42 protein-coding genes and 3 pseudogenes (2 of these 45 cut by a window edge) are annotated in these 57,671 nt (G+C 67.1%); 16 read left to right on the top strand and 29 right to left on the bottom strand.

The genetic code is table 11. From position 1 onward, the window contains the following. The 4 genes in view from PCA10_RS08345 to PCA10_RS08330 are tightly spaced (at most 10 nt apart) and all read left to right on the top strand, a layout consistent with a single transcriptional unit that may run on beyond the window. On the top strand, positions 1-1,501 hold the 3' portion of the coding sequence (locus PCA10_RS08345) for a copper resistance system multicopper oxidase (RefSeq protein ID WP_016491618.1). 284 nt of this gene lie to the left of the window's left edge; only the last 1,501 of its 1,785 coding nucleotides appear in the window; its start codon lies beyond the left edge, outside the window; its stop codon occupies positions 1,499-1,501. 10 nt (positions 1,502-1,511) lie between these two features. Beyond that, the gene (locus PCA10_RS31105; RefSeq protein ID WP_016491617.1) at positions 1,512-1,799 is read left to right on the top strand and encodes a hypothetical protein; all 288 of its coding nucleotides are present in this window, start codon (positions 1,512-1,514) and stop codon (positions 1,797-1,799) included. After that, positions 1,789-2,718, top strand: coding sequence for a copper resistance protein B (locus PCA10_RS08335; protein WP_016491616.1), 930 nt, complete (start codon positions 1,789-1,791; stop codon positions 2,716-2,718). The genes PCA10_RS31105 and PCA10_RS08335 overlap by 11 nt, the downstream gene beginning before the upstream one ends. Positions 2,719-2,728: 10 nt before the next feature. After that, complete coding sequence (locus PCA10_RS08330; RefSeq protein ID WP_016491615.1) at positions 2,729-3,334, top strand: c-type cytochrome; 606 nt, start codon at positions 2,729-2,731, stop codon at positions 3,332-3,334. Between the two features lie 247 nt (positions 3,335-3,581). Here the strand turns inward: PCA10_RS08330 and PCA10_RS08325 are convergent, their stop codons facing one another. The 16 genes and pseudogenes from PCA10_RS08325 to PCA10_RS08250 form a co-directional block, all read right to left on the bottom strand. Further along, positions 3,582-5,078, bottom strand: coding sequence for a TolC family protein (locus PCA10_RS08325; RefSeq protein ID WP_016491614.1), 1,497 nt, complete (start codon positions 5,076-5,078; stop codon positions 3,582-3,584). A 1,148-nt stretch (positions 5,079-6,226) separates the two neighbouring features. After that, a pseudogene (locus PCA10_RS31345) lies at positions 6,227-9,769 on the bottom strand (beta strand repeat-containing protein); the annotation flags it as partial. Between the two features lie 615 nt (positions 9,770-10,384). Then, positions 10,385-15,439 (bottom strand): annotated as a pseudogene (locus tag PCA10_RS31340) (DUF4347 domain-containing protein); the annotation flags it as partial. Between the two features lie 180 nt (positions 15,440-15,619). Then, entirely contained in the window at positions 15,620-16,228 is a 609-nt protein-coding gene (locus PCA10_RS08315; protein ID WP_016491612.1) for a phage tail protein, read from the bottom strand. Between the two features lie 48 nt (positions 16,229-16,276). After that, positions 16,277-16,606, bottom strand: coding sequence for a DUF6916 family protein (locus PCA10_RS08310; RefSeq protein WP_016491611.1), 330 nt, complete (start codon positions 16,604-16,606; stop codon positions 16,277-16,279). Continuing rightward, positions 16,603-17,100 (bottom strand): GNAT family N-acetyltransferase, encoded by a 498-nt coding sequence (locus PCA10_RS08305; RefSeq protein WP_016491610.1) that lies wholly within the window; start codon positions 17,098-17,100, stop codon positions 16,603-16,605. Before PCA10_RS08305 ends, PCA10_RS08310 begins: the two co-directional genes overlap by 4 nt. A gap of 140 nt (positions 17,101-17,240) precedes the next feature. Next, positions 17,241-18,257, bottom strand: a complete 1,017-nt coding sequence (locus PCA10_RS08300) for a sulfotransferase family protein (protein ID WP_016491609.1) — start codon at positions 18,255-18,257, stop codon at positions 17,241-17,243. Next, positions 18,245-19,036, bottom strand: coding sequence for an aspartyl/asparaginyl beta-hydroxylase domain-containing protein (locus PCA10_RS08295; protein ID WP_016491608.1), 792 nt, complete (start codon positions 19,034-19,036; stop codon positions 18,245-18,247). The genes PCA10_RS08300 and PCA10_RS08295 overlap by 13 nt, the downstream gene beginning before the upstream one ends. 51 nt (positions 19,037-19,087) lie before the next feature. Beyond that, positions 19,088-20,854 (bottom strand): DUF4347 domain-containing protein, encoded by a 1,767-nt coding sequence (locus PCA10_RS08290; protein ID WP_158491039.1) that lies wholly within the window; start codon positions 20,852-20,854, stop codon positions 19,088-19,090. A gap of 290 nt (positions 20,855-21,144) precedes the next feature. Further along, positions 21,145-23,241: an efflux RND transporter periplasmic adaptor subunit gene (locus PCA10_RS08280; protein ID WP_197539871.1), complete on the bottom strand. Its 2,097-nt coding sequence runs from the start codon at positions 23,239-23,241 to the stop codon at positions 21,145-21,147. Continuing rightward, positions 23,238-24,557 carry an efflux RND transporter periplasmic adaptor subunit gene (locus tag PCA10_RS08275; protein WP_016491605.1) on the bottom strand — a complete coding sequence of 440 codons (1,320 nt, stop codon included), beginning with the start codon at positions 24,555-24,557 and terminating at the stop codon, positions 23,238-23,240. Before PCA10_RS08275 ends, PCA10_RS08280 begins: the two co-directional genes overlap by 4 nt. Next, the gene (locus PCA10_RS08270; protein ID WP_016491604.1) at positions 24,554-25,330 is read right to left on the bottom strand and encodes an efflux RND transporter periplasmic adaptor subunit; all 777 of its coding nucleotides are present in this window, start codon (positions 25,328-25,330) and stop codon (positions 24,554-24,556) included. The genes PCA10_RS08275 and PCA10_RS08270 overlap by 4 nt, the downstream gene beginning before the upstream one ends. A 467-nt stretch (positions 25,331-25,797) precedes the next feature. Continuing rightward, the gene (locus tag PCA10_RS08265; protein ID WP_016491603.1) at positions 25,798-26,619 is read right to left on the bottom strand and encodes an aldo/keto reductase; all 822 of its coding nucleotides are present in this window, start codon (positions 26,617-26,619) and stop codon (positions 25,798-25,800) included. A 78-nt stretch (positions 26,620-26,697) separates the two neighbouring features. Continuing rightward, the gene (locus tag PCA10_RS08260) at positions 26,698-27,105 is read right to left on the bottom strand and encodes a VOC family protein (RefSeq protein ID WP_016491602.1); all 408 of its coding nucleotides are present in this window, start codon (positions 27,103-27,105) and stop codon (positions 26,698-26,700) included. Between the two features lie 117 nt (positions 27,106-27,222). Further along, complete coding sequence (locus tag PCA10_RS08255) at positions 27,223-28,623, bottom strand: amino acid permease (RefSeq protein ID WP_016491601.1); 1,401 nt, start codon at positions 28,621-28,623, stop codon at positions 27,223-27,225. A 247-nt stretch (positions 28,624-28,870) separates the two neighbouring features. Further along, positions 28,871-29,551 carry a class I SAM-dependent methyltransferase gene (locus PCA10_RS08250; RefSeq protein ID WP_016491600.1) on the bottom strand — a complete coding sequence of 227 codons (681 nt, stop codon included), beginning with the start codon at positions 29,549-29,551 and terminating at the stop codon, positions 28,871-28,873. 96 nt (positions 29,552-29,647) lie between these two features. On the opposite strand from PCA10_RS08250, the gene PCA10_RS08245 reads away from it, so the two are divergent. After that, entirely contained in the window at positions 29,648-32,755 is a 3,108-nt protein-coding gene (locus PCA10_RS08245) for a transglycosylase domain-containing protein (protein ID WP_081663922.1), read from the top strand. Between the two features lie 234 nt (positions 32,756-32,989). On the opposite strand, the gene PCA10_RS08240 is transcribed toward PCA10_RS08245, so the two are convergent. Continuing rightward, entirely contained in the window at positions 32,990-33,295 is a 306-nt protein-coding gene (locus tag PCA10_RS08240) for a DMT family transporter (RefSeq protein WP_016491598.1), read from the bottom strand. Between the two features lie 10 nt (positions 33,296-33,305). Beyond that, complete coding sequence (locus PCA10_RS08235) at positions 33,306-33,944, bottom strand: FMN-dependent NADH-azoreductase (protein WP_016491597.1); 639 nt, start codon at positions 33,942-33,944, stop codon at positions 33,306-33,308. 137 nt (positions 33,945-34,081) lie between these two features. Between PCA10_RS08235 and PCA10_RS08230 the strand changes: the two genes are divergently transcribed. The 3 genes from PCA10_RS08230 (at position 34,082) to mdtI (ending at position 36,036) form a co-directional block, all read left to right on the top strand. Continuing rightward, positions 34,082-34,963 carry a LysR substrate-binding domain-containing protein gene (locus PCA10_RS08230; protein ID WP_016491596.1) on the top strand — a complete coding sequence of 294 codons (882 nt, stop codon included), beginning with the start codon at positions 34,082-34,084 and terminating at the stop codon, positions 34,961-34,963. A gap of 390 nt (positions 34,964-35,353) precedes the next feature. Beyond that, the gene (locus tag PCA10_RS08225) at positions 35,354-35,710 is read left to right on the top strand and encodes a multidrug/spermidine efflux SMR transporter subunit MdtJ (protein WP_016491595.1); all 357 of its coding nucleotides are present in this window, start codon (positions 35,354-35,356) and stop codon (positions 35,708-35,710) included. Then, positions 35,707-36,036 carry a multidrug/spermidine efflux SMR transporter subunit MdtI gene (gene mdtI / locus PCA10_RS08220; RefSeq protein WP_016491594.1) on the top strand — a complete coding sequence of 110 codons (330 nt, stop codon included), beginning with the start codon at positions 35,707-35,709 and terminating at the stop codon, positions 36,034-36,036. The genes PCA10_RS08225 and mdtI overlap by 4 nt, the downstream gene beginning before the upstream one ends. A gap of 259 nt (positions 36,037-36,295) precedes the next feature. Here mdtI and PCA10_RS08215 read toward each other — a convergent pair whose 3' ends face one another. Continuing rightward, on the bottom strand, positions 36,296-37,855 hold the full coding sequence (locus PCA10_RS08215) for a sigma-54-dependent phenylalanine hydroxylase transcriptional regulator PhhR (RefSeq protein WP_016491593.1): 1,560 nt from the start codon (positions 37,853-37,855) through the stop codon (positions 36,296-36,298). Positions 37,856-38,114: 259 nt separating this feature from the next. On the opposite strand from PCA10_RS08215, the gene phhA reads away from it, so the two are divergent. From phhA to PCA10_RS08200, 3 genes are all read left to right on the top strand, one after another. Next, positions 38,115-38,906, top strand: a complete 792-nt coding sequence (gene phhA, locus PCA10_RS08210) for a phenylalanine 4-monooxygenase (RefSeq protein WP_016491592.1) — start codon at positions 38,115-38,117, stop codon at positions 38,904-38,906. 66 nt (positions 38,907-38,972) lie between these two features. Beyond that, positions 38,973-39,329 (top strand): 4a-hydroxytetrahydrobiopterin dehydratase, encoded by a 357-nt coding sequence (locus tag PCA10_RS08205; RefSeq protein WP_016491591.1) that lies wholly within the window; start codon positions 38,973-38,975, stop codon positions 39,327-39,329. Beyond that, positions 39,326-40,519, top strand: coding sequence for an amino acid aminotransferase (locus PCA10_RS08200; protein ID WP_016491590.1), 1,194 nt, complete (start codon positions 39,326-39,328; stop codon positions 40,517-40,519). Before PCA10_RS08205 ends, PCA10_RS08200 begins: the two co-directional genes overlap by 4 nt. Before the next feature lie 137 nt (positions 40,520-40,656). Here PCA10_RS08200 and arfB read toward each other — a convergent pair whose 3' ends face one another. The 4 genes from arfB to ptsP all read right to left on the bottom strand — a co-directional run bounded on the left by arfB (position 40,657) and on the right by ptsP (position 46,723). Further along, a complete protein-coding gene (gene arfB / locus PCA10_RS08195) occupies positions 40,657-41,070 on the bottom strand; it encodes an alternative ribosome rescue aminoacyl-tRNA hydrolase ArfB (RefSeq protein WP_016491589.1) in 414 nt (137 codons plus the stop codon). 93 nt (positions 41,071-41,163) lie between these two features. After that, on the bottom strand, positions 41,164-42,909 hold the full coding sequence (locus tag PCA10_RS08190; RefSeq protein WP_016491588.1) for a PTS fructose-like transporter subunit IIB: 1,746 nt from the start codon (positions 42,907-42,909) through the stop codon (positions 41,164-41,166). Then, positions 42,906-43,862 carry a 1-phosphofructokinase gene (gene pfkB, locus PCA10_RS08185; protein ID WP_016491587.1) on the bottom strand — a complete coding sequence of 319 codons (957 nt, stop codon included), beginning with the start codon at positions 43,860-43,862 and terminating at the stop codon, positions 42,906-42,908. The genes PCA10_RS08190 and pfkB overlap by 4 nt, the downstream gene beginning before the upstream one ends. Beyond that, entirely contained in the window at positions 43,862-46,723 is a 2,862-nt protein-coding gene (gene ptsP / locus PCA10_RS08180; protein ID WP_016491586.1) for a phosphoenolpyruvate--protein phosphotransferase, read from the bottom strand. Before ptsP ends, pfkB begins: the two co-directional genes overlap by 1 nt. A 202-nt stretch (positions 46,724-46,925) precedes the next feature. On the opposite strand from ptsP, the gene cra reads away from it, so the two are divergent. After that, positions 46,926-47,906, top strand: a complete 981-nt coding sequence (gene cra / locus PCA10_RS08175) for a catabolite repressor/activator (RefSeq protein ID WP_016491585.1) — start codon at positions 46,926-46,928, stop codon at positions 47,904-47,906. Positions 47,907-48,020: 114 nt separating this feature from the next. Here the strand turns inward: cra and feaR are convergent, their stop codons facing one another. The 3 genes from feaR to PCA10_RS08160 form a co-directional block, all read right to left on the bottom strand. Beyond that, the gene (gene feaR / locus PCA10_RS08170; protein WP_016491584.1) at positions 48,021-48,971 is read right to left on the bottom strand and encodes a transcriptional regulator FeaR; all 951 of its coding nucleotides are present in this window, start codon (positions 48,969-48,971) and stop codon (positions 48,021-48,023) included. A 141-nt stretch (positions 48,972-49,112) separates the two neighbouring features. Beyond that, the gene (locus PCA10_RS08165; RefSeq protein ID WP_016491583.1) at positions 49,113-50,522 is read right to left on the bottom strand and encodes an APC family permease; all 1,410 of its coding nucleotides are present in this window, start codon (positions 50,520-50,522) and stop codon (positions 49,113-49,115) included. Positions 50,523-50,559: 37 nt separating this feature from the next. Then, positions 50,560-52,047 carry an aldehyde dehydrogenase family protein gene (locus PCA10_RS08160; protein ID WP_016491582.1) on the bottom strand — a complete coding sequence of 496 codons (1,488 nt, stop codon included), beginning with the start codon at positions 52,045-52,047 and terminating at the stop codon, positions 50,560-50,562. Positions 52,048-52,288: 241 nt separating this feature from the next. Between PCA10_RS08160 and PCA10_RS08155 the strand changes: the two genes are divergently transcribed. Together PCA10_RS08155 and PCA10_RS08150 are read left to right on the top strand one after the other, a co-directional pair. After that, positions 52,289-53,623, top strand: a complete 1,335-nt coding sequence (locus tag PCA10_RS08155) for an aspartate aminotransferase family protein (RefSeq protein WP_016491581.1) — start codon at positions 52,289-52,291, stop codon at positions 53,621-53,623. Positions 53,624-53,706: 83 nt separating this feature from the next. Next, a complete protein-coding gene (locus tag PCA10_RS08150; protein ID WP_016491580.1) occupies positions 53,707-54,363 on the top strand; it encodes a helix-turn-helix transcriptional regulator in 657 nt (218 codons plus the stop codon). Positions 54,364-54,375: 12 nt separating this feature from the next. On the opposite strand, the pseudogene PCA10_RS08145 reads toward PCA10_RS08150, so the two are convergent. Both PCA10_RS08145 and PCA10_RS08140 read right to left on the bottom strand, forming a co-directional pair. Continuing rightward, a pseudogene (locus PCA10_RS08145) lies at positions 54,376-55,153 on the bottom strand (SDR family NAD(P)-dependent oxidoreductase). Between the two features lie 170 nt (positions 55,154-55,323). Next, the gene (locus PCA10_RS08140) at positions 55,324-55,728 is read right to left on the bottom strand and encodes an NUDIX hydrolase (protein ID WP_016491578.1); all 405 of its coding nucleotides are present in this window, start codon (positions 55,726-55,728) and stop codon (positions 55,324-55,326) included. 160 nt (positions 55,729-55,888) lie between these two features. Between PCA10_RS08140 and PCA10_RS08135 the strand changes: the two genes are divergently transcribed. Next, on the top strand, positions 55,889-56,704 hold the full coding sequence (locus PCA10_RS08135; protein WP_016491577.1) for a molybdenum cofactor biosynthesis F family protein: 816 nt from the start codon (positions 55,889-55,891) through the stop codon (positions 56,702-56,704). Between the two features lie 76 nt (positions 56,705-56,780). Here the strand turns inward: PCA10_RS08135 and PCA10_RS08130 are convergent, their stop codons facing one another. Beyond that, a complete protein-coding gene (locus PCA10_RS08130) occupies positions 56,781-57,230 on the bottom strand; it encodes a hypothetical protein (protein ID WP_016491576.1) in 450 nt (149 codons plus the stop codon). Positions 57,231-57,496: 266 nt separating this feature from the next. On the opposite strand from PCA10_RS08130, the gene PCA10_RS08125 reads away from it, so the two are divergent. Continuing rightward, positions 57,497-57,671, top strand: the beginning of a protein-coding gene (locus tag PCA10_RS08125) for an MFS transporter (protein WP_016491575.1). It continues 1,073 nt past the right edge of the window; the window shows 175 of its 1,248 coding nt (coding positions 1-175); it begins with the start codon at positions 57,497-57,499; its stop codon lies beyond the right edge, outside the window.

Below are 57,671 nucleotides of genomic sequence, written 5' to 3'. Positions count from 1 at the left end.
AGAGACCTCCATCCACTGGCACGGCATGATCCTGCCGGCCAACATGGACGGCGTGCCGGGCCTGAGCTTCGCCGGAATCGCCCCGGACGGCCTGTACGAATACCGCTTCAAGGTGAACCAGCACGGCACCTACTGGTACCACAGCCATTCGGGCATGCAGGAGCAGGTGGGTGTGTACGGCCCCATCGTCATCGACCCGAAGGAGCCGGAGCCCTACCAGTACCAGCGCGACTACGTGGTGATGCTGAGCGACTGGACCGACGAAGACCCCGCGCGGGTCATGGCCAAGCTGAAGAAGCAGTCGGATTACTACAACCAGCACAAGCGCACCGTCGGCGACTTCATCGACGACGTCAGCGAGAAAGGCTGGAGCGCCACCCTGGCCGACCGCAGGATGTGGGCAGAAATGAAGATGAGTCCCACCGACCTCGCGGACGTGAGCGGCGCCACCTACACCTACCTGCTCAACGGCCAGGCGCCGGACGGCAACTGGACCGGGTTGTTCCAGTCGGGCGAGAAGATCCGCCTGCGCTTCATCAACGGCTCGGCCATGACCTACTTCGACGTGCGCATCCCCGGCCTGAAGATGACGGTGATCGCCGCCGACGGCCAGCCGGTGGAGCCGGTTAGCGTCGATGAATTCCGCATCGCCGTGGCCGAAACCTATGACGTGCTGGTGGAACCGGCGGGCGCCGACGCCTACACCCTCTTCGCCCAGTCCATGGACCGCTCCGGCTACGCCCGCGGCACCCTGGCCCTGCGCGAAGGCCTCAGCGCCCCGGTGCCGGAACCGGACCCACGCCCGCTGATCAGCATGGCCGACATGGGCATGGATCATGGCCAGATGGGCGGGATGGATCACTCAGGCATGGCGGGCATGGACCAAAGCCAGATGGCAGGCATGGATCACTCCAGCATGGCGGGCATGGACCACAGCCAGATGGCCGGCATGGACCACGGCCAGGGCGGCACCCAGATGCAGTCCCACCCCGCCTCGGAAACCAACAACCCGCTGGTGGACATGCAGACCATGACGCCGGCGCCGAAGCTGGCCGATCCGGGCATCGGCCTGCACGACAACGGCCGCCGCGTGCTGACCTACGCCGACCTGCGCAGCACCTTCGCCGACCCCGATGGCCGCGAACCGTCTCGCACCCTCGAACTGCACCTGACCGGACACATGGAGCGCTTCTCCTGGTCCTTCGACGGCATTCCCTTCGCCGATGCAGAGCCATTGCGCCTGACCTATGGCGAGCGCCTGCGCATCACCCTGGTCAACGACACCATGATGACGCACCCCATCCACCTCCACGGCATGTGGAGCGACCTGGAGGACGAGGCGGGCAACTTCCTGGTGCGCAAGCACACCATCGACATGCCACCCGGCACCCGCCGCAGCTATCGCGTCACCGCCGACGCCCTGGGCCGTTGGGCCTACCACTGCCACCTGCTGTTCCACATGGACATGGGCATGTTCCGTGAAGTCCGCGTGGACGAATAAGGAGAGACCGATGAACAGAACGATGCAGACCCTCACCGCCGCCGCGCTGGCCTTCACCCTGCTGGCCCCCGCCGCCTGGGCCGGCGAGAACGACCACGCTGGCCACGAGCAGGCCCGGCCGGACGCAGCCCGCAAGATGGACCATGGCCAGATGGATCACGGGCAGATGGACCACAGCCAGATGCAGAACATGGATCACAGCAAGATGCAGGGCATGGACCACGGCAAGATGGACCACGGCGCCATGCACCAGGACCAGAACGCCAGGCCCAAGGCGGACAACCAAGATGACCGATAGCCGCAAGCGCCCCGCCCTGCTCGCCCTGGCCATGGCCCTCGCCACGGCCGGCAGCGCGCAGGCGGCCGAGACCATGGATCACGGGGCGATGGACCATGGGCAGATGGACCATGGCGCCATGAACCATCAGCAGATGGATCACAGCCAGATGGATCACGGTGCCATGGGCCACGGCAAGCAGCCGTCATCCCAGTCCGCCGGCCAGGGCAGCCGCCCCCCCATCCCGATGCCCAGCGACGCCGACCGGGCGGCGGCCTTCCCGGACCTGCCGCCCCATGCCATGCACACCGGCGGCATCAACAGCTTCTTCCTGCTGGACCAGCTGGAGTACCAGAACGCCGACGACGCCAGCGTGTTGAGCTGGGACGCTTCCGGCTGGATCGGCGGCGACCTCAACCGTTTCTGGTTCCGTTCGGAAGGTGAACGGGCCAACGGCCACACCGAGGAAGCCGAAGTGCAGGGCTTCTACGGCCGCGCCATCAGCCCCTGGTGGGAAGTGCTGGGCGGCGTGCGCCAGGACTTCAAGCCCGGATCACCGCAGACCTGGGCCGCGCTGGGCGTGCAGGGCATGCCGTTGTATGGCCTGGAAACCAAGGTCACCGCCTACCTCGGCGAGGCCGGCCAGAGCGCCCTGCGCCTGGAAGGCGAGTACGACATCCTGCTGACCAACCGACTGATCCTCCAGCCCATGGCCGAGGTCAACCTCTACGGCCGCAACGACGAAGCTCGTGGCACCGGCTCAGGGCTGGCCAACACCGAACTGGGCCTGCGCCTGCGCTATGAAGTGGTGCCACAGTTCGCGCCCTACATCGGCGTGAACTGGAACCGCAATTACGGCAACACCGCCGACTTCGCCCGCGAAGAAGGCGAGGACAACGACGAAGCCCGCTTCGTCGCCGGTATCCGCCTCTGGTTCTGAGACCCCAAACATGAAAAGAACAATAAAGACGCTGGCTCTCGCCGGCCTGTTGGTGGCCGCCGGCGTGGGCGGCGTGGTCTACAGCGGCGTGGTCAACGTCGCCGCCGACGATCCGCACTACACCCTGGTGCATGCCTTCCTCGCCGCCGCGCGGGACCGTTCCATCGCACTGCGCTCGCGGGATATCCAGGTTCCGCCGCTGCAGGATGCCGAGCTGATCCGCGCGGGCGCCGGCAACTACGCCGCCATGTGCGCGGGCTGCCACCTGGCGCCGGGCATGGCCGCCACCGAGCTCAGCCAGGCCCTCTACCCCGCCCCTCCGAACCTGAGCCGGCAAGGCGTGGACGGTGACCCGGCAGCGGCCTTCTGGGTGATCAGGCACGGCATCAAGGCCACCGGCATGCCGGCCTGGGGCAAGAGCATGGGCGACGAGCACATCTGGGGCCTGGTGGCCTTTCTCCAGCAACTGCCGCAACTGGACGCGGACGGCTATCGCCAACTGGTGGCCAGCAGCGAGGGGCACCAGCACGGCGGCGGCGAAACCCCGGCCCACGGGCACGGCGCCGAGGTGGCGGAGGATGAGGGGCATGGCCACAGCGAGGAGCACGCGCACTAGTCGCGCAGGTCGACGCGTACGAATATCCCTGTAGGAGCGAATTCATTCGCGAAACGGGCGGGCACCGAACCCGCCCGAAACCACCCTCACCCCAACCCTCTCCCACTGGGAGAGGGAGCAATCCGTAGCCCGGATGAAATCCGGGGAGATGCCAACCTTCGCTCCCGGATTGCATCCGGGCTACAACCTCGCGTGCACCTGTGGGGGCGAATTCATTCGCCAAGCGGGCCGCAGGCCCGCCCTCCCCTTACTTCACCGCGCCGATATCGCCGGAGGCCCAGCGCGATTCGTTGCTTTGCAGCGCGCTGGCGATGGTCGCCACGCGGTCGTCCGGCAGCGATTTCGGCAGCGGGTCCACGCCGGCGCTGACGAACAGCTGGGCGTAGGCGTTGCGCAGTTCGGCATAGGACAGGTCGCGCTTGAGCTGTGCCTGCAGGGTGTTCAGCTCGCCCTGGATCAGGTCCAGCTCGCCGATGCTCTGGGTCTTGTAGCGGTTGCGCAGCTGCTCGGCGATCTGGTCGTCGAGCCTGGCCAGTTCCTGGTTGGTCTGGAACTGGCGCTGGGCCTCGTGGTAGTTCGCGTTGGCCACATAGAGCTGCGCCAGCACGGCCATGGACATGGCCTGGCGACGGGCCGCGGCGACGGACTCGCCAGCCTTGGCGACGTCTATGGCCGCCGGCGCGGAGATCGCGTTGAACAGGTTCCAGGTCACCTTCACGCCGTAGTCGGCCCAGCTCTGGTTCACCAGGAAGCTGTTGCTGTCGTAGTGACCACCAGCGGAGAACTCCAGGCCCGGCAGCAAGCGCAGCATGGCCTTGCGGGTTTCGGCGGCGCTGATGCGCGCCTGGTAGTCCTGCTCGCGCAGTTCCGGACGGCTGGCCAGGGCCTCTTCTTCCAGACGGCTGAAGTCCACCTTGAGCTCGGGCATCTGGTAGCCGTCTTCGGCGGCCAGGGTGAAGTCGGCGTTCAGCGGCAGGTTGACCAGCGCGGCCAGCTCGGTCTTGGCCAGGGACAGCGCGCGGCGCTGTTCTTCCAGCTGGCGAGTGGCCTCGATCAGGGCACGCTGGTAGCTCAGGGCTTGCACCGGGTCACCGATGCGCTCCGAACTCATGCGCTGGCTGCTGCCGCGCGCTTCGTCGACGCGGGCCATCAGGCTGTCGATCTGCTTGAGCAGGCGCTCGGCGGCCACGGCACGCCAGTAGGCCGAACGCACGTCCTGGATGATGGTGTGGACCACCTTGCGGCGGCGCTCCTGGACGATCAGGCGCTGGTCGGCCTGCTGCTTGGCGCTGACGTAGCTGACGCCGAAATCGAGCACGTTCCACACCATGGTCAGGTCGGCGACGTCACGGTCGCGGTCCTGGGAGGTGGACGGTTCCAGGGACTGGGTGTTGGTCAGCACGCTCTGGCTGCTGGAGGCGCTGACGTTGTTGCGCCCGGCATAGCCGGCTTCCATCGCCATGCGCGGCAGCATGTCGAAGCTGGCCAGGTCGACCTGGCGCTTGGCCAGGGCTTCCTCCATCACCTTGAGGCGCGCCTCCAGGTTGTACTTCACCGCACGGGCCATGGCCTCGTGCAGGGTCAGGGGCCCGCTGAGGGGCTCCTGGTCCTTGAACATGCTTTGCAGATCCTGGCGTGCACGCTGCTCGCTGACGCTGCGGTCGATCGGTTCGCTGGTCACCGCACAACCGGTGACCGCCAGCGCCAGCATACTGATGGTGAAAAACTTCGCTGCTTTGCTCATCCTTGGGCCGCCCCCTAGACACGGCTCATTTGAATTTCTAATTCGTTGTTCTGCTATCAGGCCTGTGGGCGATCGACGCCGACCTGCCCGAGCGCCATGGCCAGTTCCCGAACCTGACGCTGTTCGTTGTTCTTGATGTCCTGCAACTGCTGCCCCAGCGTCGGCGCGCCGAAGATGCCTTGCCCCCCTTGGCCAGCACCCGCGCCCCCGCGCCATTGCAACTGGATATCACCGGACTCCTGCGGCACATCCTTGCTGAACAGGCTGGAGAAGCTGCTGCTGCCGAAGACGTTGGCATCGCCCCCGCCGAAGCCGAGGAAGCCCGCACCGCTGCCGTCGCCAAAGCCATCGCTGCTGGCGAATACCTGGGCGATGAAGCTGGGCGCCAGCGCCCCCTGGTTGATGAAGATATTGCCCAGGGTGGGGATACCACTGCCCAGCGTCGGCTGCTCGAACAGCGGCGGCGGAATCAGCGGCGAGGTGAAGGGCGGCGGCGGCGTATTCGGCTGCACGTTGTCCACTGGTACCGTGGGTTCCGGCGGCAGGATCACTGGCGTGGTGGTCCGGAACTCCGGATCACCATCGTTCTGCTGCACGCTGTAGCTCTGTGCGGACAGCGCCGAGACCTGCGGGTTGCCGGCTGCATCGGTGATCTGGGTGCCGGTGGCGTTCAGGCCCAGGGTCAGGGTGCCGGCACCGGCGACGTTGCTCACGGTGACGATGTAGGTGCGGGCATCCACCCGCACCAGCGATTGCAGCGTGCCGACGACGTTGCCGGTGGTGACCAGGTTGAAGTCGCCCAGGTCGACGCCGCTGACGTTCTCGTCGAAGGTCACGGTGTACTGCACGCTGCCGGGTGTGGGCAGCGGTGTGACGGTGGCGCTGGCGCCGGGTGCGATCGTGTCGACGATCACGCCACGGGTGTTGCCGACGTTGTTCAGGGCCAGGTTCAGGTCGTTGCCGGCCGCATCCCGCACGCTGCCGCCGTTGGTCACCAGGCCGCTGACGGCGATGCCGTTGGCGTCGTTGTCACCTGCACGCACGGTGTACTGGAACACCAGGGTGTTGGTGCCGGAGCCGGCCAGGTAGTCGGCGAACACCGTGGTGCCGCCGATATCCAGGGCCAGGCGCGGACTGCCATTGACCAGTACCACTTCGCTGGCGTTGACCACGAAGGTGAGGGTGTCGCCGGCGTTGTAGTGCATGCCCGCCGGGACGCTGACGCTGGAAACCGTCGGGCGCTGGGTGTCGATGGCGTAGGCGTTGGACGCGGTGTTGCCGGTACCGGTGTTGCCGGCCTGGTCGACATAGCCCGCGTTGTTCAGGGTGATGACATTGCTGGCATCGCGGATGCCCGCCGTCGGCGTCAGGGTTGCCGTCCAGGTGAGGCCGCCGTCCGTGGAGACGAGGTTGCTCAGTACCCCGTTCTCCACGCTGAAGTCGGCCAGGCCCAGGCCGCTCACCGCCTCGCTGAAACGGATGGTGACGGTGCTGGTCTCGCCAATGGACAGGGCCGGATCTGCGACCGTGATGGTGGCGTTCGGACGCTGGGTGTCGATGGCGTAGGCGTTGGAGGTGGTGGTGTTCGCCCCGCTGTTGCCCGCCGCGTCCTGCACGCCGGTGTTGTCCAGCGTGATCAGGTTGCCGGTGCTGGTAGTACCCGCCGTCGGCGTCAGGGTGGCCGTCCAGGTGATGCCACCGTCGCTGCTGCTGAGGTTGCTCAGGGTGCCGTTGGCCACGGTGAAGTCCGCGGTGGTCAGGCCGCTGACCGCTTCGCTGAAGGTGATGGTGACCGTGCTGGTCTCACCCGCCGCCAGCGCGGTGTCCGATACCGTGATGGTGGCGGTCGGGCGCTGGGTGTCGATGGCGTAGGCGTTGGAGCCCGTGATGCCGGTGCCGGTATTGCCTGCCTGGTCGGTCACGCCTGCGTTGTTCAGCACGATGACGTTGGTGGCGTCGGTGATGCCCGCCGTCGGCGTCAGGGTTGCCGTCCAGGTGAGGCCGCCATCGGTCGAAGCGAGGTTGCTCAGCACGCCGCCGTCCACGGAGAAGTCGGCCAGGTCCAGGCCACTCACCGCCTCGCTGAAGGTGATGGTGACGGTGCTGGTCTCGCCAATGGACAGGGTCGGATCGGCAACCACGATAGTGGCGGTCGGACGCTGGGTATCGATGGCGTAGCTGTTGGAGGTCGTGGTGTTCGCCCCGGTATTGCCGGCCGCATCGGTGTAACCGTTGCCGCCCAGGGTGATCAGGTTGGCGGAGGCGGTCACGCTTGCGATCGGCGTCAGGGTCGCTGTCCAGGTGATGCCACCGTCGCTGGAGTTGAGGTTGCTGAGCACACCGTTCTGCACTGTGAAGTCGGCGATATCCAGGCCGTTCACCGCTTCGCTGAAGGTAATGGTGACGGTGCTGGTCTCCCCGAGCGCCAGTGCGTTGTCCGCGACCGTGATGGTGGCGGTCGGGCGGGCGGTGTCGATGGCGTAGGCGTTGGAGGTGGTGGTGTTCGCCCCGCTGTTGCCCGCCGCGTCCTGCACGCCGGTGTTGTCCAGGGTGATCAGGTTGCCGGTGCTGGTAGTACCCGCCGTCGGCGTCAGGGTGGCCGTCCAGGTGATACCGCCATCGCTGCTGCTGAGGTTGCTCAGGGTGCCGTTGGCCACGCTGAAGTCCGCGGTAGTCAGGCCGCTGACCGCCTCGCTGAAGGTGATGGTGACGGTGCTGGTCTCACCTGCCGCCAGTGCCGTGTCCGCAACCGAAATAGTGGCGGTCGGGCGCTGGGTGTCGATGGCGTAGGCGCCAGAGGCGGTGTTGTTCGCCCCGGTGTTGCCCGCTGCGTCGGTATAGCCAGTGGCGTCCAGGGTGACCTGGTTGCCGCTGCTCTCGCTATTGGCGGTGGGGGTCAGGGTCGCGGTCCAGGTGATGCCACCGTCGCTGCTGCTGAGGTTGCTCAGGGTGCCGTTGGCCACGCTGAAGTCGCCGATATCCAGGCCGCTCACCGCCTCGTCGAAGGTAATGGTCACCGTGGCGGTCTCGCCGACCTTCAGGCTGCTGTCGCTGATCGCGATGCTGGCGGTCGGCCGCACGCCATCGACCACCAGGGCCTTGTTGGCCCCCAGGGAACCCGCGGCGCCAGGGGCGGCCAGGGTGAGGACGGCGTCCTGGCTGGCAGCACCCTTGATGCTGCCGCCGTTGAGGGTCAGCGCCGTGGCGGAGGCATAGTCGAGGTCGGCCGCAACATCACCCGCCTGCACCGTGTAGCTGAAGGTCAGGGTGTTGCTGCCCGAACCGGAAACGTAGTTGAGGGTCCGGTCGGTGGCGCCGGTCTCCAACAGCAGTTGAGGCGTGCCGGTCACGAGGACGTTGTCGTCGAAGGTCACGGTGATGGTGATGACATCGCCGATACCGTACTGGCCATTGGCGTTACTGGATGTCACGCCGGTCACCCTTGGCAGGACGGGTACCGTCAGGGTGATGTCGTTGCCGGTGCCGCCGATGTAACTGCCGATCAGCGAGGTGCCGTTGCCGGCGGCGGCCAGGGTGGCGCCCTCCGCGAGGCCGCCGAAGGTTCCAGTCACGCCGTCGACGAGGTCATTGCTGATGACCGTGTAGGCGTCGCCTTCCGCCGCCGTGTAGCCGTGGGTGACGGCCAGAGTGGCAGCGCTCACGTCCACCGTGCCGTTCACCACGACCTGGTCGTAGTCCGAGCCCGCGGTCGTGCCATTGATCTGCAGCGCCAGGGTGCTGCCGGCAGCCATGGTAAGGGGGCCATCGATGGTGAGGATGCCCGTCGCGTTGCCGCCCGGGGCGAGCGTACCGCCGCTCTGCACCGTCACTGCGCCCAGGCTACCGGTACCGGCCAGGGTAGCGCCGTTGGCCACGGTGGTGGCGCTGGCCGTGCTGCCATCGACCACCAGGGTGCCGGCGGAGACGGTGGTGGCGCCGGTGTGGGTCTCGGCACCGGTCAGGGTCAGGGTCCCGCTGCCGCTCTTGATCAGCGTGGCGCCGCCGGAAATCACGCCGGACAGGGTGGCCGACGCATCGGTCCGGATGGTCCCGCCAGCCGTCACGCTCACGTCGTTGTCGATGGTAGTGGCGCCGCTGATAGCCAGTGTGCCGCCAGCGAGGACGATGTCGCCGCTGCCCAGGTTAGCGTCGCTGGCCACCTGCAGGATGCCGCTGTTCAGCACGGTGGAGCCGGTGTAGGTGTTGTTGCCGGCCAGCACCACGTCGGTATGGTTGCCACCGACCGTATAGGCGTTCACCGTCAGGTTGCGCGGGCCACCGACTTCGCTGATGACCCCGGTGAAAGTGATGGTGTCGGCGCCGGTAGTTGGTGATCCGGTGCGGATCGTGGCATCGCCCAGCAACACGATGTTGTTGGTGAAGGTACGGCTGCTGCCGGCAATGCCGAAGGTGGAACCCGCCGTCAGGTTGATCTGGCCGCTGCCCAGGGTACCGCTGCCGATTGCGGCCACCAGGCCGCTGCTGCCGCTCGAGGACAGGGTGAGATCGCCGGTCAGGCCGCTGGCGTTGCTCAGGTAGATCTGGCTGTCGCCGGCGTTGAGGCTGAACGCGCCACTGCCGCTCGTCGCGCCGCCAAGGCTGATCACCGCGCCTGTGCCGCTGCCGGTCGCGTCGATGGCGACCGTGCTGATCACCTGGGTCGTGCGGTTGAGGGTGAAGCTGCCGCTAGAGTTGATAGCCAGGGTACCGCCGGCGAGCTTGAGGATACCGCCGCCGATCTGGTCGGCCGAGGTGACCACCGTCGTGCCGTTGATCTGGCCGAAGGTCCAGCTGCTCAGGCTGTTGTTGGTGTTGGTCAGATGGAGGGTGCCGGAGCCGCTCTTGAAGAAATCGCCCGTGCCGGTGATCTGGCCCGACAGCGTGGCCGTGATACCGAAGCCCAGTTCGATGGCGCCCGAGCGGCTGGTGATGTCGAACGCGTTGTCGATGGTCTGGCCGGTGGTGTTCACCGAGAAGGTGCCGCCGTAGACGCTCACCAGGCCGCTGCCGAGGTTGCTGTCGCTGCCGACCGCCAGGATGCCCTCGCCCAACGTAGTGACGCCGGTGTGCTGGCTGGTGCCGGTCAGGGTCAGGGTACCGAAGATGCCGGTCTTGCTCAGCGTGCCGCCGCCGGAGAACACGCCCGAGGCGGTCCAGTTGACGTCAGCGTGGAGAGTGCCGCCACCGACGCCGAAGGCCATGGCGTTGTCGACCGTGACGCCGCCGCTGGTAACGCTCAGGGTGCCGCCATCGAACTGCAGCGCACCGCTGCCGAGCGCATCGTCGCTGCCGGTCGCCAGTGTGCCGCCGTTGATGGCGATGGCTCCCGAGAAGGCGGCTTCGTTGCCGGTGCTGTTCAAGGCCAGCGTACCGGCGCCGGTCTTGGTCAGCGTGCCACTGCCGGCCAGCGTGCTGGCGATGGTGGCGGTGTCGGCAGAGCCGTTGTTGACGGTGAACCCGCTACCCAGGGTAAGGGTGCTGCCAGTGACGGTAAGGCCGTTGGCGCCATCCAGATCGAGCGTATCGCCGGCGCCACCGGTGACGCCGCTGCCGAGGGTGATGGTGCTGTTATCGGCCAGGACCACGCGGATCGTATCGGCGCCGCCCTGGGCCGCGCCGCGGGCCAGGGCTTCGCGCAGGCTGAAGCCGTCGGCCGCGTCACCGCCGGCATCGTCGTTGCTCTGGTCGACGTAGATGGTGTCGCAGGTGAGCGTCACGTCGCTGTTGGAGGTGCCCCCCATGCTGTCGGTCAGCGCGAGGCGCATGTTCGCGTCGCCGTAGGGCGTGTCGTTGCGGTAGCTGATGTGGCGTACAACATCCTGCACCAGGGCGGTGGACGCCGGGAGGCTGCTACCGGTGAAGTTGATGGTCAGCACACCACCGCTGTAGCTGTAGGTGGCGAAGGTCAGGCCGGCGAACTGCAGGTCGCCGCTGAAGGGGGTGCCGCTGACGCTGAAAGCGGAGGTGCTCTGGTCGAAACCGAACAGGTCGTTGGCGCTAGGATCGGCGACCCCGTTGGTATAGCGCTGGATGACCAGGCTGCCGCCGTTCCAGTTGACGAGGTCGTCTTCGGCGTCGCTGATCACAGCGTTGCCGCTTGCATCCAGCACCACCGTGCTGCCGGCGGTATAGGCGGTGCTATCGCCATTGAGGTTGCCAACGACAGGTGGGGTGTTGGTCGGCGCCGTCAGCGTGAAATCATTTCCGGTGCCCGCGATGTAGCTGGCGGTCAGCACGGTGCTGTTGCCACCGGCAGTCAGGGTGCCGCCTTCGGCCAGGCCGCTGAAGCTGCCGGTGACGGCGTCACTGGCATCGTTGGAGATAATGGTGTAGACGTCGCCGAGCCCGGACGCGTAGCCATGGGTAGCGGACAGGATGGCGCCGGAAACGTTCACGGCACCATTGACCACCACCTGGTCGTACTGGGTACCGGCCGTGGTGCCATCGATCTCGACGGCCAGGACGCTGCCCGCATTCATCTGCAGGTTGCCGTTGATCGTCAGGCTGCCCGCACCGGCATTGCCCGGGGACAGCAAACCGCCGCTATTGACCGTGACATTGCCACCCAGGGTGCCGGTACCGGCCAGCGTGCCTCCACTGGCAACGGTGGTGGCGCTGGCGGTGCTGCCGTTGACCGCCAGGGTGCCGGCCAAAACGGTGGTGGTGCCCGAGTAGTTGTTGCTGCCCGAGAGTGTCAGGGCGCCGCTACCGGTCTTGGTCAGGGCGCCGGCGCCGCCGATCGCGCCGCTCAAGCTGACGGCCAGGCCGGAATCCACTGCGACGCGGCCGGAGCTTGCGCCCAGCGTGATGGCGTTGTCGATGGTCCCAGTGCTGGTGACCGACAGTGTGCCGTCGTTCAGCTGCACGGTTCCGCTGCCCAGATTGGCGTCGCCAGCGATCGCCACCGTGCCGCCGCTCAATACCTGCATGCCCCAGCTCTGTCCGCTGTTGCTGCCGGTCAGCGTGAAGGTGCCGCCGCCATCCAGCGCCAAGGCGCCGGAACCCGTGATCGCGCCGGAGAAGGTGCTGCTGGTGCCGTTGATCCCGATCGTAAGCGCCGAGGTCCCGAGGGCCACGGTACCGGCGCCGGACAAGGCGTCGATGGTCTCGTCGGCCGCGACGGTCAGGTTCGCGCCGGCCGCCACCGTCACCGAGGTGTTGTCGTCCAGCGCGCCGCCGATGCGGTTGACTGTCAGTCCCCCCGCCGACACGTTGGTAGCGCCGGTGTAGGTGTTGTTGCCGGTCAGCGTCAGCGTGCCGCTGCCCGCCTTGGTAAGGCCGGAAGTGCCCGAGATGACGCCGGAATAGGTGGTACTGGTGTTGTCGCCGCCGGTGGTCAGCGCGGCGTTGAGTACCACGCTGCCGGTACCTGCCAGCGAGCCGATGGTCTCGGCGGTGGAGATGGTCAGCACGGTACCGGCCGACATCGTCACCGCGCTGGTGTTACCGATTGCCGAGCCGCCACTCAGGGTCAGGCCGCCAGCGGTAAGGCTGACGGCACCGCTGTGGGTATTGCTGCCGCTAAGGGTCAGAGTGGAGGCACCGGTCTTGGTCAGGCTGCCACTGCCTTGGAGCGCGCCACTCAGCGTGGCATTTGCGCTATTGCTGATGGACGAGGCTGCGGCCAGCGCGATCACATTATCGATGTTGGTGGCCCCGGTGATGGCCAGGGTGCCGCCGTTCAGCGTGATCGTGCCGGAACTCAGGTAGTCGTCGTTGGCGATCGACAGCGTGCCGGCGGTGATGGTGGTGCCGGCGGTGAGCCCGGCCTCGTTGCCGCTGTTGGACAGGACAAGCGTGCCGGCGTCGGTCTTGTTCAGCGCGAAAGCGCCGCTCATGGCACCGCTGATGGTCAGCGTGCTGCCGGAGGCTGCGCTGATGTCGGCAGCGCCGGTCAGCGTCACCGTGCCGCTTACGGTGGTGCTGCCGCTGCCGAGGTGCAGAGCGCCGTAGTTGGCGGCGGACACCGTATTGCCGCTGCCGGCGATGTTGAACGACTCGGCTACCGTGAGCCCGCCGCCAAGGCGAACGGTGGCGCCGCTGGCGACCGTGGTGGAGCCGGCGGTAGTACCGAGTGCATTGGCGTGGCTGGCGATCAGGGTGCCAGCCGTGACATTGGTGGCACCAGTGTAGGTGTTGTTCCCGCTCAGTTCCAGGATGGCCTGGCCGTTCTTGGTCAGGGTACCGCTGCCCGAGACCGTCCCGGACAGCACGACCGAGGTGGCGCCGCTGCCCCCACCAATGGTGAAAGTGCCGCCCGAGGCGCCCAGCACGATGGCGTTGTCGATGGTCATCGCGGTGGAGAAGTTGGTCAGCGTGCCGCCGTTGAGCGTCAGCGTGCCGGAGGACAGTTGGTCGTCACTACTCACCTGCAAAGTGCCGCCGGTGACGGTGATTCCGCCCGACATGTTGGCCTCGTTGCTGACACTCGACAGGTACAACGTACCGCCGCCAGCCTTGCTCAGTGAACCGCTGCCGCCCAGCGTGGCGGCGATGGTGACGGTGCCGGTGGAATTGGTGAAGTCCAGCGTGGTGCCGCCACCCAGGGTGATGGTGTTGCCGCCACTGATGGTCATGCCCGAGGCCGAATCGGCATTTATGGTCAGGCTCTCGTTGATGGAGAGACTCCCGGCCAGGTTCACGTTGGTGGCGAAGGCATTGGAGAGGACCAGCGTCTGACTGCCGGTTGCATCGGCAGCCGCGATGGCCACTGCCTCGCTGAAGCTCACACCGTTGCTGACGTCGACGGTGGCGGTGTCCGTGGTGTTGGTGACGTAGATGGTGTCGCTGGTGACGGTGACGTTCGCCGTGGTGGTGGAAGTGCCATCATTCAGGGCGTACTGGATGGTGGCGTCACCGGCCGGCGTATCACTGCGGTAGGTGATATGCCGCGCCACATCGTTGACCAGTGCCGTGGTGGCCGTGGTGCCGCTGCTGGTGAAGGTGATCGTCAGCACACCGCCGGTGTTGGTGAAGGTGGCGAAAGTGCTGCCGCTAGATTGCAGGTTGTTGCCACTGACGGTGAACTGCGCACCCGAGGTGTTGAAGCCGAAGATATCGGAGCTCACGGCTGTGCCAGGGCGTTTTACGGTGAGGCTTGCGCCCAGCCAATCGCCATTGCCGCTATTGAGCGCGTCCAATTCGGCGTCTGCGAGTGTGGCGTTGCCACCAGAGTCGAGGGTTACGGTGCTGCCGACGCCCGCCCAGGCTACGCTGTCGCCGTTCAGATTGCCGACGGTGGGTGGTGCATCGGGCGGAACTCCTTCGCTGAAGTCAATATTATCGATATCGACATCCAGGTCGGCTCCAGTGATCCTCACCTCGTCGATGTACTGCCAGGCCGTGTTGCCAGTCACATTGAAGTTGCCGAAATAAACACCGCTGACGTCGTAGTTGGTACTGGCTACTTCCACGCCATCGCGATACCCCTTGATGGTGAAGTTCGTAGTCAAGCCAAGCCCACTGCTGATGTCGAAACCATTGAGCTGGAACTCGCTACTGTCGGTGGTTTTGAAGCCCACCTGAGTCGATGTACCTGCCCCGGTGCTTCGGAGGCCCAGTGCTCGGTCCGTACCAGCGGCGATGTCACCGTCGTTTACAACTGCGATCTGCCAGCCAGCATCGTTGTTGAAGTAGGTGAGATCGCCGATGACAACGGAACCGGAACCCTTATTGCCCAGCGTCACACCGTCGAAATTCTGGTCCACTGGCGTCGCTAACAGCCCCGCATAGGAAGGCATATCCAGAGAGACGGTTTCAACGGCGCCCCGCTTAACCTCCAGGGCCCAATCACCGCCTCTGCTGGCCGCCCCGGTCGCATCGTTCGATGCTGCAACATCGGCGCCCGTTGCATTGGCCAGGCCATCGACGAAGGACTGCCCTTCCCCGTTGGCGCCAACCTCGCAGCCGTACAGCAGGATGTCGCCATCCTTGTCGAGAGATTGGCCAATGGCATCGAGTACCTCGCTGCGAGCGGCCAGATCGCCACTGTCCAGCCAGTCTTTACCCAACTGGATCTTGCCCACATCGCCATGGCTGAGGATGTGGATGGCATCGACCCCACTGCGACCATCGAGGTAGTCGGCGATCTGCTGCAGACCGTCCTTGTTGGCATCCAGCACCACCACTTCGGTGCCCGGTTTCAGGCCGCTGATGAGTTGCTGGTAATCCTTGACGTTAGCGTCGACGAAGACCACTTCCTGGCGATTGTCGGCGGTGCCCGACGGGGTCGCGGCCAGGTTATCGGTTGCGCTGTCGTGGCCAGTGGCATCCGCCTGGCCAGCCTGGTCAGCGGAGGAGTCGGCAGCGGGCGTGGCATCCGCCGCTTCGACTGCGGTAGCGGCGACTGCGCCGTCGAACATCATTCGGGCTTCAAGCGCCAAGGCCAGCGCCGAACGAGCCGGCTGGCCGGCCACTTGCTCACGAGCAGTCTTCTTCCGCCACATGGAACACCTCCTACTGCTTTTTCAACGAGGGAAGGCGAGCTTCGCCCTCCCCCTATACGGTTGCGACTCCGGTTATCCGCCTGGGGCGTGCCGGGGTCAGTTGCGCGACGGGAAGATGCCTTCCAGCGCGATCACGAAGTTGGTGCCGAGGTACGGGTTGCGCAGACCGAAGGGCTGGCTTCCGCCAGCAGCCCCGCAGGTCACGGTGGGCGCCGAGCAGTTCACGCTGGCAGTGAAGGGTGCCAGGGTGGTGTTGGCTGCATCGTTGGTGTACAGCGTGCCCGCACGACCAGCAGCGGTGACTGGGCCCAGTACGGCAGTCGTTGAAGGAGCGGACACCGCAGTGGTCGAGCTGGAGTTGGCAGGTACGGCAACCTGCGCGCTGCCGGTGACAGCCGATGCGACCATGGCATGGTTATGCATCGGCATCTGGTTGATGGTCAGGGTCATGCTCTCGCTACCCGCGACCTCGCCCTGATCGATATTGCTCAGGCCAGGCCCCTGCCCCATGCCCACCGGGCTGCGGCCGCGATAGTCCGGCAGACCGAAGGTCACCTGGCCATTGCCGCCGTACAGGGTGCCCAGCAGCGAGAACAGGGCGCTGTTCTGCGCAATAGCCATCTGCTGTCCCCAGCACAGGGCCCAGCCCCGTGGTGCAAAGTTGAAGCCGACCATGCGGATTTCACCCAAAAACGGATCACTCATTGCCTTTTCTCTCCTTGATGAGGCCGCGCACGCGGCACTGTAGTTGTCCTAAGGGTGGGTTCCGACCGGCTTCGGCCGCTTCACATGGAACAGCGCCTGCAACAGGTGGCAGTCGCCTTCTTGGTCCGGGCCGATGGGGGTGAGCATGACGTCCCACTCATCCCCTTCCGGGCTGCACAGCCGATAGACGTGCTGGGGCATCTGGACTCCCGGGGGTTGGGCGAAGACAGCGTCGTAGCACTGGTAACGGGCGTTCATCGCGGTTCCCTCGGCCACTTCCACCAGGGTGATGGCAAGCCCTTCGCCCTCATCCCAACGCAATGTCCAGGGTTGCCCAAGCTGGCGCTCGAACTGCTCGAACGTAGGAATCTGGCTCATGCCGGCACAGCCAGGGCGGGCGTGGCCGCACGCTGCATCTGCAGGTAGACGTGATTGGAACCGGTCACCGTGAAGCCGAAGCGCTCGTAAAGTCGTTTGGCCGGGTTGCCGGGTTCGACGAACAGACGGATCGACTTCGCGGCGGCGTCCGCCTCATCGACCAATGCGCGCAGGAAACCCGTACCGATGCCCTGGCCACGCCATTCAGGCAGCAGGGAAACGTCGATCAGGTTGAGGACGGAGGGGCCGCGAAAGACATACAGACGCCCGATGGGCTCGTTCCGGTGGCAAACCACCGAGAAATCGGCATCGTGATAATGCGTCTGGTAATAGCTGTGCTGGGCGTTGAACTGCTGGGTGAGGAAGGCAGTCTTGGTCGCGTCATCCCAGGGCACCGCCGCCATTTCGTCGGCGCGGGAGCTTGCATAAAGCTCCCGCAGGAACGCCTGGTCGGCGCCCTCGATCGGACGGAGGTTGAGCTCGGTACTAGGCACGGCGTCGGCATCCTTGCGCGCCGGAATCCCTCGGAGGCCGGCACCTGTTGTTTTGATATCACGCGACTCGAACAGCGGGAGACTAATCGATTCTGAAAGCCAATCGCCAGCACTTACTTAAACTTTACGACGATTAGTCCTTAAGTATGAGTGAACTTTCTGACAACTGCCTTGTCGGCGCCATCCAGGCGTAGTCGTTCCAGCAGTTGGTAAGGCTCGGCAGCCCAGCGGACGATGGCTTCGCGCAACTCATCCGTGGCGGCGTCGCGCTTGCGCTGGCCATCGGCCTGGAAGGCCATGGCCGGTTGCTTGGCATCGAAGGCGGCAATCTCGTGCAGCCTGGCCTCATCGGCCGATTCCGCGCCGAGCAACGGCGCCAGTCGGCCCCAGACGGCCCCTGGCAGTTCGCTGTAGTTCACCGGCACGCCACCATGACGCTGGCACAACTCCAGGCCACCCTGGAGGATCGCCCCGATCATTCGGCAGCTGTACTCCAGTGGCGACATGGCCAGGCCCCCCGGCACAAGCTCGTCCAGCGCCGATGGGCCGAGCATGCCCGGCACCCGCTGCATGCCCGGCTGGCGCAACTGGGATACGACGATCTCCAGCGGATCGCGATAGAGGAAGATGCGCGGCGTGTCCGGGAAGAGCCCGGCCAGCAGCGGCGCCTCGAAGACGTTCCAGGCGTCCAGCTTGATCAGCAACTGCTCTTCAGTGCCGCAGCGGCGCTGGCCGTAGGCCGATAGCAGCGCCTCGATCCAGCCGCTCTGTAGCCGCGCGGCATAGGGGTCGAGGAAATGCGCGCGCAGCAGGTTGTCCAGCGGCGGCGGTTCGGACAGCACGATATTGCGCGCAAGGCCCGCCAGCATCTGCGCCATGAGGGTGGAGCCGCAGCGGGAGGCGTGGAAGATGAAAGCGCCAGGCGCAACGCCGGGACTCTCGCCCTGCCAATCCAGCAGAGCCTGGATGTCCGTCTCGCGGCGGAACGCCTGGTTGAACGGCAGGCGCAGCGCCTGGTCCACGTCATCGCGAAAGAATGGCCGGGTCAGCCGGGTTTCGCCGAACCAGCACCAGTCCAGGCGCCACTCGCCGTCACGCCGCCAGGCGCGGATGGGCAGCCAGCCGCTGAAATCGTTTTCGGGATTCATACGCGCCATTGATCGTTCCATGCCTGTTTGCCCTGGCGCATGGCGCTGCGCACCTCCGCCTCGGAAAATTCCAGCCCCCGCTCCGCCCCCAGAGCCACCGTTTCCTGCAGGAAGTCCCGCGCATCGGAAAGCGCCTGCAGCCGCGCGGCCAGCGCCGGGTCCCGCGCCACCCGCTCGCGAAACGCGGCGAAGTCCCGCCCCGCCCTCCCCGGCTGCAAGGCCGGGGTCGCCGCCAGGCCCTGCTGCACCCGCTCCAGCAGCCAGTCGTTGCGCTGGCAGTCCAGCACCAGGTGGATGCGCTCGCCAGCGCTTGGGTTGTCCACCCGATGGGGCCGGGCGAGGTCGATGAACCAGCACTCGCCCGCCGCCATGGGTACCTGCAGGCCGTCGACGAGGAACTCCACGCCGGGCGGGCTCAGCAGCGGCACATGCAGGCGCAGGTCGCTGTCCGGCAGGCCGAGGTCCGGGTCGCAGTGCTCGTGGATACGCGAGCCCGATCCCAGGCGCAGCAGGCGGGCGCTGCGTATCTGGGCCTGGAACAACGCCAGCAGCGCGCCCCAGGCAGGCTCGCCCTGCCACCAGGCGCTGCGCACCGGTGCGCCCTGGCCGGGAGCCAGGGGCAGCAGTGCGTCATCCGGGGTGATCAGGGCGACGCCACTCCAGTCGCCCTCGTAGTAACCGGTATTGAAGTGGTGCCGCCAGGCATCGGCGGGCACCCGCGCCAAGGCGGCCAGCAGCGGCGCCAGCTCGAACGCCAGGGGGAGCCTGGAACAACGGGGTAATGTCATGGAACGTCCTTGCTCCTTCATGCTGAGATCGAAATCTGCGTGCTCGCCCGCTTACCGGAGATCGACACCGATCTGCCCGAATGCCTCGGCCAGGTCCCGCACCAGACGCTGCTCGCCCTCGTGCATACCCTGCAATTGCTGCCCCAGCGTAGGCGCTCCCTGCAAGCCTCGCGGCCCCTGCTCAGCACTCCCGCGCTCGGCCGACGCCAGCTCCTTGTCGAGCTGGCCGTCATTGCGCAGGTAGAGGTCGTTGCCGGCACCGGGGTTACGCTGGTAGTAGTCGAGGTCGCCATCACCGTCGTAATCGGCAATCCGCGCGCTGCCAGAGGCGATGTTCAGCCCGGCCACGCCAGCCGCGAACGCCTGCGACGGGGTGAAGGCGCCATTGCCATTGTTGCTCCACAGGGTGACGGCGGCGTCCACGCCGTCCTCCTGGGTGAGGATGTCGGAATCACCGTCGTTGTCGAGGTCCCCCACCTGGATGAAGCCGACGTTGGTCGTGCCGGAGTCCTCCAGCGGTGGCGTACCCGCCAGGAAGATGCCGTGGCCGAAGTTGGTGAAATAGAGGTCGTTGTCGTCGCCGGCAACCGGCTGGTAGACGTCGAGGTCGCCATCGTTGTCGAAGTCGGCGACGCGGACGCTGGAAAGGCTGAGGTTCAGGTCGCTCACACCGGCGGGAATGGCCAGCGAGGAGCTGAAGCCACCGCTGCCATTGCTGGTCCACAGCGTCACTGCGGCGCCCTGGCCGCCCGCCTGGGTGAGGACGTCGACGCCACCTTGGTTGTCGAAGTCGCCGACCTGGGTATGGGCCGGGTTGCGCGTGCCGCTATCGGCGAACGGCAGGGTCGCGGCCGTGAAAACGCCCGCACCGTTGTTGGCGAAATACAGGTCGTTACCGGCGAAGGCGTTCTGCTGGTGGTAATCGAGGTCGCCGTCGTTGTCGAGGTCGGTCACCCGAGCGCTGCCGGAGGCAAGGCTCAGCCCGCTCACACCGTCGGCAATGGCTTGCGAGTAGGTGAACCCGCCGCTGCCGTCATTGCGCCACAGGGCTACGGCGGCTCCCGGGCCACCTTCCTGGGTCAGGATGTCGACATCGCCGTCGCCATCGAAATCACCCACCTGGAACTCGACGTTCCTGGTTCCGCTGTCCACCAGCGGCGAAACGCTCTCCGTCAGCAGGCCACCGAAAGCGTCCCAGTCCTCGGCGCGGATGGCCGAGGGGGTGGTCACGTTGCCGAAGTGGATCTCCAGCGCACCATTACCGCCGGCGGCGGCGGCGCCCGTGGCATCGTTCGAGGCCGCCACATCGGCGCCCGTGGCGTTGGCGATCCCGGCCAGCAGCTCACCACCCCGCGCATCGCGGCCGATTTCGCTGCCGTAGAGCAGGATGTCGCCATCGGCGGTCAGCGCGGCGCCGAGCTGCCCCAGGGCGCGGGCGTAGTTGGCGACCGACTTGGCATCGAGCTCGGCCGTGCCCAGCTTCGTGCGCCCCTCGCTGCCATTGGAAATCACATGGATCGCGTCATAGCCCGAGCGGCCCTGGGCCCATTTGGCCATCTGCTCCACGCCGTCCCGGGCACGGTCGAGCACAACCACCTCGACGCTCTCGTCCATGCCCGACACCAGCGACTGGTAGTCGTCCACGGCGCCATCGACGAAGACGACTTCCTTGCGGTTGCCGGTGGCTTCCGCCACGGGGCCGGCCTGGGCGTAGTCATGACCGGCCTGGTCGGCCGCGCCGCTGGGGGCATCAGGGGTGGCGGCGTCGGCGGCTGGAGCCTCCGCGACGGTGGCGGCGACCGCGCCGTCGAACATCATGCGGGCTTCCAACACGCTGATCAGCGGCAGCGATTGCGATCGAGGCTCCGGCGCCGATTCCAACGCGCGCGCCTTCCCGCCCCGCAAAGCCCGCTTCCACTTACCCCAGCCCATCTACTTCTTCCTCTTGTTTTTACGGAGCGCTTGGCACCGCCCCCCCTTGGGGGCGTCAGCCGTTGGCGCTCTCTATCGCCCGGTTCGCCCGGCGCGTCTGTTCATGCACGCCCCGCATTCACGCGGGGCCATCTAAATAGCAGAGGCGCATCCCAGCGCAGTGACCCGCTCGCGGGTCAGAAACCACTCTCCCGGACGCCAAGGGCCGCCAACCGTCGCCAGGCTGCCCCCAGCAGCGATTGCCCCTGGCCATCCAGCACCACCACCCCGCGCAGGGGCTGGGCCGGTTCGATGGAGGCATCCAGCAGGCTCAGGCGCGCGCCGTACTGGGCCCGCACCGGCTCGGCGCGGTTCTGGGCATCGCGGCGCACGGCGATGGGGCCGTGGTGATCGGAACTGAGGGCTTCCAGTTCGAGGTAGGGCACGCCGGTGGCGTCCACTTCGTCCAGGCGCACCGGCAGGGCCGGGCGCGCCGGGTCGTCGGCGATGAAATGCCCCTCGGTGCCGGGTTGGACGCGCCACAGCTCGTCCTCGGCGAGGTAGCCGCGCAGGCGCAGGCCCGGTTCCACCACCCGCGCCAGGGTTTCGCCGGGGTTGAGCCAGCGGCCCACGCTGAGGTCCGGCAACAGGTCGCGCACCACGCCGGCCTGGGGTGCGCGCAATTGCAGGCGTTCGCGCTGGGCGGCGAGGCCACGGTATTCGGCCACCGCCTCGGCCAGGCGTTGTTCGAGGATGCCCGCGTCGGCGGCGGTCTCGCTGCGCCCGGCCTGGCGGCGCAGCTGCAGCTGGAGAATCTCGATCTCGCGGCGGACGATGGTCTGTCGCGAATCCAGGTCGGGGGATTCCAGCTCCAGCAACAAGGCGCCCTGCTCCACCATCTGGCCGTCGGTCACCTGCAACGCCTTGAGCCGCGCCGCCACGGGCGCATGCAGGGCGGTGGCGCGGGAGGCTTCCAGCAGCGCCGGCACTTCCACCGAACTGCGCCAGGGCAGGACCAGCAGGACCAGGACCACCAGCAGTCCGGCACCGGTGAGCAGCACCTTGCGCGGCTCGCTCTGCTCGCGGCGCTGCCACCACTCGCCCAGCTCGCGCCAGACCGGCAGGCCGATGAACCAGACCAGTTCCACCAGCATCAGGAAGATGCCCAGCACCTTGAAGAACAGGTGGTAGACCGCCAGGGCGATGCCGAAGAACAGCACCGCCCGCCACAGCCAGGAGCCGTAGCCCCAGACCAGCAGGCGCCGGCGCATTTCCGGCGACCAGGGCTCGGGGGCCGGCTCGCCGTAGCCGAACAGCGCCTCGCGCAGGCGCCAGCGGCAGAGGGCGAAGGCGCGCGTCTGGAGGTTATCCACACCCCAGAGGTCGCTGATGAGGAAGTAACCGTCGAAGCGCATGAAAGGATTGAGGTTGATGATCACCGTGGTGATCCAGGTGGCGCTGGCCAGCATGAAGGCCGAGGTGCGCGCCGGGCCGTCCGGCAGCAGCGACCAGGCCAGCAGCGCGAGCACTGCCAGCACCAATTCCGCGAGCACGCCGCCGGCGCCGATCAGCAACCGCGAGCGCCGGTCACGCACCCGCCAGGCGTCGCTGACGTCGGTGTAGAACATCGGCAGCAGCACCATGAAGGCCAGGCCCATGCTCTGCACCCGGCAACCGGCGCGTTTGGCCATGAAGGCGTGGCCGAACTCGTGACAGAGCTTGGCGAAGGTCAGGGCGATGCCGAAGGCCAGGGCGCCGCCGAGGCTGAACAGGTGCGGGAAGGTGGCGATGAAGCGCTGCCAGTCCCGCGCCACCAGGAACAGGCCGAGGGCGAACACCAGCGGCAGGCCCCAGCGCAGCAGCCAGGGACCGTGGCGTTCCAGCACCGGCCAGGCGCGATTGAGGAAGGCGTCCGGCCGCCACAGCGGAATGCGGAAGAACAGGTACTGGTGCAGCACCCGGTTCCACAGGCTCTGGCGCTGGGCGCCGGCCTTCGGGCCATAGCTGGCGCGCTGCTCCTCATCCAGGGCGGCGATCAGGTCGTAGCCCCGCAGGAAACGCAGCAACTCCTCCAGCTCGGACTTGCCGAGCGGCAGGCCCGGTTCGGCGTTGGCGGCCTCCAGCACCCGCTGCGGATCGCCCAGGGCCCAGTGGCGCAGCAGGCGCACGGCGGCGGCGCCGAGCTTGAAGTAGCGCCCGCGCAGGGGGTCGGCCAGGGTCCATTGTGGAGCGCCGTCCAGCCCGGGGGCGGCCGGCGACAACTGCAGGTCGGGGCGCAGGGCGGGCAGCATCAGAAGCCCAGGCTCTGGCGTGCCGCGGCCAGGGGCCGACGCAACAGGTAATAGGCCAGCGGCGCGCGGTCGCCGAACAGCTTGGCGGTGCCCCGCAGGCCGATGCGCGGCGGCGCCTCGTTGAAGGCGGCGTCGAGGCGATAGGCCAGTTGCCCGGCGGCGGTGGCCTGGGCCTCGTAGGCGGCCCGTTCGAGGCGCGCGTCATGGCGGTTGAGGGGATCGCTGTCGAGGAACAGCGCCACCTCCGCGCCGGGTTGCAGGGCGATGGCGTCGCCCACCGGCAATTCGATGCGCAGCTCGGCCTGGGTCGGGTCGGCGATCTGCATCAGTCGCTCGCCGGTCTGTACCGGCTTGCCGGTGAGGCGCTCGGCATCGGCGAACACCGCGATACCGGCGCGCTCGGCGCGCACTTCGCTGCGCGCCAGCAACTGCCGGGCGTAGTCGCGTTCGGCGCGTTTCTGCTCCACCCGCGCGGCCAGCAGGTCGATCCGCGAGCTCGATTCGGCATCGCTGAACGCCCGCTGGGTATTGGCCTTGAGCTCCGCCTCGGCGACGCCCAGGGCGCGCTCGGCGACGTCGGCCTGGGCCTTCAGGCTGGTGGCGTCGAAGCGCACCAGCAGGTCACCGGCGGCGACGGTCTGGTTGGGTTTGACGAGAAACTCGGCGACCACGCCGTCCAGCGGCGCGGCCACCACCCGACCGCCCTGGGGCACCACTTCCGCCGGGGCCAGCACCGATTGGCGCACCGGCACCAGGAGCAGGAGGCAGAGGCTGCCTGCGATGGCCAGGAGCTTTTTCTTCGGCCAGCGCAGGCGCCAGGGCTTGCGCGGCTGCAACGCGAGCCAGGCGTGGGCGTAGCTGTCGCCGAGCTGGGCCAGCAGGGCTTGCTCGGCGCCGTTGAAGGGTTGTTCGCGGGCCAGCCAGAGGCCGCCGAAGACCTCGCCCTGGCGATCCTTCAGCGGCAGCCAGAACGCCTCGGCGGCGGACAGCGCCTGCCAGTCGGCGCGGGCCTGTTCGTCCTGCAGCGCGGCATCCACGGCATGGGGTTGGTCGAGCAGGCCTTGGCCGAGCAGTTGCGCGGTGGCACGCTCGACGAAGGCGACGAACGGCGCGTTGGGCTCCACCTGGCTGATCCCGGTGAGCGCCCGCACCTTGCCGGCGACCAGCAACGCGGCATGGCGGAAACCGAACAGCGCCTGGCCATCGTTGACCATGGCGAACGCCAGTTGCTCGGTGCTGGCGGCCTGGCGGGCCTGTTTCTCCAGGCCGAGGAAAAGCGCGAAGACGCGCTCGGCGGCGTTTGGCAGGGCCGCGCTCATGGCGTTTCCGGGAAGTGCGCGGTGCCACTCATGCCGGCCAGCAGGCCGGGGGCGTCGGCCGGCAGGCCGCCGATCAGCAGCAAGGTCTGGCTGCCTTCGTCGATGCGCGCGCCAAGGCGCTTGACCACCGCTTGCAGCGGCTGGCCGGTTTCATCGGGAACGAAGCTGAAGCCCTGTTCGGGCTTGAGCCGGCTCAACCAGCTCGACGGCACCAGCAGGTGGATCTCCAGGGTGCGGTTGTCCACCACTTCCAGCAGCGGGGCGCCACTGGCCACGCTCTCGTGGGGTTGCACCTTGCGCGCGACCACCTGGCCGTCGAAGGGCGCCTTGACCTGGCAACGCTGCACCTGCACCTGGTAGACCTGCGCTTCGGCCTGGGACTGGGCCTGGCGCGCCTCCGCCAGGGCCACTTCGAAGCGCCCCACGGAATTGAGGGCGGCCAGTTGCTGCTTGTTCTTCAGCTCCTCGCGGGCGGCGCGCACGGCGGAATTTGCGGCGTTGAGCTGGGCCTGGTAGGCGCTGCAGTCGAAGCGCACCAGCACCTCGCCCTTCTTGAAGGCCTGACCTTCGGCGTAGGGCATTTCAACGATGCGCCCCGGCAGTTCACTGGCGAGCACCGCCTGGTTGCGCGCACGCAGCACGCCACGGGCTTCGCCACCGGACGCGGCGCTGGCGGCGGGAACATCGAGCAGGGGGTCTTTCGGTGGCTCCTCCGCCCAGGCGGTGGCGACCATTCCCAGCAAGCCCAGCAGCGGATACAGCGTGCGATTCATGACAACCTTTCCCTGGAAAGAATGGGGCGAGAGTCTAAGAGAGCTGTCAGATAATAGGAATCTGGGCCAAGGAATTATCTTGCTATCTACCTCCAATACGGCGGCAACAGGCTGGCAACTCGTAGCCCGGATGAAATCCGGGAGCGGCGGCGGGATTCTCCCCGGATTCCATCCGGGCTACGGACTGCACCCTCTCCCACTGGGAGAGGGTGGTATCAGCCGGGTTCCGTGCCGGCCCGTTTCGCGAATGAATTCGCTCCTACAGGGATACACGTACGCGTTGGCCTGCGCGACTAGTCGTAGCCCGGATGAAATCCGGGAGCGGTGGCGGGATTCCCCCCGGATTCCATCCGGGCTACGGACTGGGCCCTCTCCCACTGGGAGAGGGTTGGGGTGAGGGTGGTATCAGGCGGGTTTCATGCCCGCCCGTTTCGCGAATGAATTCGCTCCTACGACCGTCGCCTCCCTCAAACCATCTGCAATGGCCGCTTGCGCCGTGGCGGCGGGAAGCCGTGGTCGATCAGCGCCAGGTCGTCGGCGCTGAGCCGCAGCCCGTGGGCATCGGCGTTCTGCTTCAGGTGCAGCGGATCGACCGCCTTGGGGATAACCAGCACGCCGTCCTGGCGCAGGGCCCAGGCAAGGGCCACCTGGGCGGGGCTGGCCTGATGGCGGCTGGCGACCTCTTGCAGCGCCGCGTTGCGCAGCAGCTTGCCACCCTGCCCCACCGGGCAATAGGCCATCATCGGCATGCCCTGTTGCTGCTGGAAGGGCAGCAGGTCGAACTCGATACCCCGCGCCTCGGGGTTGTAGAGCACCTGGTTGGCGGCGCAGCCGGCGGGCAGCTCATGGAGGTCGTCGAGGTCGAGGTTGGAGACGCCCCAGCGGGCGATCTTGCCCTGCTCGCGCAGGCGCTCGAAGGCTTCCACGGTTTCCTCCAGCGGGTGTTCGCCGCGCCAGTGCAGCAGATAGAGGTCGATATGGTCGGTACCAAGGCGCTTGAGGCTGCGCTCGCAAGCCAGGGCGGTGCCCGTGCGGCTGGCGTTCCAGGGATAGACCTTGCTGACCAGGAACACCTGCTCGCGCAGTCCGGCGATGGCCTGGCCCACCACCTCCTCGGCGCCGCCTTCGGCGTACATCTCGGCGGTGTCGATCAGTGTCAGTCCCAGTTCCAGCCCCAGGCGCAGGGCGGCGACTTCACGCGCGCGCTCGCTGCGGTTCTCGCCCATGTGCCAGGTGCCCTGGCCGATGGCGGGCACCCGGGTGCCGTCGGGGAAGGTGATGCTATGCATGGCGTGTTCCTCGGAAAGTCCGTTCAGTCGGGATAGCCGGCAGCTGGCGCCGAATATTCCGACAAGGGGTCGAACGGCTCAAGCCCAGGGATCGTAGGAACCGATGCTCCACAGATGGCCTTCCGGGTCGCGGCAGGTGAAGCCACGGCCGCCGTACTCCTCATCCTTCAGCGGCAGCACGATGCTGGCGCCGGCGGCCAGGGCACGGGCATGCACGGCATCCACTTCGGCCACCACCAGGTAGATGGCCTGGGTGCCCAGTCCGCCGGTTTCGTCGGGCTGGCGCAGCAGGCGGCCGTAGTCGTTGTCGCGCACCGAACCGAGCATCACCATGCCATTACCGTGGCTCAGTTGGGCGTGGGCGATGCTGCCGTCGGCCTCGCTCACCACCAGGTGCTCGACGAAGCCGAAGGTGTTGCACAGCCAGGTGATGGCGGCGAGCGCGTCGCGATAACGCAGGCAGGGTATGCAGGGGGAACCGGCCATGGCGGGAATCTCCAGAACGTTTGATGGATTCAGCCTAGTCGCTGCTGCCGCCCACCGGTCGTGAAAAAGCATCGGGCCCGCACATGGCGGGCCCGACGGTTCAAGCGCGGAAGGGGCTCAGGCGGCTTCGCCCAGCGGCTCCGCGGCCTTGGCGGGCGCCAGGTCGAAGGCCTTGTACAGCAGCACCAGCAGGACCAGGAAGGCCGGCCCTACATAAAGGGCGACGCGGGTGTCGGGGAAGTACGCCATCAGGCCCACCACCAGCACCAGGAAGGCCATGGCCAGGTAGGAGCTCAGCGGGAACAGCCACATGCGGTACTTGAGGGCGCCCTGCTCGGCCGGGCTCAGGCTGCGGCGGAATTTCAGCTGCGCCAGCAGGATCATCGCCCAGGTCCAGATGGCGCCGAAGGTGGCGATGGAGGTCACCCAGACGAACACCTTTTCCGGCACCAGGTAGTTGGCCAGTACGCCCAGCAGCAACGCGGCGCCGGACACCAGCAGCGCGCGGCGCGGCACGCCGTTGGAGGTGACGGCGAAGGCGCGCGGCGCCTGCCCCTGCTGGGCCAGGCTGTAGAGCATGCGGCCGGTGCTGAAGATGCCGCCGTTGCAGGAGGACAGCGCGGCGGTGATCACCACGAAGTTGATGATGCCGGCGGCGGTCTTGATGCCGAGGCTCTCGAAGGTCATCACGAAAGGGCTGCCCTGGGTGCCGATCTCGTTCCAGGGGTAGATGGAGAGGATCACGAACAGCGCGCCGACATAGAACAGCAGGATGCGCCAGAACACCGAGCCGATGGCCTGGGGAATGGTCTTCTGCGGGTTCTTCGCTTCGCCGGCGGTGAGGCCGATCATTTCCACGCCGAGGTAGGCGAACATCACCATCTGCAGGGACATCAGCACGCCCTGCACGCCATTGGGCATGAAGCCACCGTGTTCCCACAGGTTGCCGATGCCGGTGGCGATGCCGTCATTGCCGAAACCGAAGACGATCATGCCGGTGCCGGCCACCACCATGGCGATGATGGTGACGATCTTGATCAGGGCGAACCAGAATTCGAACTCGCCGAAGGCGCGCACGGCGATCAGGTTGATCCCGCCCATGCTCACCAGCGCCGCCAGGGCCCAGATCCAGCGCGGTATCTCGGGGAACCAGATACCCATATAGATAGCCACGGCGGTGATTTCCGCCACGCAGGTCACCAACCAGAGGAACCAGTAGTTCCAGCCGGTGAGGAAGCCCGCCAGCGGGCCGAGGTAATCCTGGGCGTAGCGGCTGAACGAGCCGGCCACGGGGTTGTGCACGGCCATCTCGCCGAGGGCGCGCATGATCACCAGGATGGCCAGGCCGCCGATGATGTAGGACAGCATGATGGCCGGGCCGGCCATCTGGATGGCCTTGGCCGAACCGAGGAACAGGCCGACGCCGATACAGGCGCCCAGGGCCATCAGGCGGATATGACGCTCACCGAGATCGCGGTGCAGCGCTTCATGTTGTGGCTGGTGATCAGCAACGGACATGGGGTGGTACCTCATCTTGTAGTTGTCGAGGAGTCAGCCGCGTAGCCGAAAAGCCGGGTCGAGGTAACGACCCTTGGCCGCCTGGAAGGCCCGTCCTTGTGGGGCGGAACAGCCTGGCGGGCGCGCACGCGTCCGAGATCGGCGGCGAGTCTTGCACAAAGACGAGGCAACGTCATGCCTACTTTTGGTGCACAAAAGTACCAACAGGATGGGTCGGACGGCGTTCCGCCGCGCAACGCGATCCCCATCAGGCCAGGTTGATGGGGATCGCCTCCAGCAGCAGCGACAGCGGCTCGCCCGTGTGCGGATGGGCCGGTTCGCCCAGGGCGTCGATGCGGTAGCCGCAGCGCCGCAACAGCGCGCACCAGGACTCCAGGGTGCGGAAGTACCAGGGCATGGGCTCGGGGAACTCGCCGCCGAAGGCGCTGAAGTCCTCGCGGCGCCAGCCGTCCCGGTAGCCGTCCTGGCCCCGAGCCTGCCAGGGGTGGACGGTCTGGATCAGCAACCGGCCGTCGTCGCCCAGCAGCTGGCGCAGGGCCAGCAGCAGCGGCTCCAGGTCTTCCTCGAACAGGGCGAAGTTGCACACCACGGCGTCGAAGCGACCGAGCCGGCCAGGGTCCGCCTGCAAGGCCTGGTAATCCAGGCAACGAAACTCGCCGCCGGCCTGTTGCGCCGCTGCCACCAGGGGCGCCGAAGCGTCAACGCCGAGCACCTGCAGGCCTCGCTCGACCAGGGCCCGGCTCAGCCAACCCTCGCCGCAGCCCAGGTCCAGTACCCGTGCGGGGCGACGAGCCAGGACGGCCTCGACGATGGCCCGGTCAGTGGCCAATTGCCTGCTTTCGATGCGACTTTCCCGCACGGCGCGTGTCCAAGCTAAGGCGTTGGCATGCCAGCTGTGGCCGAGTTGCTTCCGATTGTCGCCTGTCATGGATTCGCTCCCATTTTGCCGCCACTCCGCCATGCAGCCAGCCAGTGACCTACTAAGATTGCAAGCAAGAGCGGTGACAGGCCAGGCCGGTGGACTATGGGCGCAATATGGCAATCCGACGAATCAAGGAAACAAGAGGTACCCCAAGGTCATCTCGATGACCCCGGCGTCCCGCCGAAAAAGCCCCGCCGCAAACACCGCCTCCTGTTCTGGGGCGTGTTCCTGCTGACCGCCGGCATCGTCGGCGTCGCCGCCACCCACGAAATGCAGACCTCGCGCCTGCAAGCCCGCGAGCTCAGCCGCTACGCCGCCACCCTCAACTACGAGCTGGGTGATGGCCCGAGCAAGGCCATCCGCTACCCCGGGGACGGTCCCTTCGACCGGCGCCTGGGCTATGCCTTCCTGCCGCAGATGCTCGAGCGCCTGGAGAAACGCGGCTACGAGATCCAGCAGCAATCCCGATTTTCCGCGGCGTTGATCAGCTACACCGAGCACGGGCTGTTCCCGCCCTACCGGGAGAAGGTCCAGGCCGGCATCAGCATCTGCGACTGCCGTGGCCGCCCCTTCTATCAGTTCAGCTACCCGCAGCAGCGTTATCCCGATTTCGCCAGCATCCCGCCGCTGCTGGTGAACAGCCTGCTGTTCATCGAGAACCGCAAGCTGCTGGACCCGGCCGAGCCCCTGGCCAACCCGGCGGTGGACTGGCCGCGCTTCTCCAAGGCGGCTCTGACCCAGATGGGCAAGGCCATCGACCTGGACGGCCAATCCGCCGGCGGCAGCACCCTGGCGACCCAGCTGGAGAAGTACCGCCACTCGCCCTTCGGTCGCACCGCGTCGGCATCCGAGAAGATCCGCCAGATGGTCTCAGCCAGCGTGCGGGCCTACCAGGGCGGCCCGGAAACCCTGGTCGCGCGCGAACGCATCGTCATGGACTACCTGAACAGCGTGCCGCTGTCGGCGGCGCCCGGGCACGGCGAGGTGCATGGCATCGCCGATGGCCTGCGGGTCTGGTACGGCGCCGACTTCAATCGGGTCAACCGGATCCTCGCGGACAAGGACGCAGACCTCGCCGAACGCGGCCTGGCCATGCGCCAGGTGCTGTCGCTGTTCATCGCCCAGCGGCGCCCTTCCTATTACCTGTCCAACGCCCATGAGGAACTCAACACCCTCACCGACAGCCATATCCGCGTGCTGGCCGGTGCCGGGATCATGGACCAGCCGCTGCGCGACGCAGCCCTTGGCGCCAAGCTGCGCTTCCGCAACTGGGTAGAAGAGCCGGCGATCCAGGCGGTGGAAGCCAACAAGGGCATCAGCGTGGCCCGTGGACGACTGTCGAGCATGCTGAAGATGCCGCTGTACGACCTCGACCGCCTCGACCTCACCGCCAGCAGCACCCTGCAGAGCGAGCTGCAGAACGCCGTCACCGACTACCTGCGGCACCTCGCCGACCCGGCCTTCGCCGAGCAGGTGGGGCTCTACGGCGAACGCCTGCTGTCGCCGGAGAAGACCCGCGAAGTGCGCTACAGCTTCACCCTGTTCGAGCGCACGCCGTCGGGCAACCGTGTGCGGGTGCAGACCGACAACACCGACCAGCCCTTCGACATCAACGAAGGCAGCAAGCTGGAACTGGGCTCCACCGCCAAGCTGCGGGTCCTGGCCACCTACCTGGAGAACGTCGCCACCCTGCACCAGCGCTACGCCGGCAAGACCCCGGCCGAGCTGCGCAAGGTGGAGGTGGACCCGATCGACTTCATCAGCCGCTGGGCCCTGGACTACCTGATCCAGAACAAGAACCACGACCTCGGCGCGATGCTCCAGGCCGCCATGGACCGCACCTACTCCGCCAGCCCCTACGAAAGCTTCTTCACCGGCGGCGGGCTGCACACCTTCAACAACTTCCGCAAGGAAGACAACGGCCGCCGGCCGAGCTTGCGCGACGCCCTGCGCGAGTCCATCAACCTGCCCTTCGTGCGACTGCTGCGCGATGTGGTGCGCCACGACATGTACCGCCCCGACGGCGGCAAGATGCAGTTGCTCTCGGACGACAAGGACCCGCGCCGCCAGGGCTACCTCGACCTGTTCGTCTCCCGCGAGAGCCAGACCTACCTGCGCCGCTTCTGGAACAAGTACCAGGGCAAGGACGCCGACCAGCGCCTGACCACCTTCCTCGATGGCCTCAACCCCTGGGGGGCGCGCATGGCGGCCATCCACCGCTACCTGCAACCCCAGGCCGACCTCGCCACCTTCAGCGCCTTCATGCGTGAACGGGTGCCCAAGGCCAACCCGGCGCTCACCGACAAGCGCCTGGAAGACCTCTACACCCGCTACGGACCCGGCGCCTTCGACCTCAACGACCAGGGCTACGTGGCCCGCGTGCACCCGCTGGAACTCTGGCTGCTCGGCTACCTGCAGGCGCACCCCCAGGCGACCTTCCGCGAGGCGGTGGAAGCCAGCGGCGACCAGCGTCGCGAAGTCTATGGCTGGCTGTTCAAGTCCAAGCGCAAGTACGCCCGCGACAAGCGCATCCGCATCATGCTCGAGGTGGAAGCCTTCCTCGATATCCACGAGCACTGGAAGTCCCTGGGCTACCCCTTCGACCACCTGGTGCCGTCGCTGGCCACCGCCCTCGGCAGCTCCGGCGACCGCCCGGCGGCCCTGGCCGAACTGATGGGGATCATCCTCAACGACGGCGTGCGCCAGTCCACCCTGCGCATCGACCAACTGCACTTCGCCGCCGACACCCCCTACGAGACCCTGGTGGGGCACGACGCCGAGGAAGGCAAGCGGGCGATGACCTCGGAGGTGGCCGCGACCCTGCGCGACGCCCTCTCCAAGGTGGTCGAGGGCGGCACCGCGCGGCGCCTGCAGGGCAGCTTCACCCTGCCCGACGGCCAGCCCCTGGTGCTGGGCGGCAAGACCGGCACCGGCGACAACCGCATCCAGACGGTGACCCGCTGGGGCGCGGTGAAGAGCTCCAAGGCGATGAACCGCACCGCCACCTTCGTCTTCTACCTGGGCCCGCGCCACTTCGGCACCCTCACCGCCTTCGTCGAAGGCAGCCAGGCCGACAAGTTCACCTTCACCTCGGCGCTGCCGGTGCAGGTGCTCAAGGGCATGGCGCCGATCCTCCAGCCCTACCTCACCCCCGGCATGAACACCCAGTGCCAGGAACTGGCCCCTGCGGTACAGGTGAGCCGGCGGTAGGAGCGAATTCATCTGAACTTGGGAAACCACGCTCTAACGGCGCGATCATGAGTCATCGGCTCTGCGTATGACGATTGGCTACCCAGCTATCAAGATGCAGTTCGTAGGATGTGGCGGGCGGCGTTCCGCTTGAGCGCAGCGATACCCATCGGCTCCAGCGACCAGCATGGGTATCGCTACGCTCAACCCATCCTACGTTGCTGGCGAATGAACTCGCCCCCACACCGAACCGCGCTACCTCAACCCCGCCACCCCGACGATGATCAGCCCCACCGACACCAGCTTGCTCGGCGTCAGCGCTTCCCCAAGCAGCAGGAAGCCCAGGAGTACCGTGCCCAGGGTGCCGATGGCGGTCCAGATGGGGTAGGCGATGCTCACCGGCAGCACGCGCATGGACAGGGTCAGGAACCAGATCCCGGCCACCGCGGCCACCACCACCAGCAGGCTGGGCCAGGGCCGGGTGAAGCCCTCGGCGTACTTCATGCCCATGGCGAACAGCACCTCGAAGAACGCCGCCACCAGCAGGAATATCCAGGCCATGGCCGCCTCCTCAGAAGCTTTCCGCGAGATCCGCCAGGGTGCGCTCCGCACGCTGGTAGGACCGCTCGAAGGCGTCGCCGCCGAACTCGTCGTTCTCCACCGCCACCACCGTCACGTCAGTGATGCCGATATAGCCCAGTACCGTGCGCAGGTAGGCGTCGGCGTGGTTCATGTGGGCGTTGGCGCCGCCGGGGCCGTAGCCGTGGTCGCCACGGGTGGTGATGATCAGCGCCTTGCGCCCCCGCACCAGGGGCGTATAGGGGTTGCCCTGCTTGTTCGGGTCGAAGTCGAAGGTGCGGCCGATACGTACGATCTGGTCGACCCAGGCCTTGACCCCGCTGGGTACGCCGAAGTTGTACATGGGGGCGGAAATCACCAGGCGGTCGGCGGCGAACAGTTCGTTCACCAGCAGGTCGCTCGTGGCCAGGTCGGCTTTCATCACCTCGCTACGGGCCTCCGGCTCGGGGTGGAAGGCGGCGGCGATCCAGCCTTCGGTGACAGCCGGAACACTCACCCGACCCACTTCGCGACGCAACACCTGGCGGTCGCCTGCGCCGGCCTGCCAGGCAGCCAGGAAGGACTCCTGCAAACGCCGGGAATGGGAGCGCTCGCCGCGCGGACTGCCTTGAATGGAAAGAATCGTGCTCATCTCTACCTCCTTGATGGCTGTGCTTCCAGAAGCACTTCAATTGGCTGAAACTCAAGCGCTAATCTAGTTACGCCAGCCATCCGGGACAAATGAGCATTAGTTCATTTGGATGAATTCATTTCACCAGTGGAGTTAGCATGTTCTCCAGCCTGCCCCTCACCGCCCTGCGCACCTTCGAATCCGCCGCGCGCCTGTCCAGCTTCAAGGCGGCGGCCGAGGAACTGGCGGTGACCCCCACGGCGGTGTCCCACCAGATTCGCGGCCTGGAAAGCTGGCTGGGGGTACCGCTGTTCCAGCGCCTGCCACGCAGGGTGCGCCTGACCGACTGCGGCCAGCGCCTGTTCGGCAGCCTCCACGGCGCCCTGCTGGACGTCACCCAGACCCTCGACCAACTGCGCCCGCAACGCAGCAGCGGCAACCTGACCCTCTCGACCACGCCGGCTTTCGCCGCGCTCTGGCTGATCCCACGGCTTGGCCGTTTCTACGCCGAGCACCCGGAAATCAACGTGCGCCTGGATACCAGCAACACGCTGATCGACCTGCACCAGGACGCCAGCGTCGACTGCGTGATCCGCTACGGCATGGGCGACTACCCCAACCTGCACAGCCAGTGCCTGCTGGACGAACGCTTCGGCGTCTACGGCGCGCCCGCACTGGTGGCCAACCTCGGCGACAACCTGCCGACACTGATCACCGTGCGCTGGCGCAACGCCCTGCTCTACGAGCTGGGCTGGAAGGCCTGGTGCCAGGCGGCGGGCGAGGATCACCTGCTGGAAATAGCCCCGCAGCGGGAGTACGACGAGGAGCACTACGCCCTGCAGGCCGCCATCGCCGGCCAGGGCCTGGTGCTGGCCAGCTCCATCCTGGTGTCGGAAAGCCTCGCCAGCGGCCTGCTGGCGCCCTACCGGTCGGAGGTCAGCGTGGCCGGCGCCGGTTACTCCACCCTCTGCGTGCCGGGCCGCGAACGGCATCCGCCGGTGAAGGCCTTCTTCGATTGGTTGAGCCGGGAGGTCTCGTAGGATGGGTAGAGCGAAGCGAAACCCATCAAGCAGATGCGATGGGTTTCGCGGCTCGCGGAACGCCGCCCGACCCATCCTACGGTCCTCGCCGACAGGGCCGACTGAACGAAATAACGAACACACCACAGCCCGCGACAAGCCATCACAGCGCCTGAATTTGCCTTTACCCGATGAGCGCGGCTAATATTGCGTTCATTATGTTGAACGCAACGATTCACCCCTTCCACTTCGACCGCCTGGCCTCCCGCGAGCGCCACTGGACCGGCGACCTCTAGCCCCTCCCCTCGCCATACGCCCTGGCCGCGTCCTGCGCGCCATGGCCTGGACTTCCTGCATTCGCCTCATTCGCCCCACCGGGTGAAGGGCCCTGCATGCCCATGGGAGGGCAACATGCGTTCCTGGTTCTATCTGCTTGCCGCGATCCTCTTCGAGGTCGTTGGCACCACCTCGATGAAATTCGCCGCCGAACACGCCCCCGTGCTCGGCCTGCTGCTGATGTACAGCCTGATCGGCCTGTCCTACTACTTCCTCGCCCTGGCCGTGAAGCGCGTGCCTGTCGGCGTTGCCTACGCCCTCTGGGAAGGCATCGGCATCGTGCTGATCACCGCGATCAGCGTCACCTGGCTGGGTGAGAGCATCGGCCTGTACAAGGCGCTTGGCCTGGCCGTGATGATCGCCGGCATCCTGCTGATCAAGTCCGGCACCCGCGCCGCCCCCGAGGCCCGTGGCCAAGAGGTGCTGGCATGAACGGCGTGACCTGGATCCACTTCGCCTGGCTGGGCCTGGCCATTGTCCTGGAGGTACTGGCCAACGTACTGCTGAAGTATTCCGACGGCTTCCGCCGCCGACTGCCCGGCGTGGCCTCGCTGCTCTGCATACTCGCGGCCTTCACTGCCCTGACCCAGGCAGTGCGGGGGATCGACCTGTCGCTGGCCTATGCCATCTGGGGCGGCTTCGGCATCCTCGCCACCGTGGCCCTGGGCTGGGCCCTGTTCGGACAGCGTCTGGCCGGCCGTGGCTGGCTGGGTTTGGGCTTGCTGCTGGTGGGGATGGGGCTGTTGAAGCTGGCGTAACCTGACGAGCGCCATGCAGCACCGCCGATGGGTTTCGCAAGCTCGCGGAACGCCGCCCGTCCCATCCTGCTTCTTCGGCTTACTGCAGCCCGCTGCCAAATTGCGGGCAAAAAAAGGGGCGACCTGTTGGTCGCCCGCCCAATCATTCCGGGAGAGGAATGTCAGAAACGCTTGTGTCCGCATCACGCAAGATTCAGACAAGACCCTTTTTACGCACCAAGCCCCCTCCCCGCCATTGAACGAAGGTCTAAGGACCTGCTCACGAGTCGTCCTTGCCCAGGCCATGAAGGCGCAGCTTGTTGGCGATGGTGGTATGGGACACACCGAGCCGCTTGCCCAGCAGGCGGCTGCTCGGATGTTCGAGGTAGAGCCGCTCCAGCACGGCTTTCTCGAAGCGGCCAACGATGGCGTCCAGCCCACCCTCCAGGGAAAAGTCCCCCAGGGGCTGCGGCGCACCGTAGTCCGGCAGGCGGATGTGCTCGGGGCGTACGGTGCCGCCATCGCACAGGGAAACCGCCTGGAACAGCACGTTCTCCAGCTGCCGCACGTTGCCCGGCCAGTGGTAGTGGCCGAGCTTGTCCAGCACCGGCGGCGCGAGCTTGGGCAGGCCGCAGCCGATCTGCCGGCTGGCCGAATCGAGGAAGTGCTCCACCAGGGGCGGCAGGCCGTCGAGGCATTCGCGCAGCGGCGGGATGTGCAGCGACAGCACGTTCAGGCGGTGGTAGAGGTCCTGACGGAATTCACCCTTGGCGCAGAGTTCGGAGAGGTCCACCTGGGTGGCGCAGATCACCCGCACATCCAGGTACACCTCCTCGTCGCTGCCCACCCGGCGGAAGCAGCCGTCCTGCAAAAAGCGCAGCAGCTTGGCCTGCAGGCGCGGGCTCATCTCGCCCACTCCGTCGAGGAACAGGGTGCCGCCGGCGGTGAGCTCCAGTAGACCCAACTTGCCTTCCGGGCGGGCGCCTTCGAAGGCGCCGGGGCCGTAGCCGAACAGCTCGGTCTCGGCCATGGATTCGGGCAGGCCCGCGCAGTTCAGCGCCATGAACGGCGACTGCCCGCGCGGGCTGGCCAGGTGGCAGGCGCGGGCCAGCAGCTCCTTGCCGGTGCCGGTCTCGCCTTCGATCAGCAGTGGCGCGTCCAGCGGCGCCATGCGCCGGGCCTCGCGCACCACCGCGGCCATCACCTTGGAACTCTGGAAGATGCTGTCGAAGCCACGCAGTTCATGCTTGCGCACGTTGTAGATGCGCTCGCCGACCCGGTCGGCGCGGTGCAGGGTGAGCACGGCGCCGGCCAGGGCTTCGCTCTCATCGTGTTCCGACTGCAGCGGCGCGATGTCGGCAAGGAAGGTGTCGCCCTTGACCTTGATCCGCAGACCGTTGATCCGCGCCTTGTTGGCACGCACCAGTTCCGGCAGGTCGAAGTCCTCCACGTAGCGCGCGAGGGGAATGCCCGGCACCTCGTCCACCCGCACGCCGAGCAATTGGGCGGCGGCGCGGTTGGCGGCGACGATGGAGCCGCCCATGTCGATGGACAGCACCGGGAAGTCCAGCGCACCGAGCAGCGCGTTCAGCTCCAGATGGCGGCGCTCGCTGGGCATCAGGCCCACGCGCTTGACGCCGAACACGCCGGGAATGGCTTCCAGCTTCGGTCGCAGGGACTGCAGTTGCAGGTTGATCAGGTTCGGGCAGAGCAGGTAGATGGCGTTGCCCTGGTCCCCGCCCACCTCGCCGCGATTGACGTTGATGCCATAGTCGACGAGCAGGTTGAGGATGTCGCGCAGGATTCCCACGCGGTTCTGGCAATGGACTTTGATACGCATCAGGCACCCCTGGGTCGAGTTTTTCCTTGGGTTGTGGCGAGAAGAATCCGTTCTCGACCCACTTTTTTCGTCAAGAATATGTGACATCTCGCCGCAGCGACAAGGCGATTCCTGGCCGCCCGCGCCAAACCGTAAAGAAATCCTTACGAGATGACCGACCATCCACGGCCCGCGCGAGCCCGGCCCCTGCTGCTTCCCGCCTCCGGGTGCGCTATCCATAGGGCAACACAACAACGAAGCCCCGCCGCCAGGAGGCCGAATGAAAGCGACGCAGTACGTGGCCCGTGAACCCGATGCAAACGGTTTCATCCACTACCCGGAAACCGAGCACCAGGTGTGGAACACCCTGATCACCCGTCAGTTGAAGGTGATCGAGGGCCGCGCTTGTCAGGAATACCTCGACGGCATCGAAAAGCTCGGCATGCCCCACGATCGCATCCCGCAGCTGGGCGAGATCAACAAGGTGCTCCAGGCCACGACCGGCTGGCGCGTCGCCCGCGTCCCGGCGCTGATCCCCTTCCAGACCTTCTTCGAGCTGCTGGCCAGCCAGCAATTCCCGGTGGCCACCTTCATCCGCACCCCGGAGGAGCTGGACTACCTGCAGGAGCCGGACATCTTCCACGAGATCTTCGGTCACTGCCCGCTGCTCACCAACCCCTGGTTCGCCGAGTTCACCCACACCTACGGCAAGCTCGGCCTCAAGGCGAGCAAGGAAGAGCGCGTCTACCTCGCCCGCCTGTACTGGATGACCATCGAGTTCGGCCTGATGGACACCCCCCAGGGCCGGCGCATCTACGGCGGCGGCATCCTCTCCTCGCCCAAGGAGACCGTCTACGCTCTGTCTGGCGAGCCCGAACACCAGGCCTTCGACCCGCTGGAATGCATGCGCACGCCGTACCGCATCGACATCCTGCAACCGCTGTACTTCGTGCTGCCGGACCTCAAGCGCCTGTTCGACCTGGCCCACGAGGACATCATGGCGCTGGTGCACAAGGCCATGACCATGGGCCTGCACGCGCCGAAATTCCCGCCGAAGCCGAAGGCGGCCTGAACAGAACCTGCGAATGGTGGCTGCTCCAGCCACCCTCCCCACGAACCCCATTCTGGAAGAACAAAAATGACCGCCCTGTCCCAAGCCCATTGCGAAGCCTGCCGTGCCGACGCCCCCATGGTGTCCGACGAAGAACTGGCCGTGCTGATCAAGGAAATCCCCGACTGGAACATCGAAGTCCGTGATGGCGTGATGCAGCTGGAGAAGGAATTCCGCTTCAAGAACTTCCGCTACGCCCTGGCCTTCAGCAACGCCGTTGGCGCCATTGCCGAGGAAGAAGGCCACCACCCCGCCCTGCTCACCGAGTGGGGCAAGGTCACCGTGACCTGGTGGAGCCACGAAGCCAAGGGCCTGCACCGCAACGACTTCATCATGTCGGCCCGCACCGACCGCGTGGCGGAAACCGCCGAGGGCCGTAAGTGAGCCATTTCGCCAAGGTTGGGCGGGTGCCGGGCGACCCCATCCTCGGCCTGATGGATGCGTTCCGGCTGGACCCCAATCCCGCCAAGCTCGACCTGGGCGTGGGCGTGTACAAGGACGCCCGCGGCCTGACGCCCATTCCCCATGCGGTGAAGCTGGCCGAGCAGCGCCTGGTGGATACCGAAACCACCAAGACCTACGTCGGCGGCCACGGCGACGCCGCCTTCGGCCGCCTGCTGCTGGACCTGGTACTGGGCATCGGCAACCCGCTGGAAGCGGCGGGCCGCGCCGGCGCCACCCAGACCCCCGGCGGCACCGGCGCCCTGCGCCTGGCGGCGGAGTTCATCGCCCACAAGCTGCCGGGCCGTGGCATCTGGCTGAGCAACCCGACCTGGCCGATCCACGAGACCATCTTCGCCGGCGTCGGCCTTGCCGTGCACCACTACCCCTATGTGGACGCGGCCAACCGCCTGGATGTGGAGGCCATGCTGGCCGCCCTGGATCAGGTGCCCGTGGGCGATGTGGTCCTGCTCCACGCCTGCTGCCACAACCCCACCGGCTTCGACCTCGGTGCGGACGACTGGCGCCGTGTGCTGGACGTGGTGAAACGCCGCGAGCTGCTGCCGCTGATCGACTTCGCCTACCAGGGCTTCGGCGACGGCCTGGAGCAGGATGCCTGGGCCGTGCGCCTGTTCGCCGAGGCACTGCCGGAATTGCTGGTCACCACCTCCTGCTCGAAGAACTTCGGCCTCTACCGCGAACGCACCGGCGCGCTGATCGTCTGCGCCAGCGATAGCGAGAAGCTGACCGACGTGCGCAGCCAGCTGGCCTTCCTGGCCCGCAACCTCTGGTCCACCCCGCCCGCCCATGGTGCCGCGGTGGTCGCCACCATCCTCGGCGAGGCCACGCTCAAGGCCCAATGGGTCGCGGAACTGGAGGCCATGCGTAGCCGCGTCGCCGAGCTGCGTCGCGGCCTGGTGGACGCCCTGCAGCCCTACGGCCTGGCCGAGCGCTTCGCGCATATCGGCGAGCAGCGCGGGATGTTCTCCTACACGGGCCTTACGCCCGAGCAGGTGGCGCGGCTGCGCGCGGAGTTCAGCGTGTACATGGTCGGCACTGGCCGGGCCAATGTCGCGGGGCTGGATTTCAGCCGCATCGACGATCTGGCGAAAGCCATCTCGGCGGTCTGCTGACCTTGTCTTCGTAGGTTGGTGTAGAGCGCAGCGAAACCCAACAAGGCGCGCGCAGCGTGCCTGGATCGTTGGGCTTCGCCAAGCTCAGCCCAACCTACGGACTTGGCGAATGAATTCGCCCCCACATCCCGCCTCTCTCAGTAATCCACCTTTCCTCTTCCCGCCTTCACCGCCCCACGCTTGGCCTTGCCTTCCAGGCGCCGCTTCTTCGAGCCCAGGGTGGGCTTGGTGGGCCGGCGCGCCTTCTGCACCTTGCCCACGCTGCGAATCAGTTCCGCCAGGCGCTCCAGGGCGTCCGCGCGGTTCTGCTCCTGGGTGCAGTACTGCTGGGCCTTGATGACGATCACGCCCTCGGCGGTGATGCGGCTGTCGCGCAGCGCCAGCAGGCGCTCCTTGTAGAAGTCAGGCAGGCTCGAGGCGTTGATGTCGAAGCGCAGGTGCAGCGCGCTGGACACCTTGTTGACGTTCTGCCCGCCCGCCCCCTGGGCGCGGATGGCGGTGAGTTCGATTTCGTCGTCGGGCAGCTCGACGTTGCTGGAGATGACAAGCATGGGAAAAGCATCCGTAGGATGGGTAGAGCTTGCGAAACCCATCAATCCGCAGCATGGGTTTCGCTCCGCTCGCGGCACGCCGCCCGACCCATCCTACAAGGTTCCTTCCGCGCGCTGTGTCCCCAGCAACATCTCCTGCTCAGCACCGCGCTTGAGCAGGGCATAGATCACCCCGGTCACCAGGCTGCCGGCGACTATCGCCAGCAGGTAGAGCAGTGCGTGGTTCATGGCGTTGGGGATCAGCAGCACGAACAGGCCGCCGTGGGGTGCCATCAGCTTGCAGCCGAAGTACATCGACAGGGCGCCGGTCAGGGCGCCGCCGGCGATGCTCGCCGGGATCACCCGTAGCGGGTCCTTGGCGGCGAAGGGAATGGCCCCCTCGGAGATGAAGCACAGCCCCAGCACCAGCGCCGCCTTGCCGGCCTCGCGCTCGCTCTGGGCGAACTTGTGGCGCATCAGCAGGGTGGCCAGGCCCATGCCGATGGGCGGCACCATGCCGGCCGCCATGGTGGCGGCCATGGGCGCGTAGCTCTGGGACGCCAGCAAGCCCACGGAGAAGGCATAGGCCGCCTTGTTGATCGGCCCACCGAGGTCGACGCACATCATCCCGCCCAGCAGCAGGCCGAGGAGGATGGCGTTGGAGGTGCCCATGTTGTCGAGGAAGTGGGTGAGGCTGGCGAGCATGCCGGCCACCGGCTGGCCCACCACGTAGATCATCACCAGGCCGGTGAACAGGCTGGCGAGCAGCGGGATGATCAGGATCGGCTTCAGCGCCTCGACGCTCTGAGGCAGCTTCAGGTGGCGGTTGATCGCCCGCGCCGAATACCCGGCGAGGAAGCCGGCGATGATGCCGCCGATGAAACCGGCCCCCAGGGTACTGGCCAGCAGGCCGCCGATCATGCCTGGCGCAAGACCGGGGCGATCGGCGATGGAATAGGCGATGTAGCCCGCCAGCAGCGGCACCATCAGCTTGAACGCCGCCTCGCCGCCGATCTGCATCAGCGCCGCGGCGAAGCTTCCTTGTTCCTTGAACGCCTCGATGCCGAAGACGAAGGACAGGGCGATCAGCAACCCGCCCGCCACCACCATCGGCAGCATGTAGGAAACCCCGGTGAGCAGGTGCTTGTAGGCACCCTTGGGTTCCGCCTTGGCCTGGCCCACCTGCCCTTCCCCACCGGCCCTGGCTTGCAGCGGCTGCCCCTCGCTCAGGGCACGCCGCAAGGTGGCCTCGGCCTGTTTGAGCGCGACACCCGTGCCGCAGCGGAACACCTTCTTGCCGGCGAAGCGTGCGGTGTCCACTTCGATATCGGTGGCCAGCAGCACCACGTCGGCGGCGGCGATGGCTGCGGCGTCCAACGGGTCGCGCGCCCCCACCGAACCCTGGGTTTCCACGGCGAGCTCGATGCCCGCGCGCTGCGCCGCCTGCTTCAGCGCCTCGGCGGCCATGAAGGTGTGGGCGACCCCCGTGGGGCACGCGGTGACGGCAACGATGCGCGGACGCGCGACGGCGGCGGGCGCTACCTCGGCCAACTGTTCCCGCGCCTCGACCGCCGCGCGCAGGAGGAACGCCTCGCGATCCTGCAAGGCCTCGGCGGGGGTAGCGACGAAGAGGCGCTTGCCGGCGAAGCGCGACAGATCCAGCTCGCCGCTCCGGACCACCAGCACCCAGTCGGCGGCGTCCAGGGTGGCAGCGGAGAGCTGCTGCTCCGGGTGCTGCGGGTCGACGATTTCGACGCTGGTGCTCCAGCCCAGGCGCTGGGCGCTGGCCTCCAGCAGGCGCGCACAGAGCACGCTGGTGACCAGGCCATTGGGGCAGGCGGTGACGAGGGCGAGTTTCATCGGGATACCTCTTGTTGTTCTGGCAGCGCCTGGACGTCGACGGCGCCTTCGAGCTCTTGCAGTTGCGCGGCATCCTGGATGCCGAAGCCCACCTGGGTCACCGCCTGGGCGGCGATGGCGGTGGCCAGGCGCAGGGTGCGCGCCGCCGACCAGCCATTGAGCAGGCCATGGACCATGCCGGCCAGCAGGGAATCGCCGGCGCCCACCGTGCTGGCCACGCTGACCCGGGGCGGCTGGCCATGCAGGGCGAAGCCGGGGCCGAACCAGTTCACTCCGTCGGCGCCCTGGGATATGACGATGTGTTCGATGCCCATGGCGCGTAATTGCCTGGCCTCCTCCCGCTGGGCCTCGACACTGGCCAGGTCGCGCTCGCAGATATCCGCCAACTCGTCGACGTTGGGTTTGATCAGCCAGGGCGTCGCCAGCAGGCCGGCGCGCAGGGCCTCGCCGCTGGTGTCCAGGGCCACCTTGAGGCCGTGGCCCTGAAGACGCGTGATCAGGTCGGTCAGAAAGTACGGCTCGACGCCTCGGGGCAAGCTGCCGGCCACCACCGCGAGATCGTGCCCAGGGGCAAGGGTCTCCAGGCGCATCAGCAGATCCACCTGGGCCATCGCATCCACCAGTGGACCCGGGCCGTTGATATCGGTGATACGGCCATCAGCCTCGGCCAGCTTGATGTTGCTGCGGGTCTCCCCGGCCACGCGGACGAAGGCGTCGGTGAAGCCGCGCCGGGCGAACAGCGCCTCGAAGGCGTCGGCGTTGTCCGCGCCGAGAAAGCCGCTCACGGTCAGTTGGTGGCCGAGGTCGGCCAGTACCTGGGCCACGTTCAGGCCCTTGCCGGCGGCATGGCTGACCTGGGCCAGGCTGCGGTTCACCGCGCTGGGCTCCAGGCGCTCCAGGTGCAGGGTCAGGTCCAGGGCAGGGTTCAGGGTGAGGGTGAGGATGCGTGCCATCAGAAGTGCTCCGCCAGTTCGCGCACCGCCGCCGCGCTGTCCAGGGCCAGGGCCGCCTGCGCCAGTTCACGGGCCGCCGACGCACTGAACTCGCGTACCCGCGCCTTGACCTCGGCGATGCCACCGGCGGACAGGCTCAGTTCGTCCACCCCCAGCCCCACCAACAGCGGTACCGCCAGCGGGTCGCCGGCCAGCTCGCCGCAAACCCCCACCCACTTGCCCTGGGCATGGGCCGCGCGCACGGTGAGGTCGATCAGTTGCAGCACCGCCGGATGCAGGCCGTCGGCCTGGGCGGACAATGTCGGGTGGCCACGGTCGATGGCCAGGCAGTACTGGGTCAGGTCGTTGGTGCCGATGCTGAAGAAGTCCACCTCGCGGGCCAGCGCCGGGGCGATCAGCGCCGCCGACGGCACCTCGACCATGATCCCCAGTTGCAGGTCGGCCTGGGGAATCTCCGTCGCCACCCGCAGCGCCATGTCGCGGGCCTGGCGCCACTCCTCGACCGTGCCGACCATGGGGAACATGATCCGCAGCGGCCGGCCGTCGCTCGCGCGCATCAGCGCGCGCAGCTGGGTTTCCATCAGGTGCGGGCGTTGCAGGGTCAGGCGTACGCCGCGCACGCCGAGGAAGGGGTTCTCCTCCTCCGGCAGCGGCCAGTAGGGCAAGGGCTTGTCGCCGCCCACGTCGAGGGTGCGGGCCACCAGCGGGCGGCCGTCGAGGGCGTCGAACACGCGGCGGTACTCGGCCTCCTGGGTCGCCAGGTCCGGCGCCTGGGGGTGGGCCATGAAGATGAATTCGGTGCGCAGCAGCCCCACGCCTTCGGCACCCTGGGCCACGGCCTTGGCGGCGCCGGCGCAGTCGCCCAGGTTGGCGCAGATCTCCACCCGCTGGCCGTCGCGGGTCAGGGCCGGTTCCAGCTTGTGGGCATCGGCCAGTTGCAGGCGCCGCTGGCGACCTTCCTGTTCCTGCCGGGCGCGTTGCACCTGTTCGCTATCCGGGGTGACCACCAGGCGACCGCGCTGGCCATCCAGCAGCAAGGCTGTGCGCGGAGCCAGCAACAGCACGCCCGCCCCGGCCCCCACCAGGGCGGGAATGCCCAGGGCGCGGGCGACTATGGCGCTGTGGGCGGTGGCGCCGCCGCGCGCGGTGAGGATGCCGGCGACCCGCTCGCGGTCCAGGCGCGCCACGTCCGAGGGCGCCATCTCGTCCATCACCAGGATGTAGGGTTCGTCCGGCTCCGGTGCGTCTTCGCCCCCACAGAGCTGGGCCAGCACGCGGCGGCCGATGTCCCGCAGGTCGGCGGCGCGTTCGGCGAGCAGAGCATCGTGGAGGCTCTCCTGTTGGGCGGCGGCGCTTTCCACCACCGTCATCCAGGCGGCGGGCGCGCTGGCGCCCTGCTTGACGCGGGCATCCACCTCGTCGCCCAGTTCCGGGTCGGCGAGCATTTCCAGGTGGGTGGTGAAGATCTCGCGGATGGCCTTGGCCTCGCTACGCAACACCAGGGCCTCGATCTCGCCACGCACCTGGCCGATGGCGTGCTGCAGCCGCTCGCGCTCCACGCCGGGGGATTCGCCGCGCAGCGGATAGTCATGCTCCCGGTGCAGGTGGATATGCGCGGGGCCCATGGCGATGCCGGGGGCCGCGGGCACCGCCTGCAGCGTGCTGCCGGGGGCCGGCGGCGCAATGGGTTGCGCTTGCGGCTCCTCGATCAGCGGCGTCGCCGCTTCGGCGGGCAGCGGCTCCACCTCTTCCCCCAGTCCCCGCTCGATGGCTGCCTTGAGCGCCGGCAACGCGGCCTCGGCGATGGCCGGTTCGGCGATGATTTCGATCACCTGGCCCCGGCGGATGCCCAGGCTCAGCAGCTTGCTCAGGCTCTTCGCGGATACGGCCGCGACGCCACTGTCGGCCAGGCGCAGACGGATCTCGCCGTCGAAGGTCTTGGCCAGCAGCGCCAGCTCCTTGGCCGGTCGCGCATGCAGGCCATGGGCGTTGGCCAGCGGCAGGCGCAGGCTGGGCCAGTCGGGCCGGGTTTCCCCACCCAGGGCTTCGAGCACGGCGCGGCGCTGGGTGGCGCGCCCCAGCTCACGGCCACGGCCTTCGATGAGCAGGGTGCAAAGACGCTCCAGCAGCGCCTGGTGGGCATCGCCCAGGCTGGCCAGGCAGAACAGCCCGTTCACTGGCTGGTCCTGGTGGCGCAGGGGTTTTTCCGGGGTCAGGTAGGCCAGGCCGGGGCGCAGTACCCCCTGGGTGCTGTGCAGCCACCAGAGGCCGTCGCCGAGCGGCAACGGCTCGCCCTGCAGCAGGGCGGCGGCGAACCCGCGCTCCACGCAGTCGGCGCGGCGCAGCAGGCGGGCGCCCTGCACCACCAGCTCGTCGTAGTCTTCCACCGCGATGCCGAGGCCGATCAGTTGGTCGTCCAGAGCCAGCTCCCGAGGAGCGCTCTGCAGCAGCTGGAGGATCTGCTCCGGGGTTTGCGCGCGGCGCAGTTCGCCGCCGAGGTCGGCGTCACCCAAGGCGCGAGTGAGGAGCTGCAGCAGGCGCAGGTGCTCGTCGGATTTGGCGGCGATACCAATGGCGAGATAGACTATCTGCCCGCCGCCCCAGTCCACTCCCTCCGGGAACTGCAACAGGCGCACGCCGGTGTCGAACACCAGGTCGCGGGTCTCGGGGGTGCCATGGGGAATGGCGACACCTTGGCCGAGGAAGGTCGAGCCCTGGGCTTCGCGAGCCTCCAGACCGGCGAGGTAGCCCGCCGCCACCAGCCCATCGCCTTCGAGCCGCTCGGCGAGCATCCGCAACGCGCCGGCCTTGTCCGCCGCGACCAGGCCCATGGAAATCTGCCCTGCGGTCAGTTCGAGCATCGCATCACCTCTCCGGGCCTTGCGCCCTTCTTGTCGTTATCACCCGCCATCAGCAGCGTGCCCCATCGCGGATCGATTGGGTGTAGCCTAGACAGAACGCTTGCTGAATCGTTTCACTAATCTGTCTTGGCACGTTACTCGATAATCTTCGATTCTTGAAGTCCGCCCGATGAAACACATCCGCATAACAGGAGTCGTCAACTTGAAACTCAGCGATATCGCCCGCCTGGCCGGTGTGTCGGTGACCACGGCCAGCTACGTGATCAACGGCAAGGCCGCGCAGAAGCGCATCAGCCCGGCGACCGTGGAGCGCGTGCAGGCGGTGGTGGACGAACATGGTTTCAAGCCCAACCCGCAGGCGGCTGGCCTGCGCAGCCGGCAGACGCGCACCCTGGGTTTCATCCTCCCGGACCTCGAGAACCCCAGTTACGCGCGCCTGGCCAAGCTGCTGGAACAAGGTGCGCGGACGCGGGGCTACCAGTTGCTGATCGCCAGTTCCGACGACGAGCCGGAAAGTGAACGGCAACTGCTCAAGCTGTTCCGCGCGCGACGCTGCGACGCCCTGATAGTCGCCAGCTGCCTGCCGCCCCAGGACGACGCCCTGGAGCAATTGCTGGACGAAGGCCTGCCGGTGATAGCCGTGGACCGGGTGCGTAACCCCGCGCGTTTCTGCACGGTGGTGAGCGACGACCGCCAGGCCAGCCAGCAGCTCACCGGCAGCCTGCTCGACCCCGTGCCCCGACGCATCGCCCTGCTCGGCGCGCGGCCGGACCTGCCCATCAGCGCCGAGCGCAGCGCGGGCTTCCACGATGCCCTGGCGGGGCTGCACTGCGAGGTGCTGGAACTCCAGGGCGAGGACTTCAGCCGCGCCTGCGGCGAACGCCTGATGACGGAGCTGCTGCGACGGGGCGATCTGCCGGATGTGCTGATCACCACGGCCTATGTACTGCTGGCCGGCGTACTCGATGCGTTGCGCGAGGCGGGCGACTGGCCCGAGGGGATGCGCGTGGGCACCTTCGGTGACACCCAGTTGCTGGACTTCCTGCCGCTGCCGGTGAACTCCATGTACCAGCAGCACGAGCTGATCGCCGAGCAGGTGCTGGCCCTGGCCCTGGACGCGGTGGAGCGGGATATCTACGAGCCCGGCGTGCGTGGCGTGGCGCGCCGCCTCAAGGAGCGGTAGGAGCAGTACGTAGGATGGGTTGAGCGGAGCGATACCCATCGTTTCCGAGCGGGCAGCATGGGTTTCGTTCCTCAGCGGAACGCCGCCCGACCCATCCTACAAAAGCAGTGAGTCTCAACCGGTGAAGGCCCTGGCGCGGTAGTCCCGGGGCGACTGCTCGAAATGCTTCTTGAAGGTGCGGCTGAAGTGCGCCGAATCGGTGAAGCCCCAGCGGAAGGCGATGTCGGTGATGGACTCGCTGCGCAGGCGCGGATTGCTGAGATCGGCGGCACTGCGCTTGAGGCGGGCTCGCTGGATGAAGCGGCAGACGCTGTCGCCCTGCTCCTCGAACAGGCGATAGAGCTGGCGTACCGAGATGTTCAGTTGCCGGGCCAGGGACAGCGGTGTCAGGCCGGGTTCCGACAACGACTGGTCGATCAGTTGCTGGGCCAGGCTGCGCAGGCCGGCATTGTGCGAGCCGTCCAGCTCGCTGGTGGTCTGCCCGGCCTGCTGCCGCAGGGTCGGCGCGAGCAACGCGATCAGGGCTTCCTGCAGGGCATCGCCCTCCTCCAGGCCGGCGCAGTGATCCAGTTCGCCGCCGCTGATCTGCTCCACCAGGCTACGCAGCACCCGGCCACTGGCGCATTGCTGGGACAGCTTGCCGAAGGTCGGCCGGCCAGCCGGCAGGTGGCGGCAGACCGCCTCCCGGGACAGATGGAAGGAGGCGTGTTCGATCAGGCCGAGGGGCAGGATCTCGCAGGCGCTGGCCGAATCCATCAGGGCCATTTCCCCCGGCGCCAGCTCGATGAATTCACCACCCTGGCGCAACTGGGCGCGGCCGCTGCGCTGCACGATCAGGAAACAGTGACGGTCGTCGTCATGGTCGATGGAGGTGCGCTGGCGGCGGATGCTGCCGGCGTTGGTGCGGATCTGCGCCACCTCCAGGCCGGAGAGGTCCTGGCGGGCGATCTCGCCGATGAACAGCCCGTGACTGAGGGCCGGACGCGACTCGAAGCGGCCGCAGACACCCTGCAGCGAACGGAGCCAAGAATCGAAATCGTTGGAGCGGATAGCTGGGGCAACCATCGGACACCTCCGGGAGCGGGCTTGATGCCGGCCTTGTCGTTATGTCGATATAATTAACATGTTAACCAAATACCGGCAAGCCACCCTCCGGGAACAACGAAAAAGGGCCGCATGGCGGCCCTTGGTACTGGATGTCGAGGCTCAGATATCCGGCTCGAACAGCTTGCGCTTCATCACCAGTTTCACCCACAGCAAGGCGATCACCCCCACCACCGCGAGCACCGCACCAGTGAGCAGGTAGACGGTCTGGGTCATCTCCGGCGACGGCGAATTGTTCAGCGCGATATAGCCCATGCCGAGGATGCCGACGACCTGCGGCAGCGGGTAGAAGGCCGACTTGAACGGACGCGGCAGGTCCGGTTGCCGGCGGCGCAGAACCATCACGTTGACGTGGGCGATGATGTAGGCCAGCAACCAGCTGGTGGACGCGGCGATCAGCAGGGTGATGATCGAGTCCGGCCCCATCAGCAGGAACGGCAGGGCGATGATGATGGTCATGAAGACGATGGCCATCCACGGCGTGCCGAAGCGTTTGTGCAGCACCTTCATCTGCGGGAAGGCCTGGCCGTTCTCGGCCATGCCGCAAAGCATGCGCGGCACCGCCGCCAGTACGGTGTTGACGGTGGAGCAGGTGGCGGTCAGGGCCATCACCGTGGCGATGATCACCGCGCCCTTGCCGAATACCGCGAACACGTAGTCCAGGTAGGGCAGCGGCGAGGTGGTCAGGGTCTCCACCGACAGGTAGCGGCTGGCGCCGATGCAGAAGAGCACGAACAGGCTGAAGGTAATGGCCAGCGAGAGCATCATCGAACGCGGGATGTCGCGCTCCGGCCGACGCACCTCACCGATCAGCGGGCAGATGAACTCCGCCCCCACCAGCAGCCACATGGCCAGCGCCACCAGACCGATGAAACTGCCGTCGAGGATGCCGTCCCAGCCCCAGTTCACGTCGGGCACGAAGCCCGTCGCCGGGGTCTCGGCCAGCCCACCGACCGCCGCCACACCCACCAGCAGCAGGGCAGCCACCATGGCGAAGGTGAAGACGTTCTGCAGCCGCGCGAACACATCGGTGCCGAGGATGTTCAGCCCCGCCAGCACCACCAGGATGGCGAGCGGTACCAGGGTTGCCGGGAAGACCCCGGGGAACAGCTTGTCGAGGATCGCATCCACCAGCAGCAACTCGGCGGAGAGCCCGAACATGGCCACGATCACATAGCCGGCGAACACCGCGACTATGGCCGGGAAATGGCCGATGGCCTTCTGCGTGTAGGTGGCCAGGGTGCCCGCCTGGGGGAACATCAGCGACAGCTCGGCGAAGCTCTGCACGTAGCACTGGGCGAGGATGAAGGCGACGGTGAAGGCGGCGATGAAGCCCAGCCCGCCAAAGCCCAGGCCCTGCAGCGCCGACATCATCGCGCCCTGCACCACCACTACGCCGATGCAGATGGCGATCATGGTGGCGAAGCCCAGGGGTTTCTTCGCCGGCCGGGCCGATTCGCCGGCCGCTGCCGGAACCGTCATGCCGAGGCCATTGGTGGAGGTCTTGTTCATTCTTGTATTCCTCACGGGGGATGCGCTACGGCATCGCTCAATAGGCGATGCACACGGATTTGTTCTCGGTGAAGGCCTCGATGGCCGCATGGCCCATCTCGCGGCCGATGCCGGACTGCTTGAAGCCGCCAAAGGGCATGGACGGGTCGAGCAGGTTGTGGGCGTTGACCCAGACGGTGCCGGCCTTCAGGCGCGGGATCAGGCCCATGATCTGTTTCAGGTCGTTGGACCAGATGCTCGCCGCCAGGCCATAGGGGCTGTCGTTGGCCAGGCCGACCACTTCGTCGATCTCGTCGAAGGGCGTGGCCACCAGCACCGGGCCGAAGATTTCCTCGCGCACCACCTGCATGTCCGGACGCACGTCGGCGATCACCGTCGGCTTGACGAAGAAGCCCCGCTCGCCATGGGCCGCGCCGCCGCAGATGACGCTGGCGCCCTGGGCGCGGGCGCTGTCGATCATGCCCAGCACCCGGCGCTGCTGCTTGGCGGAGATCAACGGGTTGATCTGCGCGGCCGGGTCCAGGCCGGGGCCGATGGCGAGGGAGCCGGCGATGCCATGCAGGCGCTCCAGCACCTGGTCGAAGGACTTGCGCTGCACGTAGAGGCGCGAGCCGGCGGTGCAGACCTGGCCCTGGTTGAAAAAGATCGCCCCTGCGGCACCGGCGGCCGCGCTGTCCAGGGCGCTGTCGTCGAGCACGATCACCGGGCTCTTGCCGCCCAGTTCCAGGGTGAAGCGGGTCATGTTCTCCACGGCCGCATGGCCGATCAGCTTGCCCACCGGGGTGGAGCCGGTGAAGGCCAGCTTGTCGATGCCGGGATGGGCCGCCAGGGCTGCGCCGGCCTCAGCACCGATGCCAGTGACGATGTTCACCACCCCGGCGGGGATGCCCGCCTCCAGGCATAGCTGGCCCAGGCGCAGGGCGGTGAGCGGGGTTTCGTCGGCGGGCTTGAGCACAATGGTGCAGCCGCAGGCCAGGGCCGGCACGATCTTCCACAGGGCCATCATCAGCGGGAAGTTCCACGGCACGATGGCCCCCACCACGCCCACCGGCTCCGGCACCGTGTAGGCGCGGAACTTGCCGCCGGGAATGGCGCCGATGGAGAGGTCGAGGCTCTTGCCCTCGATCTTGGTGGCCCAGCCGGCCATGTAGCGGGTGTACTCGACCCCGGCACCCACTTCGACGGCCCGCGACAGGTTGATCGACTTGCCGTTGTTCAGGGTTTCCAGCTGCGCCAGTTCTTCGCCGTGGGCCTCCAGCAGGTCCGCCAGCTTCAGCAGCAGACGCTCGCGATCGGCCGGACGCTGGGCCGCCCAGCTACCCTCGAAGGCGCGCCGTGCGGCGGCCACCGCCTGGTCCACGTCGGCCTTGCCGGCCACCGCCACCCGCGCCAGCTCTTCGCCGGTGGCGGGGTTGTGCACCGGCATCTCGCTGCCGGACAGCGCAGGACGCGACTGGCCGTCGATCAACAGGCCATGGCGGGCCTGGACGAAGGCCGCCACACGGGGGTCAAGGGCAATGCTCATCTCGATTCCTCTTCTCGCTCGGCCAGCGGGTGGCCGGTGTCTCGGATAGTCGAGTGGCACTCTGCGCCCTGCCCCGGGGCGCGATCTTGATCCTGGCTGCCGGGGGACTTGCCAATGGCTGCCAGTCGCGCTGGCAGGAAAAGCCAAACCCGCTGGCAGGCAGGTGCAAGTATTCGCCGGCGGCTTCGGGCACAAATGCAGCCACGCAGCTCGCACCGCTGCCCTAGAGGAGAGTTTTCAGATGACCACCCGCGACAGCGCCTTCTGGCACCCCATGCTGCACCCCAACGAAATGAAGCAGCGCGAGCCCATCCGCATCCTCCGTGGCGAGGGTTGCTTCGTCTTCGATGACAAGGGCAACCGCCTGGTGGACGGCGTGGCCGGCCTGTGGAACGTCAACGTCGGCCACGGCCGCAAGGAGATCAAGGCGGCCATCACCGCCCAGCTGGACGAGCTGGAGTACTTCCAGCTGTTCGACGGCATCAGCCACCCCCGCGCGGAGGAACTGGCCGCCAAGGTGATCGCCATGCTGGAGCCCGAAGGCATGCGCCGCGTGGCCTTCAGCTCCGGTGGCTCGGACGCGGTGGAAACCGCCCTCAAGCTCGCCCGCCAGTACTGGAAGCTCAAGGGCCAGGCCGACCGCACCAAGTTCATTTCCCTGCGCCAGGGCTACCACGGCACCCACTTCGGCGGTGCCTCGGTGAACGGCAACACCGTGTTCCGCCGCAACTACGAGCCGCTGCTGCCGGGATGCTTCCACGTCGACACACCGTGGCTCTACCGCAACCCCTACAGCCAGGACCCGGAAGAGCTGGCGCAGATCTGCGCCGACCTGCTGGAGCGTGAAATCCAGTTCCAGAGCCCGGACACCGTGGCCGCCTTCATCGCCGAGCCGATCCAGGGCGCCGGCGGCGTGATCGTGCCGCCGGCCAGTTACTGGCCGCTGATCCGCAAGGTCTGCGACAAGTACGGCGTGCTGCTGATCGCCGACGAGATCGTCACCGGCTTCGGCCGCGCCGGCTCCATGTTCGGCAGCCGCCTGTGGGGCGTGAAGCCGGACATCATGTGCCTGGCCAAGGGCATCTCCTCGGGCTACATCCCCCTGGGCGCCACCGTGGTCAACGAGCGCATCGAGCAGGCCTTCGCCGGCAACGGCGACTTCACCGGCGCGCTCATGCACGGCTACACCTACTCCGGGCACCCGGTGGCCTGCGCCGCCGCCCTGGCCAACCTGGACATCGTCGAAAAGGAAAACCTGCCGGCCCGGGCCGCCAAGCAGGGCCAGCACCTGCTGGAGAGCCTGACGTCCTTCCCCGAGCGCTTCGCCGCCGTGGGCGAGGTGCGCGGCAAGGGCCTGATGGTGGCGCTGGACCTGGTGAGCGACAAAGCCACCCGCGAGCCCATCGACCCCATGGGCGGCTACGCCAACCGGGTTGCCGAGATCGCCCGCGCCAACGGTGTGCTGGTACGCCCGGTGGGCACCAAGATCATCCTCTCGCCGCCGCTGGTGATCGAGCAGGAGCAGCTGGATACCATCGTCAACGCCCTCGCCATCGGCTTCCAAGAGGCCCGATAAGGATCTACTGCACGTCGGCGATACTTCGTTGCCCCCTCTGGAGGGCGCGGCCATGCTGCGCCCTCGCGCATTTGGAGCACGCTATGCAACAGGACTTCGGCCAGCAGTGCCTCATCGCCTTCAGCCAGGTGGTCCCGGCCTCCTGCTTCGCCTTCTACCGGGTGGATGAACAGCTGCGCGCGCGGGATTTCCAGCTGCTGCGCATGGACGCCCGAACCCACCGCGACTACCTGGCGCACTACCGCGATTTCGACCCGCTGCAGCCGGCGCTCTGCCTCGACGAGCAGCGCCCCGTGGTGCCGCTGGGCGACGCCATGGCGCGCCAGGCCGGAGGCGCGCGCCTTGTCTATCAGGGCTTTCTCGCCCGTCACGGTATTCACGACGTGGTGGAAGTCATCGCCCATGACCGCCAGCGCCCGGTGGCCGGCGTTTCCCTGTTGCGCACAAACAGCCTTGCGCCCTTCAGCGCCGAGGAACTGCAACGGCTCCATGGCCTGCGGGGCCTGCTGGACCTCGCCGTACGCCGGCTGCCGGATGCCCCGGCGGAGCTCGATGCCCTGGCCGGCCTGACCCCCAAGGAACGGGAAATCGCCCTGCTGCTGCGCGAGGGCCTGTCGAACAAGGACCTCGCCCGCCAGCTGGACCTCGGCCTGGCCACGGTCAAGACCCACATGATCCACCTGTTCCGCAAGAGCGGCGCCCGCAGCCGGACCGAGCTGGTGCGGCGACTGTTTCCTTGAGGCGCGCCGGGCTCAGACCGACGAGAAACCGTTATCCACGAACAGGCGAGCGCCGCTCACGAAGGACGCCTCGTCCGAGGCCAGGAACAAGGCCGCGCGCGCCACTTCCTCCGGCTCGCACAGGCGCCCCTGCTGCAACGCGATGGCGGCTTCGCTGGCGTCCACGCCCATGGCCTGCAGCTCCTTCATTTCGCGTACGCCATGGGCCGTGCGGATGAACCCCGGCGCCACCGCGTTGCAGCGGATGCCACGGTCGCGGAACTCCACGGCTATGGCCCTGGCGAACATCTGGCAGGCGCCCTTGGTGGCGTTGTAGACCACCTCGCCGGGGGTGGCGTACTCGGCCGAGATGGACGAGGTGCAGACAATGCTGCCCTTGCCCTTGGCGAGCATCTGCGGCAGCACGGCACGGGTCATCAGGTACATGCTCTTGACGTTGACCGCCATCAGCCAGTCCCACTCGTCCTCCTCCACATCGAGGAAGGGCTTCACGATCAGGGTGCCGGCGTGATTGAACAGCACGTCCGCACCACCGAAGGCGGCCTCCCCCGCCGCCACCGCGGCCTTCACCTGGTCCGCCTTGGAAACGTCGGCGCCAACACCCAGCGCCCTCGCCACCGGCCGCCTTGATCTGCCTGGCCAATTCCACGGCGGCATCACCGTTGCGGTCGACGATCACCACCTTGGCACCTTCGGCGGCGAACAGGCGGCTGGCGGCTTCGCCGCAACCACCAGCGCCGCCGCTGATGATCGCGACCTTGTCGAGCAGCCGGGGGCTTGCTGCGTGCATGGCGTACACCTCGCTTGCGTGGGAACGGTCTGACCAGCGTAGTCCAGCCGGCTCCACCTTCCGGTGATACCGCCCCTCCCACGTACCGACTTCTCCGTCAGATGGGCGGGAGGCGTTCCGCGAGCGAAGCGAAACCCATCAAACCCGTGTGATCCCGAGGTATGGCCTGATCAGAACTTGGCGCTGGAGACCACACCGGCGTACCCGAGGCAATCCTCGATCCGGCGGCGCTGCATGTCATTTAGTTCGTCGAGGGAGAAATAACGGTATTCGGAATGCTCGAAGCTGAGCTGGATGGGCGCCGGTTCTGCCAGTTCGCAGCGAAAGATGAACGACTGCGACTCATAGGCGCTGTGGTAGTACACGCCGGTGAGGTGATGGGCGACCACGTTTACGCCGAGCTCTTCCCGGCACTCGCGCTCCAGGGCCTCGTGGATGGTTTCGCCCGGATCGAAGGAACCGCCCGGCAACCCCCAGCCGCATTCGCCGTAGGTAGCCTTGAGCATCAGCACCTGATTGTCCTGGTTGGTGATCACAGCGTGAGAGCTGAGGCGGAAGCGATCGTGGTAAGCCATGGGGGTATCCGGCCGGTTGCGAAAAGACCGGCAATTCTACGCAAGCCTGGCTCACCTCAACCATCCGGCCGTCGTGATCCGTACCTCCACCTTCCGGTTGATATCGCCCCCTCCCGCTCCAGCCGAACATGGCGCCATCCCCACCCAATGGAGCTGTGCCATGACCACCCAACCCGAATGGATCACCGTAGGCGCCCTGGCCGACGGCTTCGCCCCCGAAGCCTTCATCCTGCCGAACCTGGCGGACCTCGCCGGCAAGGCCTTCACGCTGTACTTCGCCAACGGCTGGCGGATCGAGCACCGCTTCGGTACCGAGCAGCTGGCCTGGACCACGGCCGACGGCAGCGGTGGCGAGGCGCCCTACCGCGCCACCTCGGTGCGCGAAGGCCTGTACCTGGTGGATTTCCTCAAGGAAGAAGACGGAGGCTGTGTATCCGTCAGCCTGGTGCTGGATATCGCCAACGCCGCATTCACCGCCGTGCTCGGGCGCATGCCCAGCGAGACGGAATCGCGCGGTGACCTGTTCGCCAGGGCCCTGGCCGGCGGCGAACTGACCACGGTGCAGGCCGAATTCCTCCAGGGCTCGATCGACCGCCCCTGGCGAGAAGGTGCCTGCCCCCACGCCCCGACCCGCGAGCTGGTGGGCCTGCGCAACCTCTATCGCTACAGCCCCAGCGAGGTCTACGAGCACATCTACCTCAACGACAACTTCTACAGCTGGCAGTGCCTGAAGGGGGTCGAGCAAGGCCTGGCCGACACCGACCGCTGCCACTATCTGAAGATCGCCGACGAGCTCTACCTCTTCGTCTGGCGCGAGAAGATCATCCCCACCCTCGGCCTGGTGCTGATCGACCTGAAACACCACCGCAGCGACGGCAAGATCTGCGGCTATGCCGGCGGCGATTTCGGCCAGCTGTCGAACTTCCCGGTGAGCTCGCACTGCAGCGTGCTCAACCGCACGGAATACCCGCAGTAAGCGCGCGCCCGGCCCCGTCCCCACAAGCAAAAAGCCCGGCTTGTGCCGGGCTTTGAGGGGGTGAAGCCTGTTGCGATCAGCTGACGCGCTGGACCTGCAGCAGACGGTCGGAACCACCTTCGGCTACGCGGAAGCCATTGGTGCGGTCAGCGCCACCTTCGGCGATGCGATTGGCGCCAGTGCGGTCGGCACCACCTTCAGCGATGCGATTGGCACCGGTGCGATCGGCACCACCTTCAGCGATGCGGTTGGCGCCAGTGCGATCGGCACCACCTTCAGCGATGCGGTTGGCACCGGTGCGATCGGCACCACCTTCGGCAACGCGGTTGGCGCCGGTACGCTCAGCGCCACCTTCGGCAACGCGGTCCAGAACCATGAAACCACCTTCAACGGCCACCGGATCGACGACCAGGATGGAGCGGGCTTCCTTCGACTCACCCAGCACGGGTTGCTCGTTGGACGGCAGGGCGAAAACGGAAGTGCTCAGGGAAACGATGAACAGGGCGGCGAAGGCTTGGGTTTTCATGATCGTGGGCTCCTCGATGGGGGCTGGAAACTGGGTACGGAGCCAATCTTACGGACCTGCCATTGATTAAGAAGTGATCAGTCGAGATAGCAAAGATCGACGTTGTTAATAGTGTCAAAACACCTTCCTGATCAATCAGTTACCCAGGTAATCGAGGCTGTCGGCGGAAGAAAGCGCCACCCCATCCGCCATGGACAGGACCAGGCGCAACCGAATCAAGTTAAGATATTAACTTTCATCCATCGCCGCGTTCCGTCCACACCTCCATGCCTGATTCCCGTCCCTGGCCCGCCGCCGTCCGCGCCCTGCGCCACCGCAATTTCCGCCTGTACTTCGCCGGCCAGGCCATCTCCACCCTGGGCAGTTGGCTGCAACAGGTGGCACTGGCCTGGTTGATCTACCGCCTCACCGGTTCCGCCGCGCTGCTGGGGGTGACCACCT

Origin of the sequence: Pseudomonas resinovorans NBRC 106553, from assembly GCF_000412695.1 — a bacterium.
Classification (GTDB): Bacteria; Pseudomonadota; Gammaproteobacteria; order Pseudomonadales; family Pseudomonadaceae; genus Metapseudomonas; species Metapseudomonas resinovorans_A.
The sequence above is the reverse complement of the archived record's forward strand: the minus strand, read 5'-3'. Positions and strand labels throughout refer to the sequence as shown.

Bases quoted from the DNA above. Each gene is read 5' to 3' on its own strand.
- PCA10_RS31105 (WP_016491617.1), top strand. From the start codon at position 1,512: ATGAACAGAACGATGCAGACCCTCACCGCCGCCGCGCTGGCCTTCACC.
- PCA10_RS08335 (WP_016491616.1), top strand. From the start codon at position 1,789: ATGACCGATAGCCGCAAGCGCCCCGCCCTGCTCGCCCTGGCCATGGCC.
- PCA10_RS08330 (WP_016491615.1), top strand. From the start codon at position 2,729: ATGAAAAGAACAATAAAGACGCTGGCTCTCGCCGGCCTGTTGGTGGCC.
- PCA10_RS08325 (WP_016491614.1), bottom strand. From the start codon at position 5,078: ATGAGCAAAGCAGCGAAGTTTTTCACCATCAGTATGCTGGCGCTGGCG.
- PCA10_RS08315 (WP_016491612.1), bottom strand. From the start codon at position 16,228: ATGAGTGATCCGTTTTTGGGTGAAATCCGCATGGTCGGCTTCAACTTT.
- PCA10_RS08310 (WP_016491611.1), bottom strand. From the start codon at position 16,606: ATGAGCCAGATTCCTACGTTCGAGCAGTTCGAGCGCCAGCTTGGGCAA.
- PCA10_RS08300 (WP_016491609.1), bottom strand. From the start codon at position 18,257: ATGGCGCGTATGAATCCCGAAAACGATTTCAGCGGCTGGCTGCCCATC.
- PCA10_RS08295 (WP_016491608.1), bottom strand. From the start codon at position 19,036: ATGACATTACCCCGTTGTTCCAGGCTCCCCCTGGCGTTCGAGCTGGCG.
- PCA10_RS08290 (WP_158491039.1), bottom strand. From the start codon at position 20,854: ATGATGTTCGACGGCGCGGTCGCCGCCACCGTCGCGGAGGCTCCAGCC.
- PCA10_RS08275 (WP_016491605.1), bottom strand. From the start codon at position 24,557: ATGAGCGCGGCCCTGCCAAACGCCGCCGAGCGCGTCTTCGCGCTTTTC.
- PCA10_RS08270 (WP_016491604.1), bottom strand. From the start codon at position 25,330: ATGAATCGCACGCTGTATCCGCTGCTGGGCTTGCTGGGAATGGTCGCC.
- PCA10_RS08265 (WP_016491603.1), bottom strand. From the start codon at position 26,619: ATGCATAGCATCACCTTCCCCGACGGCACCCGGGTGCCCGCCATCGGC.
- PCA10_RS08260 (WP_016491602.1), bottom strand. From the start codon at position 27,105: ATGGCCGGTTCCCCCTGCATACCCTGCCTGCGTTATCGCGACGCGCTC.
- PCA10_RS08255 (WP_016491601.1), bottom strand. From the start codon at position 28,623: ATGTCCGTTGCTGATCACCAGCCACAACATGAAGCGCTGCACCGCGAT.
- PCA10_RS08250 (WP_016491600.1), bottom strand. From the start codon at position 29,551: ATGACAGGCGACAATCGGAAGCAACTCGGCCACAGCTGGCATGCCAAC.
- PCA10_RS08245 (WP_081663922.1), top strand. From the start codon at position 29,648: ATGGGCGCAATATGGCAATCCGACGAATCAAGGAAACAAGAGGTACCC.
- PCA10_RS08240 (WP_016491598.1), bottom strand. From the start codon at position 33,295: ATGGCCTGGATATTCCTGCTGGTGGCGGCGTTCTTCGAGGTGCTGTTC.
- PCA10_RS08235 (WP_016491597.1), bottom strand. From the start codon at position 33,944: ATGAGCACGATTCTTTCCATTCAAGGCAGTCCGCGCGGCGAGCGCTCC.
- PCA10_RS08230 (WP_016491596.1), top strand. From the start codon at position 34,082: ATGTTCTCCAGCCTGCCCCTCACCGCCCTGCGCACCTTCGAATCCGCC.
- PCA10_RS08225 (WP_016491595.1), top strand. From the start codon at position 35,354: ATGCGTTCCTGGTTCTATCTGCTTGCCGCGATCCTCTTCGAGGTCGTT.
- mdtI (WP_016491594.1), top strand. From the start codon at position 35,707: ATGAACGGCGTGACCTGGATCCACTTCGCCTGGCTGGGCCTGGCCATT.
- PCA10_RS08215 (WP_016491593.1), bottom strand. From the start codon at position 37,855: ATGCGTATCAAAGTCCATTGCCAGAACCGCGTGGGAATCCTGCGCGAC.
- phhA (WP_016491592.1), top strand. From the start codon at position 38,115: ATGAAAGCGACGCAGTACGTGGCCCGTGAACCCGATGCAAACGGTTTC.
- PCA10_RS08205 (WP_016491591.1), top strand. From the start codon at position 38,973: ATGACCGCCCTGTCCCAAGCCCATTGCGAAGCCTGCCGTGCCGACGCC.
- arfB (WP_016491589.1), bottom strand. From the start codon at position 41,070: ATGCTTGTCATCTCCAGCAACGTCGAGCTGCCCGACGACGAAATCGAA.
- PCA10_RS08190 (WP_016491588.1), bottom strand. From the start codon at position 42,909: ATGAAACTCGCCCTCGTCACCGCCTGCCCCAATGGCCTGGTCACCAGC.
- pfkB (WP_016491587.1), bottom strand. From the start codon at position 43,862: ATGGCACGCATCCTCACCCTCACCCTGAACCCTGCCCTGGACCTGACC.
- ptsP (WP_016491586.1), bottom strand. From the start codon at position 46,723: ATGCTCGAACTGACCGCAGGGCAGATTTCCATGGGCCTGGTCGCGGCG.
- feaR (WP_016491584.1), bottom strand. From the start codon at position 48,971: ATGGTTGCCCCAGCTATCCGCTCCAACGATTTCGATTCTTGGCTCCGT.
- PCA10_RS08165 (WP_016491583.1), bottom strand. From the start codon at position 50,522: ATGAACAAGACCTCCACCAATGGCCTCGGCATGACGGTTCCGGCAGCG.
- PCA10_RS08160 (WP_016491582.1), bottom strand. From the start codon at position 52,047: ATGAGCATTGCCCTTGACCCCCGTGTGGCGGCCTTCGTCCAGGCCCGC.
- PCA10_RS08155 (WP_016491581.1), top strand. From the start codon at position 52,289: ATGACCACCCGCGACAGCGCCTTCTGGCACCCCATGCTGCACCCCAAC.
- PCA10_RS08150 (WP_016491580.1), top strand. From the start codon at position 53,707: ATGCAACAGGACTTCGGCCAGCAGTGCCTCATCGCCTTCAGCCAGGTG.
- PCA10_RS08140 (WP_016491578.1), bottom strand. From the start codon at position 55,728: ATGGCTTACCACGATCGCTTCCGCCTCAGCTCTCACGCTGTGATCACC.
- PCA10_RS08135 (WP_016491577.1), top strand. From the start codon at position 55,889: ATGACCACCCAACCCGAATGGATCACCGTAGGCGCCCTGGCCGACGGC.
- PCA10_RS08130 (WP_016491576.1), bottom strand. From the start codon at position 57,230: ATGAAAACCCAAGCCTTCGCCGCCCTGTTCATCGTTTCCCTGAGCACT.